Origin of the sequence: Streptomyces sp. WM4235, assembly GCF_001279725.1 — a bacterium.
In the GTDB taxonomy this organism is placed as follows: Bacteria; Actinomycetota; Actinomycetes; order Streptomycetales; family Streptomycetaceae; genus Streptomyces.
Genome location: NZ_LGDE01000404.1, coordinates 1 through 55582, shown reverse-complemented (window position 1 = coordinate 55582; position 55582 = coordinate 1). Strand labels below are relative to the sequence as shown.

Sequence of the window (55582 nt, the reverse complement as noted above, 5' to 3'; positions counted from 1 at the left end):
GGTTCGCGCAGGAGGTGCCAGCCGGTGGTCTCGTCGGTGGCGACGGACTTCGGGAGGGCGGCGGCGGGGCGGCGGGGCAGCAGGCCGAAGAGGAGCAGGTGGCCCGCCGGTGAGCTCTTGGCGTCGGCCAGGGTGACGTCGGAGGCGGTGGCCTCGATGCCGGTCTCCTCGCGCAGTTCGCGGACCACCGCTTCCCGCCAGTCCTCGCCGAAGTCGATGAAGCCGCCGGGGAGGGCGACGCCGCCCAGGGCCGGTTCGATGGTGCGGGTGATGACGACGAGGCCGGTTCCGTCCGCGTCCTCGACGGGGAGGAGGGTGATGGCCACCGGGAGCGGGTTGCGGTAGGTCGTGGCGCCGCACGTGGCGCACCTACGGGGCCAGGCGGTGGTGTCGAACGGTGCTCCGCAGGTGGAGCAGTGGGCGTTCCTCGGCTGTTCCGGCATCCGGTGATGGTATGCCAAGGCGTATGAGGACGATGGTGGTCGTGGCGTTGTCGGGTGCGCTGGTGACGGGTCTGGCGGGGGCCCCGCCGCCGGGGTTGGTGGCGGAGGAGGTCGCGCCGCCGGGGTTCGTGGCGCTGGTGGACGTGGATCCGACGATCGGTCAGGACGTGCGGTACGCGTCGGCGCGGAACTTCACGGGCCGGCCCGTCGAGGGGTACGAGGAGCCCGTCTGTCTGCTCGCGCGCCCGGCCGCCGATGCCTTGCGGCGGGCTCAGGCCCGGCTCTTGCGCGAGGGACTGTCGCTGCTCGTGTACGACTGCTACCGGCCGCAGCGGGCCGTGGACCGGTTCGTGCGGTGGGCCGCGGACGAGGGGGACCAGTCGACGAAGGAGGAGTTCCATCCGCGGGTGGACAAGTCCCGGCTGATCCCGGAGGGCTATGTGGCCCCGCGGTCGGGGCACAGTCGCGGGAGCACGGTGGACGTGACGCTGGAGCGGGTGCCGGGCGGGGAGCCGGTGGACATGGGGACGGCGTTCGACTTCTTCGATCCGCTCTCCCACACCGACGACCCTCGGGTGGTCGGGGCGGCGCGGGGCAACCGGGAGGCGCTGGGGCGGGCGCTGGCCGGGCAGGGCTTCGTGAACCTTCCGCAGGAGTGGTGGCACTTCACGTACCGGCCCGAGGTCTTCCCCGACCGGTACTTCGACTTCCCGGTCTCTGTCGCGGCGGTGCGGCCCTGAGTACGGTGCCCGCATGACTTTCGGTTCGTACGAGGAATTCTGGCCCTACTACGTCGCCATGCACTCCAAGGCCGCGACCCGCTGGGTGCACCTCACGGGGACGCTCGGCGGGCTCGCGCTGTCCGTGTACGGGGTGGCGCGCGGTCGCGGGCGCTACCTCGCCGCCCTGCCGCTGATCGGTTACGGGACGGCCTGGCCGGCGCACTTCCTCATCGAGGGGAACAACCCGGCCACCTTCGGGCATCCGGGGTGGTCGCTGCGCGGGGACGCGCGGATGATCCGGATGATGCTGGCCGGGCGGGACGCGGAGTTGGACGAGATCGCCCGGAAGTGGCTCGCCGAGAACCGGTGACCGGGAGCGAGCCCCGTGCGAGACTTTCTGACGATCCGTCAGGAGTCGATTCGGGGAGGGGTCTTGGAACGCACACGCACACCCGTCGTGAGCGGATGGTTCACGGGCACGGAGGCGGGCGGCGATTTCCGGCTGCTCGGCACCCGGTGTTCCGCCTGCGCCGCCGTGTTCTTCCCGCGCGAGGACGCCTGCTGCCGCAACCCGCACTGCCCGGGTGACGGGCGGCTCGCGGAAGTGCCGTTGTCCCCGCGCGGGCGGGTCTGGTCCTTCACGGACGGGCGGTACCGGCCCCCCGCGCCCTATGTGTCCGACCCCGCCGAACCCTGGGAGCCGTACACCCTGGTCGCGGTGGAGCTGGAGGCCGAGGGCATGGTCGTGCTCGGGCAGGCGGCGCCCGGGGTGACCGTCGCCGACCTTGCCGTCGGGATGGAGGTCGAGGTGGTCGGCGGGGTGCTGAACGAGGACGCCGAGACCGTCTGGACCACATGGCGGTTCCGGCCGGTGGAGGTGCGCGCGTGAGCGCCGACGTGGCCGTCCTCGGTGCCGGGATGCATCCGTGGGGCAAGTGGGGTCGGGGGTTCGTCGAGTACGGGCGGATCGCCGCCCGCTCGGCGCTGGCCGACGCACGGCTCGACTGGACCGACGTGCAGTCGATCGTCGGGGCCGACACCGTGCGCTCGGGCTATCCCGGCTACGTGGCCGGGGCGACCTTCGCGCAGGCGCTCGGCTGGCAGGGCGCGCGCGTGACCAGCGTGTACGCGGCCTGCGCCTCCGGTGCCCAGGCCATCGGGGCGGCCCGGGCCCAGATCCTGGCCGGGCTGGCCGACGTGGTGCTGGTGGTGGGCGCGGACGCCGCCCCCAAGGGGTTCTTCGCCCCTGCGGGCGGGAACCGGCCGGACGATCCGGACTGGTTGCGCTTCCGGGTGCTGGGCGCGACCAACCCGGCGTACTTCGCGCTGTACGCCCGTCGGCGGATGGCCCTGTACGGGGACACCGGTGAGGACTTCGCGCGGGTCAAGGTGAAGAACTCCGTCGCCGGCGCGCTCAACCCGCACGCCCGCTACCGCAAGACCGTGACCGCCGAGGAGGTGGCGGCTTCCGCGGTCGTCGCCGACCCGCTGCGGCTGCTGGACATCTGCGCCACCTCCGACGGGGGCGCCGCGCTGGTGCTGAGCAGCATGGACTACGCCCGCTCGCGCGGGTTCGCGGACCCGGTACGGATCCGTGCGGTGTCGACGGTGACGCCCACCTACCCCCGTACCGTCCTCGACCTGCCGGACATCGCCACCGATTCGATGACCGCCGTACGGCCGGCGGCCGGGTCCTTCCGGGCGTCCATCGCCCGCGCCGCGTACGAGGAGGCGGGGCTGGGACCGGACGACCTGTCGCTCGCGGAGGTGTACGACCTGTCCACGGCCCTGGAGTTGGAGTGGTACGAGGACATCGGCCTCTGCGGTGAGGGCGAGGGCGCCAAGCTCGTCCGGGAGGGGGCGACCGCGCTCGGGGGTCGGATGCCGGTCAACACCAGCGGCGGGCTGGCCTCCTTCGGGGAGGCGGTGCCGGCGCAGGCGATAGCCCAGGTGTGCGAGCTGACCTGGCAGTTGCGGGGTACGGCCGGGGAGCGGCAGGTACCGGGCGCGCGGGCCGGGATCACCGCGAACCAGGGGCTGTTCGGGCACGGATCGGCCGTCGTCGTCGTACGGTGACCCGCGCACGACGACGAGCGCGGTCCGGGGGCTTGACGACCCCTGGTGGCGGGTTCACACTCGCTGCACGGTCCCGCGCCGCGACCGGGATCCCGTGACCCCCCATGAGAGCTGCGGCCCGTACCCCAGTCGGCGGGGGTACGGGCCGCCTCCATGCGCGGGGAGGGCCCCGGTGGTGGGGATCCGGTCGGCGGCGTCCCTCGCGGGACGCTCGTTCAGGCGCCGGCGGTCGTCATCCGGCGGCGGGCCCGGGCCAGTGACATCGCGTGCTCCACGACCCCCACCAGCACGTCCTTGACGGACTCGCGGTCGCGGGCGTCGCACAGCAGCACCGGTACCCCGGCGTCGAGGTCGAGGGCCTCCCGGACGGTCACCACCGGGTGCCGGTCGGCGCCGTCGAAACAGTTGACCGCGACCACGAAGGGGATGCCGCGCCGCTCGAAGTAGTCGACCGCGGCGAAGCAGTCGGCGAGCCGGCGGGTGTCGGCGAGGACGACCGCGCCGAGGGACCCCTGGGCCAACTCGTCCCAGAGGAACCAGAAGCGGTCCTGTCCGGGCGTGCCGAACAGGTAGAGCACCAGGTCCTCGCGGAGGGTGATGCGGCCGAAGTCCATGGCCACGGTGGTGGTGGTCTTCCCCTCCACTCCTCCGATGTCGTCGATGCCGACGCCGGGTTCGGAGAGTTGTTCCTCCGTCCGCAGCGGTCTGATCTCACTCACCGCACCGACCAGGGTGGTCTTGCCCACCCCGAAGCCACCCGCGACCAGGATCTTCAAGGTCAGCGGCTCGACCGGCGACACGGCATGCATCGCGCCGGTGCGGCTAGAGCGCCCGAAGGCCATTGATCACCTCACGCAGAATGGATTCGTCGGGCAGTTCGGCCGGGGGCACCGGCCGGGTCACATGGACCAGTTCGTCGTCCACGAGATCGCCGATCAGGACGCGGACGACCCCGATCGCCAGGTCCAGATCGGCGGCGAGTTCCGCCACCGACTGGGGGCGACCCCGGCAGAGCCCGAGGATGTGGGCGTGTTCCGGGGACAGGGTCACGTCCCAGACCGGGTCGTCGGCCGCCGATTCGGCGACCACGAGGGCGATCAGGTCGAGGCGGTGCTGACCCGAGTGGCTGGTCCGGCCGCGGGTCATCGCGTACGGGCGGACGACCGGGCCCGCGTCGGCGTCGAACCAGTGCGTGGGCTCGGGCACCGTCTCGGGGCCGCTGCCGGGGGTGTCGGCGGGGTGGTCCTGACCTGAATCGCTCATGCCGTCCTACTCACCCTCCGGCTGGCAGCCCGGTGCGCGGGGTGGTCGCCAGGTGGTCGCCCACTCGCTTGACCATCAGGGTCATCTCGTAGGCGACCTGGCCGACGTCCGACTCGGCGTCGGCGAGCACGGCCAGGCAACTGCCGTCGCCGGCGGCCATGACGAACAGGAAGGCCTCGTCGAGCTCGACCACGGTCTGGCGGACCCGGCCGGAGTCGAAGTGCCGGCCCACGCCCTTGGCCAGGCTGTGGAAGCCGGACGCCACGGCGGCCAGGTGCTCGCTGTCCTCGCGCGTCAGGTCCTTGGAGCTGCCGGTGGGCAGGCCGTCACCGGAGAGGACCACCGCCTTGCGGATGCTGCCGACCTTGTCGACCAGCTCGTCGAGGAGCCAGTTCAGCGGGCCGGAGCCGCGGCCCCTGGTGTCGTTGCCGGTCTGCGGTGCGGTCATCGACCGTCCCCTTCGTTCTCGTATCCGGGATCCGCGGCGGCGGGCGTGCCCGCCGCGGCCGCGGACTGCTGCGATGCGTGCTGATTGCGTCCCGCGGTCCAGCCGCGCTGGAGGGCGGACATGCGGGTGCGTACGTCCTCCGCGTCCCGGTCCTCGACCGGTTCGGCGGCGGCTTCGGCCGGGGCGGCGGCCGGGGAGTTCTTGAGCTGGGGCGCCAGGTTGGCCTGGCGCACCCGGCGGGGCAGGCCGGCGGGGGCCTGGGCCGGCCTGGGGACCCGGGCGGCCCCGGCGGCCTGGGGGGATCCGGGCGCCTCGGGTCGTGAGCTCTCGGGTCGGGGGGTCGTCTCGGGTTGGAGCCGGCCGGCCTTGCCGCCCGGCGAGAACGGGGGCACCGGGCGCGGTTCCACCCGGCGGCCGTGCTCCGCCACCAGGGTCGGGGCGGGACGACGGCGGGGCAGGGGTACCGTGCCCGAGCCGCGCGGGGCGTCCGGGCGGGCCGCGGACACGGTGTCCGGGCGCGGACGCGAGGGCCGAACGGGGCCGGTCGGGGCCGGCGGCTCACGGTCGCCGTCGAGCTCGCGGTTGAGGTCCCACCGGCGTTCCGTGCCGCGGTCGCCGATCCGGTCGCCCTTCCAGGCCGCGCCGCGCTCCGGGAGCCGGTCGGTGCTCGGACGGCCGGCGGGGCGCAGGCCCAGCAGGGCGCTGCGCGAGATGCCTCCGGGCGGGGTCTCGTCGTCGAGGGTGGCCATCGGCGGCCGGCCGCCGACTCCGGTCAGGCCGGTGATCCCGGCGGTGACCTCGTCGGGGGCGGCGGGTTCGTCGATGCCGTCCAGTCCCAGGAGGCCGAGGGGACTCTCCAGCTCGACCGGGCCGTTCAGGACGGCGGGGGGCAGCGGCCGACCGGCGGGCGCGCCCTCGATGGCGGTGGATCCCGGCCGGCCCGCGCCCTTGCCGAGCTTCGCGGCGGCGGCGGGCTTGAGTCCGTCGAGGCGGATGCCGGTGCCGTTGGTGTCGGGGGCCTCGGTGAGCAGTTCCACCGGGAGGAAGACCACCGCGGTGGTCCCTCCGTACGGGCTGTGCTGGAGGACGACCCGGATGCCGTGGCGGCGGGCGAGCCGGCTGACCACGAACAGGCCCAGCCGGTCAGTGTCGGACAGTTCGAACTCGGGGGTCTCGGCGAGCCGGAGGTTGGCGTCGAGGAGCGCTTCCGGGTTCATGCCGAGGCCGCGGTCGTGGATCTCCAGGGTGAAGCCGTTGGCGACGCGTTCGCCGTGCACCTGGACCGCGGTGTGCGGCGGCGAGAAGACGGTGGCGTTCTCCAGGAGTTCCGCGACGAGGTGGGTGACGTCGGCGACGGCGGGGCCCTCGATGCCGATGCGCGGCAGGCGCCGCACCTCGATGCGCTCGTAGTCCTCGACCTCCGCGACGGCGGCGCGCACGACGTCCATCAGCTGGACCGGCTTGCGCCATTGGCGGGAGGGGGCGGCGCCGGAGAGGATCACCAGTCCCTCCGCGTGGCGGCGCATGCGGGTGGTCATGTGGTCCAGGCGGAAGAGGTCCGCGAGTTCCTCGGTGTCCTCGGTGCGCCGTTCCATGGTGTCGAGCAGGGTCAGTTGGCGGTGCAGGAGGACCTGGTTGCGGCGGGCGAGGTTGACGAAGACCTCGGAGACGCCCCGGCGCAGTTCCGCCTGTTTGACGGCCGCCTCCACGGCGGCGCGCTGGAGGCTGTTGAGGGCGAGGGCGACCTGGCCGACCTCGTCCTTCTCGAACTCCAGCCGGGGGGCTTCCGTCTCCACGTCGACGTGTTCGCCGGCGGCGAGCCGGCGCATGACGCCGGGGAGGCGGACGCCGGAGGCCTCGTGGGCGTCCTTGCGGAGCCGGGACAGGTCGCGGATCAGGTCGCGGCCGATGCGTACGGACAGGACGAGGGAGACGAGCAGGGCGATGAAGCCGAGGATGCCGGCGACGGCGGCCTGGACGAGGACGTTCATGGCGGCGGGTTCGACCCGCCGCTGGTAGCGGTCTCCGGCCTCGGTGCCCATCGTGGCGAGGCCGTCCAGGACCTTGCCGGCGGCCTCGTCCCACTGGGCGGCGGTGAACGCGCGCGGGTTGCGGCGGGCGCCGTCGGTGATGAACCGTTCCTCGGCGTCGCGCAGGGCCTTGGTCTCGGGACCGCTCCAGTAGTGCTCGAAGAGGGTGCGGTCCTCGGCCGGGAGGATGGCGAGGTTGAACTCGTAGAGCAGGGCGCGGTTGGCGGCGAGGTCCGAGACGCCGCGGACGTCGACGGGGCTGACGACCTTGGCGGCCAGGGCCGCGGCGACGACGGCGTCCTCGCGGGAGAGCGTCTCGCGGGCCCGGGTGATGCCGACGAGCGCGCGGCCCTGCTTGTCCATCTCCACGTTCTCCAGGGCGTGGAGATTCATGAGGAACTCGTGGCAGGGGTCGACGAGGCGGCTGTAGAGCTCCAGGGCCTGGTTCGTGTCGAGGCTGTTGCGGTCGACGGACCGGCGCAGCGCCTCGATGCCGCGGAAGGCTTCGAGGATGGAACGCAGGCGTTGGGCGGTCTCGGGGGCGAGCTCGTCCATCACCTCCGGGTCCTTCGCGTTCTCGGTGATGGTCCGGACGGCGGCGTCGGTGGCGGCGCGGCTCCTGGTCAGCTCGGCGGTGGCGGCCGAGGCCCGCGGGTCGCCGATGAGGACGAGGGTCTGGCGCCGTTCCTTCTGGATGACCCGGACGACGTCCTCGATGGGGTATCCGACCTTCTCGATGACGTACGCGACGTCGAGGAGTTGGACGGCCTGCCGACCGGTGATGACCGTCGAGAAGCCCCAGAGGGCGGTCAGGGAGACGAGCGGCACAAGGAGCAACGCCACGATCTTCCGGCGGATGGACTTCCCGCGAAAGCGCATGGCCTCCCCAGCCTCCCCCAGCTCAACCCCGTTGCCGGGGGTAGGTGTTCCGTCATTTAAACGGCGTGAGCCTACTACTGCCACCGGGCGCCTTCGAAGGCCTGTCCGGACGTTTTCGGCCGACACCTCCGGTGAAGATCGCGAGTTGTCCGATAGATCCGGTCAAGTCCAGCCCGATATGTGGCACATGACACCTGGTGGGCCATCGGTTCCCGCAAGGGAGCGGATGGCTGGAACTCTCCGTTCCGTGCCGTTCGGGCACTCGGGAGAAGTCCGCGATGCGGGAATCTCCGGGCCGTCCCGGACGTCTGTCTGTTCGAGGGACGTTTTGGGGACACTTTGGTGGAGACGTTCGGATCGTCATCGTCGGGGACGCATGGCGGACCACGTTGTGGGGAGTGAGCGGAACATGAGGATGTACGAAGAGGACGGCGCGGTGACGGAGGGGTCCGGGCACGGGCTGTGGATCGAGGAGCCCGCCAGGCGGTACCGGTTGCCCGACCCGGTGCGGACGTCCGCGGTGCGGGCGGTGCTGATCGTCGCGGTCACCCTGACCCAGTCCACGATCACCTTCTTCCTCGCGTTGACCGGGTCCTGGCTGGTGCTGCCGATGGCGCTCGTCGCGATAGCGGGCACGGTCGTGGCCACGTGGGGCGTACTGGACGTACTGATCACCCGGCAGACGTGGAACCAGCGGTACGGGGTCGTCTCGGCGCCCGGCAGCGCCGCCCGCGCCGGGCGCCGGGAGCGGGGGCGGGGGCGGGGGCACGCCGGTGCGGGACCGCCGGTGTCCCGGCCCGCCCGCATACGACACCCCGCCCCCGGCCGGGGGTAGTCCGGCCCGGAGCGGGGTGACGGGGTACGAGGCGGCCGTGCGGCCGGAGCGGGTGCGGTCAGGCGCCCACCGCGGAGCGGCGGTACATGCGGGTGGCCGTGATCTCGCCGTGGATCGTCTCCTCGTCGGGCGACTGCTGGGGCAGGCCCGGACGCAGGTGTTCCTCGACGCTGATGTACTTCAGGCCCGCGCGCAGGTCCGCGTCGTTGCGCAGCCGGATGACCAGCGGGAACTCCGCGAGCGCCGTGGTGTCGAACAGGCCCGTGGTGTAGAGGAGCTGGACGCCGAGCGCGTCCGAGACGGCCCGCTGGAGCTCCAGCAGGTAGGTGGCGTTCGCGCGGCCGATCGGGTTGTCGAGGAACAGCGTGCCCGCGTGGCGGTGCTTGTCGCGGCCCCGGTCGTTGCTGCGCAGCGCCGCCATCGTGCAGTAGAGGGCGATGGCGGCGGTGAGCAGCTGCCCGCCGGAGAACACGTCGCCCATCTGGCCGACCGGGACGCGCTCGGCGCGCAGGACGGCGTCCGGCTTGAGGATCTCGACCGCGATGCCCTTGGGCTCCAGTGCGGCCTGCACGCCGCGCAGCAGCAGTGACATGCCGTCGCGCCGGCCCTCTCCGAAGGAGGCCGCGCTGTTCTTCTTCACGGCCGCGCGGGTGGCCTCGTCGATGACCTCTCCCAGCCGCTCGGTGAGCGTGGCCTGGTCGGGCTCCTCGAAACGGATACGCAGGAACTCCTGACCCGACCACTCCCCCAGGCCCTCGGGCAGTTGGGAGAGCCGTTGGGCGGAGCGCAGGGTGGCGAGGGCGGACTCCACCAGGCCGCGCAGTCGGTCGACGATGCTGCCCCGGTTGCGTTCCAGCTGTTCCAACTCGTCGGTGAGCACGCGCAGTCGGGGCGCGAAGGCGGTGGCCCAGGCGGCGGCGTGTTCGGGCAGGGCGGAGGCGGGGAGTTCGCGGATCTGCTGGCGGGCGGGGGTGCGCACCTGCTCGTAGCGGTTGGCGTTGGCGTGCCGGACGAGGATGTCGCTCGCCTCGCGCACGGCGGATTCCGCCGCGGAGAGGTCGGCGGCGCAGCCGCGCAGGGAACGGCGTGCCTCGGTGGCCGACTGGCGGGCCTCCTCCAGGGTCCCCGGGTGGGGCACCGGCTCCTGTTCGTCGTCCTGGTGGGTGTGGTCGCGCAGCAGGTCCCGGAGCAGGGCCGCGGTCTCGTCGAAGCCGCCGGCGCCGTCCTCGGCGGTGCGGTGGGCGCGCAGCAGGTCGGCGTGGGCGGCCCGGGCGCTCTCGACGGCGGCGGTGTGGGCGGCGAGCCGGGCGGTGGCGGCGCGCAGCAGGCCCTGGGCCTGTTCCACGTTCTCGGGGACGAGGTCCTCGGGGAGTTCGGTGTGCGCCTCGCCCTCGGCGGGTGCGTGCCGTTCGGCCTCGCCGCGCAGTCGGCCGAGCTGTTCGCTCGCGGTCGAGGCGCGGGTCTCCAGCATCTGTACGAGGGATTCGGCGCGGGCGGCGGCGGCCTGCCGGGACGGGCCGTCGGATCCGTCGGTGCCTTCGAGGAGTTGGGCGGCGCGGGTGCGGACCTTGTTGGTGAGGCGGTCGAGTTCGGCGAGGGCGGCGCTTTCGGCGCTCTCGGCGCGGGCCTGTTCGGCGCGCAGGTCGGCGCCGACCCCGACCTTCTCGTAGAGCTGTGAGGCGGCCCGGTAGGCCTCGCGCAGGTCGGGCAGGGGGGCCTTGGCGGAGCCGTCGTCCGCCGGGAGCGGCTCGGGGGCGCCGGCGATCTCGGAGCGTTCGGCCCGCAGCGCGCGGGAGGTGCGGCGGGCGTCGTCGGCGGCGCGTTGGGCGGCGCGGCGGTCCTCGTCGGCGGCGCGGGCCCGGTCCAGGCAGACCTCGGCGCGGGCCTCGGACTCGGCCGCGTCGTCGGCGAGTTCGCGCAGCCTCGCCTGCCAGCCGGCGCGCTCGCGCAGGCGGTGGGCGAGGCCGGCGAGGGCGTCGGCGACGCGGCGGGCGCGCTGGGCGGTGTCCTGGCGTTCCTCGCGGACGCGGGCGGCGTCGGCGGCGGCCTCGTCCGCCTCGGCGCGTACGGTGCGGGTCTCGGCGAGTTCGGCGTCGGCCTCCTCGGCGAAGGCGCGGGCGGCCTCGGCGTGCCGGGCGAGTTCGGCGAGGCGGCCGGGCGGGCAGCCGGTGCGCCAGGAGGCGAGTCGGGCGGCGAGTTCGCGGTCGCCGGAGAGGCGGGCGGCCAGGTCCCGGATCTCGGTGTCGCGGGCGGTGGCGCGGGTGCGCAGGGCCTGGCGCTCCGCGTCGGCGGCCTGCTCGTCGTGCATGGCCGGGTTCGGCGACACGATGAAGATGCCGGAGACGTCGCTGTCGGCGTCGGTCGGGGGCAGGGGCGCGAGCAGGGCGGCGGCGGTGCCGACCGCGACGGTGGAGCGGGGCAGCAGGGCGGCGCCGGACAGGACCTCGCGGGCCCGGGCGTGGGTGTCGGGGTCGGTGATGACGACGCCGTCGACGAGTTCGGGGCGGGCGGCGAGGACGGCGGTGTGGTCGGCGGGGTCCACGGACTGGGCGAGGTAGCGCCAGCCGGGGAGGGCGGGGATGCCGTGTTCGCCGAGGTACTCGACGGTGGCGAGGACGTCGGGTCCGGGCGGCAGGAGTCCGCCGTCGCCGAGGGCGCCGAGGATGCGGGCGTCGTCGGCGGCGGCGGTGCGCAGCTCGAAGAGTTGCCGTTCGGCGGCGGCCACCCCGTCGGTGAGCAGGGTGCGGAGGTCGTCGGCGCCCCGGTCGAGGTCTTCGACGGTGAGGCCGCCGTGAAGCGCGGTCGAACCGTCGGAGGCGGGGCCCTGTTCGGGGGTGGTGGGCGTGTCGTTCGGGGTGCCGTCGTCGCCGCGCGGGTGCGGGACGGTGGCGTCGGGGGCGCCCGGGAGGCCCAGGAGGGCGGCCAGGCGCGGGGCTTCGGCGAGCGAGGCGGCGGCGCGGGCCTCCGCCTCGTGCGCGGACTCGGCGGCGTCCGCGGCGTCCGCGGCGCGGGCGGCGGTGAGTTCGGCGCGGGATTCCGCGGTGGCGGCCTCGCGGGCGGTCTCGGCGGCGGCGCGGGCGGCCTCGCGGGACTCCTCCCAGGCGGCGACGGCGGTCTTCTCGGCGTCGCTGGCGGCGAGCGCGGCGCGGGCGGGGTCGGCGTCGGGTTCGGAGTCGTCGAGCCATCCGGCCTCGACGGCCTCGGCGGTCTCCTGTTGGACCTCCGCGAGGCGGGCCCGGAGGTGTTCGGCCTCGCTGCGGGCGCGCTGGGCGGCGGTGGCGGCGGAGGTGGCGTCGCGGTGGGCGGTCTCGCCGAGGGCCTGGAGTTCCGCGGACCGTTCCTCCTCCTCGTTGGCGAGGGTCTCGCCGTGTTCGGCGGCGGTGTGCAGGGCCCGTACGAGTTCGGCGGCGGCGGTGGCGCGTGCGGCCAGCGCCGGGGCGGCGTCCCGTTCGGCTTCGAGGATCGCGGCGGCGACGCGGGCGGAGCGGTCGGCGGCGGCCCGGTGGCGCAGCACGATCTCGGCGGCCTGCCAGGCGGAGTGCAGGGTGCGGGCTTCGAGGAGTTCGCGGCGCTGGGCGGCGGCGGCCTTGTCGGCGACGGTGAGGGCCAGCGAGGCGTGCCGGTAGGCGAGTTCGGCTGACACGGCGGCGCTACGGCCGCGGGCGGTCTCGGCTCCGGTGACCTGGTGGGCGGCTTCGGTGACCCGCTGGGCGAGGTCGGCGGCGCGGCCCCGTTCCTCGACGGCGCGGGCGGACAGCCGCCGGGCGAGGGTGCGTGTGCGGCGTTCGGCGCCGGCGTGGACGTCGCGCAGCCGGGAGCGGGTCTCGGCGGCTTCGACGATGCGGTGCAGGAGGTCGACCGAGCCGGCGGTGAAGTCGCGTTCGGCCATGAGTTCGGCGCGGCGGCCGAGTTTGTTGCCGAAGCCGTGGACGAGGTCGGCCAGTCCGTCGGTGTCGCGGGTGTCGGTGACGGCGCGCAGCAGCAGGTCGGTGAAGTCGGAGTCCTTCTTGACGGCGAAGAGGCCGGCGGCCTCGCCCTCGTCGGCGTTCATCTCGCGCTGGTAGCGGAACAGTTCGGGGTCGAGGCCGACCTCGGTGAGGTGTTCGTTCCAGCGGTCGTGGATCTCCTCCCAGTACACCTCCAGGTGCGGGTACGCCTTGCCGGCGTCGGTGAGGGCGTCGCGGAAGCCCTTCATCGTGCGGCGGCGGCCCTGTGCGCCGGACGCGCCCTCGACGGGCGGTCGGACGGCGGTGGCCTCGGCGACGGGGAGGTTGTCGAGGCCGAGTCCCGGTCCGGGGCGGAAGGAGTACCAGGCCTCGGCGAACTTGCGGGGGTCGTTGGAGACCTGCCGGCCCCGCCATTCGCTGACCTTGCCGACGACCACGCACTCGCCGGTCTGGGTGTGCTGCCATTCCAGGGCGACGTGGCCGCAGTCGTCGGCGAGCAGGAACTTGCGCAGGACGCCCGAGCTGGCGCCGCCGAGGGTGTTGCGGTGGCCGGGCAGCATCACCGAGAAGATCAGTTTGAGGAGGACGGACTTGCCGCCGCCGTTCTCCAGGAAGAGCACGCCCGCGGGCGCCGGGCGCCGGGGCGGGCCGGTGGGCTCGTCCTCGAAGAACTCCGCCTGGGCGGGCGCCGGGTGGGGCACCGGTTCGCCGACTCCGCGCAGGTCGAGCACGGTGTCGGCGTAGCGCGCGCCGGCGGGCCCGATGGAGTAGAGGCGGATCCGGGACAGCTCGTACATGGCGGCGGACTCTCGTGGTCTCTCGTGGGTCGTACGGAGGACAGGTGGCGCGGGGCTCGCTCAGGCGTGGAAGGGGAGCCCGGCGTCGGCGGCGAGCTCCAGGTCGTCGCCCTCGGGCGGCGGCAACAGGGTGGCGGAGCCGTCGCTGACGGGGACCACGCCGAGTTCCAGCAGTTCGGCCATGGCCGCGCTGCCCGCCATGTCGCGGACCTGGAGCTGGTAGCGGGGGGTGGTGCGGTAGGTGCCTCCGGCGTCGTCGCCGGTGCGCTGGAGGAAGCCGGATTCGGTGAGGAAGGCGGCGGCCTTGCCGACGATGCCCGTGGTGGAGCCGGCGAGCCGTCGGGCGTCCTTGGTGGCGCCGGTGGCGGAGCGGCGGGCGTAGACCCGCCAGCCGGCCTCCAGGCCGGGGGCGTCGGAGGCGGGGTCGGTGTTCTCGCCGAGTTCGTCGGCGCGCTCTTCGAGGCGGCGGCAGGTCTGCCGGACGAAGGCGTCGACGCCGTTGACGGTGATCCGGCCGATGTAGCCGTCGTCGGCGAGGTCCTCGGGGCGCGGGAAGGCGAGGGCGGCGACGGCCAGGTGGGCGAGGCCGTGCAGGAAGCGGTCGCCGCCGTCGGCGGTGGTGCGGCGGGCGTAGTCACCCATCCGGACGGCGAAGACGGAATCCTCGCCGGCGGCCACGGCCATGCCGGCGCGGGGCGAGACCTCCAGCACGATCAGGCCGAGGCCGGTGGCGACGGCGTCGGCGAGGCGGCCGAAGGCGGGTTCCTCGCGGTAGCGGCGCAGCAGTTCGGCGTACTCGGCGTCGCGGGCGGGCAGCAGCTTGGGCTGGAGTCCGAACGCGACGAGGCGCGCCGCGTCGGCGGCGTCCGCCGGGGTCACGGGGTGGGTGGTCCCGGTCGGAGCCGATGCCGCGTCGGGCTCGCTCCACGCGGGGTGCTCGGCGTGGGTCTCGCTCACGGGTGCGGCTCCTCGGCAATGCGGTACGGGTGGTGGTCTCGGGGGGCGCGGGCCGGGTCGGCGGCGGGGCGGGCGGCGGGGCGCCGCCGGGGCCGCGGGAGTCCGGGCGACGAGCGCGTCGGGGTGTCCGCGCGGCGTTCGGTCGGCGCCGGGGCGGTGGTCGCGCCGGTGGTGGTCGCGCCGACATGGGTGACGCGGGCGGTGGTCGCGCCGACAGCGGTGACGCGGGCGGTGCTCACGCCGCCTCCGTGCGGTCCGCGGTCATCGCCGCGGAGTCGAGGAGCGCGGTGCCGACGATCAGGTCGGCGCCGCCGAACTCCGGGTCGTCGAGCTCGGCGCCGTCGTCCACGGCGAACAGGAGTCGTTCCTCGCCCTGGCGGTAGGCCGTGCCCACGGCGGGGCTCGCCGCGTGGACAGCCAGCAGTGCCACCAGGTACGGCAGGTCGGGGTCCTCGCGACGGGCCTCGGCGAGCAGGCCGGAGAGCCGGCGCGGGGCGTCGTGCGGCAGGTCCAGCAGCTTCATGGCGGCGGCGAGCTGCTCGTCGCTGAACCGGCTGTCGTCGGGGGTGGCGATGAGGTCCGGTTCGGGCATCTCCACGCCGAGGTGTTCGCGTTCCTGGGGCGGGGTCAGCAGGATCTCGACCAGGTCCGCCATCCGGACCGAGACGGGGGTGCGCAGTCCCGTGCCCGCCGCGAAGAAGGCGTCGGTGACCCGTGTCGCCTGCTCCAGCGGCAGCGGCAGGACCGGGGAGACGAGTTGTCCGTACAGGTCGATGCCGGTGCGCGGCGCGGGGGCGGCGAAGGCCTGGCGGTCCTGTTCGGCGCGGAAGAGCGGACCGGCGTCGAGCAGCCGGGACTGGAGCTGGGTGTGGCGGCGGATGCAGTCCTTGACGATGTCGACGAGTTCGGCGGCGCGCCGCTTGTTGTCGGGGTCCTCGGCCTCGTCCCGTGCCTTGCGGATGTTGGTCAGGATCGCGTTCTCGTGCCGGTAGCGGTCGGCGACGTGGTCCAGCGCTTCGGCGATCATGTCGGGGACGGCCTCCAGCCAGTCCACGGCGCGTACGTTGCGGCGCGTGGCGTCCAGGGTGCGGCGCAGCGTCTCGGCGTACTGGACGGTCCGGTAGCGCGCCTGTTCGGCGGCCAGTTGGGCGTCCGCGAGGCGGCCCCGGCTGATCAGCACCTCCAGCTTGACCTCGGCGGCGATCTGGGCGCTCGTGACGTCGGTGTCGAGGGCTCCGACGAGGACGTTGACGGCCTCGTCGGTGGTGCGCAGGTAGACGACCCCGCCGTGGCCGGGGACCTCTTCGATCAGCTTGAAGTCGTAGTCGCGGCGGACGTACACGCCGTCCGGGCCGAAGGTGCCGTACATCGCGCGGAAGCCCCGGTCGACGCTGCCTACGTTGATCAGGTTCTCCAGGACCCAGCGGGCCACCCGCTCGTGTTCGGCGACCGGCCGGGCGGGCGCCTGTGCCGCGACGCGCGGCAGCAGCCTGGCCACTATCTGCTCGTGGTCCGCGCCGGTGTCGAAGTCCATGTTGAGCGTGACCAGGTCGATCGCGGACAGGGCGACCTCGGCCATCGCGTAGACCCCGTACTCGCCGGCCAGATTGGCCTTGCGCACGTCGAGGTCGTGGAGCGGGGCGGTGCAGGCGAGGGCGCGCAGCCGCCGGGCCAGGCCCTCGTCGGCGGCCGGGCCCGGCGCCGGGGACGGAAGGGTCTTCGCCGGGGCAGGGAGAGTCACGACGGAAAGACTAGGCGCTGACACGGACAACATCCCAAACGGCATGGTTCGGCCGGATCGTCCCCGGTCGCTCGGAGCGGGCGCTGTTCTACGCTCACCGCATGGCTTCCATGATCACACCGATGGCCACGCCCGCGCACCCGCCCGTGATCGACCTCAACGCCGACCTCGGCGAGGGATTCGGTCGCTGGACGCTGACCGACGACGAGGCGCTGTTGTCCGTCGTCACGAGCGCCAACGTGGCCTGTGGTTTCCACGCCGGGGATCCGTCCATCATGCGTCGCGTGTGCGAGCTGGCCGCCGAGCGGGGGGTGCGGATCGGGGCGCAGGTCTCCTACCGGGACCTCGCCGGTTTCGGCCGGCGGGCGATGGACGTGCCGGCGGGCGAACTGGCGGACGAGGTGGCGTACCAGATCGGGGCGCTGGAGGTGTTCGCGCGGGCGGCCGGTTCCCGGGTGTCGTACGTGAAGCCGCACGGCGCCCTGTACAACCGCACCGTGCGCGACGCGGGGCAGGCCGGGGCGGTCGTCGCGGGCGTGCGGATGGCCGCCGGTACGGGCGGGCTGCCGGTCCTGGGGCTGCCCGGGTCGCTGCTCCTGTCCGCCGCCGAGGAAGCGGGGTTGACGGCCGTGCCGGAGGCGTTCGCGGACCGGGCGTACACGGCGGAGGGGACGCTGGTGCCGCGCGGGGAGCCGGGGGCGGTGGTGCACGACCCGGACGCGGTGGTCGCCCGCGCCGTGCGGATGGCCGCCGAGCGGTCCGCGACCGCGATCGACGGCTCCCCGGTGGCCGTGCCGGCGCGTTCGCTGTGCCTGCACGGGGACACCCCGGGGGCGGCGGACCTCGCCCTGCGGGTGCGTCGGGCCCTGGGCGCGGCCGGGGTACGGGTGGAGGCCTTCGCGTGAGGGCGCTCGCGGTGGGCGACCGGGCCCTGCTGCTGGAGGCGGACTCGGCGCAGGAGGTGGCCGCGCTCCACGCCGAACTGCTGCGGCGGCGCGCGGAACTGGGCGGCGTACGGGAGATCGTGCCGGCCGCGCGGACCGTGCTGCTGGACGGGGTGGTGGAGCCCGCCGCGCTGGCGGCCCGGATCGCCGGGTGGGAGGTGCCGCCGCTCGCCAGGAGCGAGGGGCCGCTGATCAGCGTCGCGGTCCGCTACGACGGGCCGGACCTGGCGGAGGTCGCGCGGCTGTGGGGGGTGGGGCCCGGGGAGGTGCCGGGGATCGTGGGGTCGGTCGAGTTCCGCGTGGCGTTCTGCGGGTTCGCGCCCGGTTTCGGGTACCTGACCGGGCTCCCCGAGCGCCTCCACCTGCCCCGACGGGCCACGCCGCGTACGGCCGTGCCGGCGGGCTCGCTGGCCCTGGCGGGCGCCTACACGGGGGTCTACCCGCGCTCCTCCCCCGGCGGCTGGCAGTTGATCGGAACCACCGGGGCCGTGTTGTGGGACCCGGGGCGGGAGCCGGCGGCGCTGTTCGCGCCGGGGGTGCGGGTGCGGTTCGAGGAGGCGGGGTCGTGAGCGGGCTGCTGGTGGTGCGGGCGGGTGCGCTGACCACCGTCCAGGACCTCGGCCGGCCGGGGTACGCACACCTGGGCGTCCCCCGTTCGGGTGCGCTGGACGTCGGGGCGCACACCCTGGCCAACCGGCTGCTGGGCAACGCCCCGGGCGCGGCGACGCTGGAGACCACCCTCGACGGGGTCGCGCTGCGGGCGTCGGGCCCGGTCACGGTGGCGGTCACGGGGGCGCCCTGCGCGGTACGGGTCTCGGGCCGCCCGGTGGCCTGGGGGGCGCCGGTCGCGCTGCGGGAGGGGGCGGAGCTGGAGGTGGGGGCGGCGGAGTCGGGGCTGCGCGGCTACGTCGCGGTGCGGGGCGGGTTCGCCGTGCCCCCGGTGCTGGGGAGCCGGGCCACGGACCTGCTGTCGGGCCTGGGGCCGCCGGTGCTGTCGGCGGGCGTACTGCTGCCGGTGGGGCCGCCGGGCCGGGACCCGGTGCGCGGGGTCGACGCCCTGGGGGTGCCGGGGCCGCCGACGGAGCTGGTGCTGCCGCTGGGGCCGGGGCCGAGGGCCGACTGGTTCGAGGCGGAGTCGGTGGCCCGGCTGCTCCGGGCCCCGTACCGGGTCTCGGCGATGTCCAACCGGATCGGGCTGCGCACGGAGGGGGGTCCCGCGCTGGTCCGGCGCCGGGTCGGGGAGCTGCCGAGCGAGGGGATGGTCCTGGGCGCGGTCCAGGTCCCGCCGGACGGGCTCCCCGTCGTCTTCCTGGCCGATCACCCGGTCACGGGCGGCTATCCCGTGGTGGGCGTGGTTCCCGCGGGCCCCGCCCTGGACGCGGCGGCGCAGGCCCGGCCGGGGGTGACGGTCCGTTTCGTGCGGGGTCTGTGAGGCGCCCGGGGTGTCCCCGGGGTGCGGGCGGCTTGGCGAGCCGCCCGCCATGGCCCGGCAGGGTCCGGAAAAAGGGTCCGCCGGGGTCCGGAGGGGACGGCCTACACCGTCGACTCCGGTGCGATGCGACTGCGCACCGCCGACTGCACGTCCTCCTCCTCCGCCGGGTCCGCCGCCAGGCGGCGCAGCCGGGGGGCGACGCGGGCGTCGGCCGTCTCGGCGTGGTGGGCGGCCACCTCGCGGGTGGTCTCCTCGCAGTCCCACAGGCATTCCACCGCGAAGCCGGCCGCGAACGACGGATCGGTCTGGGCCAGGGCCCGGGCGACCCGGCCGCGCAGGTGGGAAGAGGCGGTTTCCCGGTAGACGTGGCGCAGTACGGGCGCCGCGCAGCCGATGGCGAGGCGGCCGGCCCCGTCGACGAGGGCGAACAGGTGCCGGGTGTCCGGTCCCGAGCCGCGCACCGTGGAGCGCAGGGCGCCCAGGACGAGCCCGGCGTCCTCGGCTCCGCCGCGGGCCGCGAGAAGGGTCGCGGCGGCCGCTCCGAGGGCGTCGGGGCGGTGGACCCAGCGGCGGGCCCGTTCCACGGCTCCGGGGCCGCACATGCGTTCGTAGGCGGCCACGGCGGGCTCGTCCCCGGCGGCTTCGATGAGGTCCAGGACGGCCGGGTTCTCCGGTTCGGCGAGGACCAGGTGGTGCAGGGCGGTGGCCCGGGCGGCCTCGCCCGAGGCGCCGGCCGCGGCGGCGAGGATCGCGGAGCGGTCCTCGGGAGCGGCCACGGCGGCCAGGCAGCGGGCCGCGGGGACGTGCAGCGGGGTGCCGCGGCTCAGTCCGTCGGCGGCCCAGTCGAAGACGGCCTGGACTCCCCAGCCGGGCTGGGGTCCCTTGGGGGTGAGCTGGCGCTGCCAACGGTCGAAGGAGCCCTGTCGGCGGGCGGCGCGCAGTCGCTCCCCGTGGGGGGCGGACTCCTCCCACAGGCACCAGGGCCGGGGTTCGTAGGCGTCGCGGATGGCGGCGGCCAGCCGCGCCTCACCCTCGGCGGTGACGGGGAAGCGGGCGACGACGGGCCCGGCGAGGGAGCGCAGTCCCTCGTCGTCGTCGCGCAGGGCGAGCTCGTCGAGGGCCCAGGCCCAGTTCGCGCCGGAGGCGGCGTAGCGGCGCAGCAGCATGAGCGCGTCGTCACGGCCGTACGAGGCGAGGTGGCCGAGGACGGACAGGGCGAGCCCCGTGCGGTGGTCCTCCTCGTCGAGGAGGTCGTCGGCGCTGAAGAGGTGGCTCTCGATGGCGCCGAGGGGACCGTCGAGATCGAGGTAGAGCCGGGCGTAGTAGAGCGAGCGGTTCTCGACCTGCCAGTCCTGGCGCGGATCGCTGATCACGCACTGGTCGAGGGCCTCCAGGGCCTCCGCCCGGGGCGCCGCGAGTGCGTGCAGCGTGCCGTCGCCGCGGCCCCTCTGGAGGAGCCCGAGCAGGGTGCCGCTTGGCGCTATGACTGGTTCGAACATGGGAATGGCCTCAAATCAAGCTGGGGACGCAACCGGGAATCGGGATTCACAGGGCCGCGTAACAGCATGTGAGGACGTTCGCCGTCATGTTCCGCTCGATGTAGACCATTGCCTTCTCACTCTCGTCGGTGCTTCGCGACCGTGGCGGCCGGTTCGGCAGGGAGGGTATGGACACCTCTTGTGTCCAGCCCGCTCCTGCCCGTCCGTCAAGTTCGCGAATCGAATCCGACGCCATGATGACCCAGTCGGTTTGTGCACCGCGACCACATTTACGGCCGCCGTGACCAACCCGTGAGGTCCGGGGCCGGTCAGACCTTGCCAGGTCACGGCCAAAACCGGACTACTTGGCTCCGAACAGTTCCAGCAGATCGGCCTTGGCGAACATGCGCGCCGTGTCCACGGCGGAGGGGGTTCCGGCCTCGGGGTCGGCTCCGCCGGCGAGCAGCGCGCGGATGACGGCCTCCTCGCCCTTGAAGACGGCGCCGGCGAGCGGGGTCTGGCCCCGGTCGTTGGCGCGATCGGCCTCGGCGCCGCGGGTGAGCAGGGCCGTGACGGCCTCGGCGTGGCCGTGGTAGGCGGCGAGCATGACGAGGGTGTCGCCGCGGTCGTTGGTGAGGTTCGCCGGGACCCCGGCGTCGAGGTACGCGGCCAGCGTCTCGGCGTCACCCTGACGGGCGAGGTCGAAGATCTTGGTGGCCAGTTCGATGACGTCCTCGTCGGGAACGCCCTGCGGGCCGGCGCCTTCCGGGGTGTGCTCGCTCATCGTTCGTACCGCCTTTCGCTTCGCCGTCACGGCACCCGTTTCCCCAGGCCGGCGGGCTGGGGGGCGCACGGTGCCGCGTCCGTGCGGGTGAAGCGTCAGAGTAGCGCCCGATCCGGAACATGGCGGGTGCGGTCCGAGGCGAGGATCATCCCGCCCCCCTGACCGCCCGGCGCGCCAGTCGGGCGGGTCCAGTCAAGTGAAAAATTACAGGATTCACCCGTATGCACCTTTTGTCGCATTGATACTTGCTGTGAGCCTGGAAGGACTGATGGTGACCGTCCTCACCCACCAGGAGAACTTCTCATGGTCCTGTCCATCTCAGGTGTCGTCCTGCTCGGAATCATCTGCTTCCTCTTCTTCAAGAAGGACGGGATGAAGCTGTCGCACGCGTTCGTGTGCGCGCTCTTCGGCTTCTTCCTCGCCGGCTCCGCCATCGCACCCAGCATCACGGCGAGTACGGCGAGCCTCGCGAGCCTTCTCGGCGGGATCAAGCTCTAGGGAACGTCGTCGAAGCGCGCCTGCCGGCCGCCGGCAGGCGGGACTTCGACGACATGCCCCAGGCCCCCGACCGCACCGTCCGCCACCACCCCGACTCCAGGAGACGCCCGTGGCCAGGCGCCCACTCCCCCGCATCCTCAGCAGCGGCACCGTGTCGCTGTCCCGGGGCCGCGACTTCGCCCGCACGGCCGCCGACAGCGCCACGGACGTCCTCCATCCGCTCCTCGTCATCGGGCGCGGCCTGCGCGTCCTGGCCTCCGCCGGGCGACGCAAATGGTCCGACACCCCCAAGGACAAGCGTGGTCCCGGGCTGTTCCTGGGCGCCGCCTGCGTCCTCGTCGTCGCGCTCGTCCCGTACGGTCCCCTGATCGCCCTCGTGACCCTGATGGCGGCGGCGGGCTGGCACGGACGCGACCGCACCCCGGTGAAGACCGGCCCCAGCGACGCCGAGACGGAGCGGCTCGCCTCCCTCTACGAGGCCCTCGTGCCGTACTTCTCCATCCCCGAGGACCCGAACCCGCTCTTCGCCCACGGCGGGGAATGGGACCGGGCCTTCAGCGGCCACGTCTTCGACGACGCGGGCCGCGTCACCCGGCTCCGCATCCGCTACCCGGCCTACTTCGCCGACGGCGAGCTCGCCCCCCGGGCCCGCATCGAGGCCCTGCTGCACTCCAAGTCCGGGCGCGGACGGGAGTACCGCTTCGACTGGGACGAGGAGGCCAACCAACTCGACCTGAGCGTGCTGGAGGCGCTGCCGACGGGCATCGCCGCCCAACGGTTCGTCACCTCCCCCGGCGAGACCGTCCTCGGGCTCACCGACGCGGGCGGCGTACAGCGCACCCTGCCCGTAGCGGAGGGGGAACAGACCCGGGACGTGCCCCCGGTGATCTGGCGCACCGGGCCCCGCTCCACCGAACCGCACCTGCTGGCCGTCGGCCAACCCGGCAGCGGGACGTCCACCCTGCTGCGCTCCATCGCCCTTCAGGCACTCCACCACGACGGCGACGTGCTGATCGTCGAGGGCGGCGGCAGCGGCGAGTACTCCTGCCTCTCCGGCCGCGCGGGCGTGCTGGCCGTCGAGTGCGGCCCCGCGGGGGCCCCGGCCACCCTGGAGTGGGCCGCGCACGAGACCGAGCGACGGCTCGTCGCCACCCACCGGGCCCGCGAGGCGGGCCGGCCCCTGCCCGAGGACACCCGACGCCCCCTGTGGATCCTGCTCGACCGCCCCAGCGTGCTCACCCACCTCGCGGCGGCCGAGGGGCGGCCCGACCCCCTCGCGCGGCTCCAGGTGCCGTTGCGCCACGGTCGGGCCGCACACGTCACGGTGGTGGTCGCGGAACAGTTCGAGCACCTGGAACTGCTCGATGACGCCGTGTGGCAGCACACCCGGGCCCGCGTCGTGCTCGGCTCCGCCTCCGTCCAGCAGATCGCCGACGTGCTCGGCCTGCCCCCGCACACCACCCCGACGGCGATGGTGCCGCCCGGGCGCGGCTACGCGCGGCTCGGCACGGGCCCCGTGCACCGGGTACAGGTGCCCGCGACCCCGGACCCGTACGACGACGCCGCGCATCCCGCGCACCGTCAGGCGGTACGGGAGCTGCTGCCGGAGCGACAGGCCCGGCCGACGGCGGTCGCGGAGCACGGCACGCCGGCGACGCCGCTGCACATCGTCCAGCCCCCGGCCCAGGCCCAGGGCCCCTCGATCGAGGGGCGGGAGATCACGGAGGTGCCGGCGGAGACACCGCCCGCCCGCGGCCCGTGGCCGGTCGGGCCGTAAGCCGTCTCTTTCGGATCTTGCCGGGCCGTGGGTGGCGCCTCGCCGACAGGGCCGGGTCCGGTGCCACTTCGACGACGGGCCTACGCGACGAACGTGCGCGGGGGTTCCGCCCCGCTGCCGCCGGCGCCCGTACCGACCAGCCGGGCCGCCGCCGCGAGGCGCGAGGCGGCCTCCTCGGCGACCGGGCCGCCGACCGTGAACGGAAGCCGGACGTAACCCTCGAAGGCCCCGTCCACGCCGAACCGGGGGCCCGAGGGGACCCGTACGCCGACCCGCTCCCCCACCTCGGCCAGCCGGGACCCGGACAGTCCACCCGCGCGGGCCCACAGGGTGAGGCCGCCCCGGGGCACCTGGAACTCCCAGTCGGGCAGTTCCCGGCGCACCGCGGCGACGAGCGCGTCGCGGTTCTCCCGGGCCTGGTCGCGGCGAATCTCCACGGCCTCCTCCCAGCCTCCGGTCCGCATCAGCCAGTTCACCGCGAGCTGTTCGAGCACGGGTGTGCCGAGGTCGGCGTACGCGCGGGCCGCGACCAGGCTGCGGATGACGTCCGGGGCCGCGCGGACCCAGCCGATCCGCATGCCGGCCCAGAAGGCCTTGCTGGCGGAACCGACGGTGACGACCGTGGAGCCGGCGGGGTCGAAGGAGCAGACCGGACGGGGCATCTCCACGTCCGGGTCCAGCCGGAGTTCGGCCATGGTCTCGTCGGCGACGAGCACGGTGCCGGCCGAACGGGCCGCCTCCACCATCGCGCGGCGCTGCTCGTCCGAGGCGAGGGCGCCGGTGGGGTTGTGGAAGTCGGCGACCACGTAGGCGAGCCGCGGGGCGGAGTCGCGCAGCACCTGCCGCCAGACGTCCATGTCCCAGCCGCTCAGCCCGGCGGCCATGGCGACGGGCACGAGGCGCACCCCGGCGGCGCGCATGAGCTGGAGGATGTTGGCGTAGGACGGGGATTCGACGGCGATGCGCTCGCCGCGCCCCGCGAAGAGGCTGCAGATGGCGTCGATGGCGCCCATGGCACCGGTGGTCACCATGATCTGTTCGGGCATCGTGGGGATGCCGCGCTCGGTGTAGCGGTCGGCGAGCATCCTGCGCAGGGCGGGCAGGCCGGCGGGGTAGTCGCCGTGGGTGTGCGCGTACGGCGGCAGTTCCTCCAGGGCTCCCTGGACGGCCTTGGTGAGCCAGGGCTCGGGGGCCGGCAGGGCGGCGCAGCCGAGGTCGATCATCGAGCCGAGGGACTCGGGCGGCAGGGGTTCCAGGCCCCGGGCGGGAAGCGGGTTCCCGGCGGGCACGGCGGTCCAGCTGCCCGCGCCCCGGCGGGATTCCAGGAACCCTTCGCCGCGCAGCGCCTCGTAGGCGGCGGCGACGGTGGTGCGGCTGACGGTGAGCGCGACGGCCAGCTCCCGTTCGGCGGGCAGCCGGGCGGCGACGGGGACGCGCCCTTCGAGGACGAGGAGGCGGATGCCGTCGGCGAGGCTGCGGTAGGCGGGCGGTTTGCGCGTGCCGGACGTGGCGGAGCGCCCCTGCTGTGAGGTGATGAGGCGGGCGAGCTGGGCGGCGCCGACCGCCGAGGTCCACTGAGCCATGCTGTCCGGTCCACCTTCGTCGAATTGGCCCCGTCCGACCCCGAGGGGCGACCGGTATTGGATTGGTTCCGCGCGATCCAGGGTGTCACGGGGCGGTCCACTCCGGCCAGGGGGCTCCGGAGACGGTCCACGGAGGGGGCGGGGAGGGGCCACCGGAGCGCCCCCGCCTCGTCGCGGGCGCGTTCACCCCGCGGCCATCCGGACGCTCCCGTCCCACCGGCGGCAGGGGGCATACTGCCGCCGTGACGCACGTACGCCTTCGGCACCCGTATCTGGACCACCCGGCTCCCATCCCCTTCGCGCACCGGGGAGGGGCCGCGGACGGGCTGGAGAACACCGCCGCCGCCTTCCACCGGGCGGCCGACGCGGGTTACCGCTACTTCGAGACCGATGTGCACGCCACGGTCGACGGGAAGCTGGTCGCCTTCCACGACTCCACCCTGGACCGGGTCACCGACGGTCGGGGGCGGATCGCCGAACTGCCGTGGAAGCGGATCCGGGAGGCCCGGGTGGCGGGCACCGAGCCCCTGGCCCTGTTCGAGGACCTCCTGGAGGAGTTCCCGGAGGCCCGCTGGAACGTCGACGTGAAGGCGGAGAGCGCCCTGTACCCGTTGGTGAACCTGATCGCGCGGGCCCGGGTCTGGGACCGGGTCTGCGTGGGCTCCTTCTCGGAGAGCCGGGTGGCCCGGGCCCAGAAGATCGCCGGCCCCCGACTGGCGACCTCGTACGGGGTGCGCGGCGTGGTGGGGCTGCGGCTGCGGTCGTTCGCGATCCCGGCGGCGCTGCGCGCGGGGGCGGTGGCGGCGCAGGTTCCGGAGACGCAGGCCGGCGTCCGGGTGGTCGATCGGCGGTTCGTCCGGACGGCGCACGAGCGGGGACTGCAGGTGCACGTGTGGACCGTGAACGAACCGGAACGCATGGACTCTCTTCTCGACATGGGAGTCGATGGCATCATGACCGACCGGATCGACATCTTGCGCACGGTGCTGGACCGGCGCGGAGCCTGGGCCTGACGGCCCTTTCGGGCTCCGCGCGGGCCGCGGCGGCACGTACAGCGAGGGGGCACCGGAGTGAGCGCGCGAGACATATCTCCACCGGAGGAAGCGGAACCGGGAACGGAGGACGGCAGAGCCGGCGCCGCCGCCCGCAAACGCGAACAGCACGGCTGGTACTTCTACGACTTCGCCTGCTCGGTCTACTCGACCAGCGTGCTCACGGTGTTCCTCGGGCCCTACCTGACGTCGGTGACCAGGGCGGCGGCGGACGTCGAGGGCTATGTGCACCCGCTCGGCATCCCGATCCGGGCCGGTTCCTTCTTCGCGTACGCGGTCTCCGCGTCGGTGCTGCTGGCCGTGCTGATCATGCCGCTGGCCGGGGCCGTCGCGGACCGCAGCGGACGCAGGAAGCCGCTGCTGGCGGTGGCGGCGTACACGGGCGCGGCCGCGACGACCGGGATGTTCTTCCTCGACGGTGACCGCTATCTGCTCGGCGGGTTCCTGCTCGTCGTGGCGAACGCCTCGCTGGCGGTCTCGATGGTGTTGTACAACGCCTTCCTGCCGCAGATCGCCACTCCGGACGAGCGGGACACCGTCTCCTCGCGGGGTTGGGCCTTCGGCTACACCTCGGGCGCCCTCGTGCTCGTCATGAACCTGGTGCTCTACCAGGGCCACGACTCCTTCGGGCTGTCCGAGGGCGCGGCGGTGCGCATCTGTCTGGCGTCCGCCGGCCTGTGGTGGGGCGCCTTCGCGATCATTCCGCTGCGTCGGCTGCGTGACCGGGGGCCGGCCCGGGAGGCGGGTGCGGGTGCGCCGGTCAGCGGTTGGCGGCAGTTGGTGGCCACCTTGAAGGACATGCGGCGCCATCCGCTGACGCTGTCGTTCCTGCTGGCCTATCTGATCTACAACGACGGCGTGCAGACGGTGATCTCCCAGGCCTCGGTCTACGGGTCGGAGGAACTGGAGCTGGAGCAGTCCACCCTGATCGTGGCGGTGCTGCTCGTCCAGGTCCTGGCGGTGGCGGGCGCGCTGGGCATGGGCCGGCTGGCCCGCGTGTACGGCGCCAAGCGGACGATCCTCGGTTCGCTGGCCGGGTGGACGGTGACCCTGGCCGCCGGGTACTTCCTGCCGGCCCGGACACCGGTGTGGTTCTTCGTGCTGGCGGCGATGATCGGGCTCGTGCTCGGCGGCAGCCAGGCGCTGTCGCGTTCGCTGTTCTCGCACCTGGTCCCGGCGGGCAAGGAGGCCGAGTACTTCTCCGCCTACGAGATGAGCGACCGGGGGCTGAGCTGGATCGGACCGCTGGTCTTCGGGCTGACGTACCAGGTCACGGGCAGTTATCGGGACGCGATCATCTCGTTGGTGGTGTTCTTCGCACTGGGTTTCGTGCTGCTCGCGAGGGTGCCGGTGCGGCGCGCGGTGGAGGCGGCGGGCAATCCTGTTCCCGAGAGGATCTGAGAGCGGGTCCGAGAGACGAATTCGGAACGAATTTCGACGTTCAAGCTAAGGGCCGGTAGTGTACGCCTTTGGCCTGCCAGGCGGACCGTTACTGCGCGCTCAAGAAGAGCGGACGTTGGGTGACATCTGCTGCCAGATGTGACAAAACGGGCACTGGTGGGTACAACAAGGGGCGGTACGACGGGCGACGCATGACCCGGAGCGGGAATCTATACCGCCGACCGGACGTTGACCGGATGACGACGACAGCGACACCTGTCCTGTGGGCGACAAGCCCGGGAGGCACGATTCATGAGTGAGCGAGCTCTCCGCGGTACGCGGCTCGTGGTTACCAGCTACGAGACGGACCGCGGCATCGATCTGGCCCCGCGCCAGGCGGTGGAGTACGCATGCCAGAACGGACATCGATTTGAGATGCCGTTCTCGGTTGAGGCAGAAATTCCGCCGGAGTGGGAGTGCAAGGCGTGCGGCGCCATGGCACTCCTGGTGGACGGGGACGGGCCCGAAGAGAAGAAGGGCAAGCCTGCGCGAACGCACTGGGACATGCTCATGGAGCGACGCACCCGCGAGGAGCTGGAGGAAGTGCTTGCCGAGAGGCTCGCGGTCCTTCGTTCCGGCGCCATGAACATTGCCGTGCATCCGCGGGACAGCCGCAAGTCCGCCTGACAACCGGACTGAGAACGAAGCCGAGGGCCCCCGCCACATCCGTGGCGGGGGCCCTCGGCTTGTCCGGCTCCGGAGCCGACCGGCCCGGGGATCGGCGCTTCAGTGGGTCAGCGGCGGCCGGTGACCGGTGTCCGGGCCGGCCTGGCCCGGTCCGGGCGCCGGCCGGTCCTCGCGGATGACCTCGCCCTGGACGACCTTGCCGTCGGGCTGATGGATCCGGGCCTGCTGGAAGGCGTCGCCGAAGGTGCCGGCGGGCGCCGCGGCCATCCTGCGCTCCAGGGAGCGTGTGGCACGGCGGCTGATCAGGGCCCGGACGGGCGGGAGCAGCAGGAGCAGTCCGGCCGCGTCGGAGATCAGGCCCGGCAGCATCAGGAACAGGCCCGCGAGCATGATCAGGCCGTTGCCCTGGCCGGGCCGCTGCCCGGCCTGCTCGGGCCCTTGGCCCTGCTGCGCCCGCTGGAAGGAGTCGGTGAGGTTCTTGAAGGCCCGTCGCCCGGCGCGCTTGATGACCACGGCGCCGAGCAGGATCCCGCCCGCGATCAACAGGGCGACGGTCAATCCGCCGGCCGCGCCGGCGACCAGGCTGAGCAGCCAGATCTCCAGGATCAGCCAGGCGGCGACCGCCAGGGGAAGCAGAGTGCGGGCGGGCGAGCGCCGTCGTGGGGCCGTCGAAATGCCGGTCGTCATGTCACCAGTGTGCCTGGGGCGGTGTAAAAGCGACCTCAGTCGGAGGTACCGGACATCCCTTAGGGGGCGTCCGGGAGCCGGGTCTCAGTACGGGGGCCGGCCGGTCAGCTTCGCCGCCCGGGCCTTGATGCCCCACTGGGTGACCCGCCACAGGGCCTCCACCACGATGTCCTTGCTCATCTTGCTGTCGCCGAACTCTCGCTCGACGAAGGTGATGGGCACCTCGACGACCCTGAAGCCCTGGCGGATGGCGCGGCGGGCCAGGTCCACCTGGAAGCAGTAGCCGGCGGAGGCCACCTCCTCCAGGCCCAGGCCCTCCAGCGTCTCGCTGCGGAAGGCGCGGTACCCGCCGGTCACGTCCCGGATCGGCACGTCCAGGAGCAGTCGGGAGTACGTGGAACCGCCGCGGGAGAGCATCTCGCGGCTCTTGGGCCAGTTGACGACGCGGCCGCCCGGCACCCAGCGGGATCCCAGGACCAGGTCGGCGTTGCCGAGGGCGGTGAGCAGCCGGGGCAGTTCCTCGGGTCGGTGGGAGCCGTCGGCGTCCATCTCCACGAGGACCCCGTAGCCGCGCTCCAGGCCCCAGGCGAAGCCGGCCAGGTAGGCGGCGCCGAGGCCTTCCTTGCCCTTTCGGTGCAGCACGTGGACCTGCTCGTCGGCGCAGGCCAGCTCGTCGGCGAGCTTGCCGGTCCCGTCGGGGCTGTTGTCGTCGGCGACCAGGACGTGCGCTGCGGGGACGGCGGCCCGGACCCGGCCGACGATCGGGCCGATGTTCTCGGCCTCGTTGTACGTCGGAATGATCACCAGGGTGGTGCCGAGCGGCCCGTAGGTCCGCTGTCCGCCATCGCTCACTGGGTCCCCTTGCGTGTTTCTCGTCCGGCCGGCCTCGTACGTCCCGTCACAGCAGGATGATTTTAGAACAGCGATCGGAGCCGGCGGTCCTTCGGGCCGGCCCGGCTCCCGCTGGCTGCGGGTCACCGTGACCGTTGTCTACTGGACCGCCGGGCCCCGACCTGGGGCCACCAGCCGCCGGCGAAACCTTCCCTCGCCCCCGAGGCGCGGGTGCGCTGAGCGGACGGATCCGTCCGGTACGGACGTCCTGTGGTGGACCCGGCCGAACCTATCCGGGTCCGGCCGCCGGGACCGAACCGAGGCCGGTCGGATCACCCCTGTGGGCGTACGAAAACCTCCCGGCCGCCGACGACCGTCGCCAGGCACACCGGCAGATCCCCGCCGGGGGTCAGGTCGGGCAGCCCCGGGGTGCCCGAGCGCGGGTCGGTGGACCAACGGGCGACCCGGTCGTCGGGAGCCTGGACGACCAGTTCCTCGGTCCGCCAGACCGCGTAGTCGGCCGGGGCACCGGGGACGAGGATGCCGGCGTCGTCCCGACCGAGGGCCCGCCAACCGCCGCGGGTGTGGGCGGCGAAGGCGGCCCGTACGGAGATCCGGTGCTCGGGGGTCCGGTGGAAGGCGGCCGCCCGGACGGTGCCCCAGGGGTCGAGCGGGGTGACGGGCGCGTCCGAGCCGAAGGCGAGCGGGACGCCGGCCTTCAGCAGGGCCGCGTACGGGTTGAGGGTGCGGGCGCGCTCGACGCCGAGCCGGTCGGCGTACATGCCGTCCTCGCCGCCCCAGGCGGCGTCGAAGGCGGGCTGCACGGAGGCGGTGAGGCCCAGTTCCGCGAAGGCGGCGATGGTGGCCGGGGTCATCATCTCGGCGTGCTCGACCCGGTGGCGGGCGGCCCGCACCCGGGCGAGGCCCACGGTGTCGGCGGCGGCCCGGACGCCTTCGACGACGGCGCTCACGGCGGCGTCGCCGATGGCGTGGAAACCGGCCTGGAGGCCCTGTTCGGTGCAGGCGGCGACGTGCGCGGCGACGTCACGGGCGTCCAGGTAGCCGGTGCCGGTGTGCGCGGCGTCGGTGTACGGGGCGTGCAGGCAGGCGGTGTGGGAGCCGAGGGCGCCGTCCACGAAGAGGTCGCCGGCGGCGCCGACCGCACCGAGCCGCTTGGCCAGGTCGAGGTCCCGATCGGCCCAGTAGCCGAAGACGCGCGGGCCGGGGTGGCTGCGGGCCAGGTCGAGCAGGTCGGTGAAGTCCTCCGGGGAGGAGATCTCCGGGCCGCCGCACTCGTGCACGGAGCCGATGCCGAGGGACGCGGCCCGGTCCAGGGCGGCCCGCTGGGCCTCGGCGCGCTGGGTCGGGCCGACGGCGCCGAGGGCGACCGCGCGTACGGCGTGGTGGGCGTCGGCGGTCAACGGCTCGTCGCCGGCGACCGGGCCGAGGCCCCCGGGGACCAGGTCGAGGAGCGCGGTGGTGACCACGGCCGAGTGGACGTCGATGCGGCTGAGGTAGAGCGGGCGGCCCCCGGTGGCCCGGTCCAGCTCCTCGCGGCGCGGGGCGCGTCGCTCCGGCCAGCGGGCGGCGTCCCAGCCGTGTCCGAGGAGCACCCGGTCGTCGGGACGACGGGCCGCGTGGGCGCGCACCCGATCCAGGGCGTCCGCGAGGGTGGGGGCGTCGGAGAGGTCCAGTCCGGTGAGGGCGAGACCGGTGGAGGTGGTGTGCACGTGGGCGTCGGTGAACGCGGGCGTCACGAGCGCCCCGTCGAGGTCGACGACCTCGTCGACGCCCTGGGCGAAGGCGTCGGCGGCGCCTTCCGAGCCGACCCAGGCGACGTGTCCGCGCTCGACGACCATCGCGGTGGCGAACGGGTCGGCGGGGCTGTGCACCTCGCCGCCGCGAAGGAGGACGGTGCGGTCGGGTACGGGGGCTCCGGCGGCGTCGGCGGAGGCGGTGCGGTCAGTCATGGGACCCAGTCTCCCGCCTTGGCCGGCCGGGCCCGACCTCGGGTCCCCCGGGGTGGGGAGCCGCGGCCGGGCGGTGCGGAGGACGGGTCAGGGGGCCGTCACACGCGGGGCGGACGGGACTCGTACGGGGTGGACAGCACCACCGTCGTGCGGGTCGAGACGTGCGCCAGGGCGCGCAGTCGGCCCAGCAGGTCCTCCAGCTCCAGGGGCGTGCCCACGCGAACCTTGAGGATGTAGTTCTCGTCTCCGGCCACGCTGTGGCAGGCCTCGATCTCCGGGACGCCCGCCAGGCGGTCGGCGATGTCGTCCGGCGCGCTGGGGTCGAACGGCTTGACCGAGATGAACGCCGTCAGGGGCAGCCCGACGGCCTCGGGGTCGACCACGGCGGCATAGCCGCGGATCACCCCGCGCTGCTCCAGGCGGCGTACTCGCTGATGGACCGCCGACGTGGACAGTCCCGTGGCCTTGCCCAGATCCGTGTAGCTCATTCGCCCGTCCCGCACGAGCAGATCAACGATCTGGCGGTCCAGCTCCTCCATTGCGCTCATAGCCGCTCAACCTATTGCCCAATGCCGCTCCAGGCACAGCGGTGTCCACGGGTTGGGTGGCACCTGCGGCGGGCATGTGACCAAGGCCACAGGGGTACGGAGGCGTACCGGGGGCGGTTGTGGTTACTCGTGCCGCGTGACGGGAAGTGCTTGGTGTGGCCGTGGCCGAAGAACCTGCCCGCCCGGCCCATTCAAGGGGGAGTACATCCATGCTGAACGCCAAGCGCGCCGGTCGCATCGAACCGGAGCCTCCGGAACTGCTCGATTCCGACGAGGACGGCTACCTCGACGAGGCCGAGGGGTTCGAGATCCACCACGCGATCTGCCCCGACTGCGGCCAGTCGATCGCCCTCGTCGCGGACGAGGAGTACCTGCCGCAGCACGCCCTCTGCCTGTCCCCGTGGAACCCGTTCGGGCTCACGGTGTGCGCGGGTACGGGCCGGCCGGCTTCCGACGCGCTGCCGACCGTGGGCGGATTCCAGCACGACGTGCAGGAACTCGACCCGATCGTGCACCTGTCGCTCCCGCAGGGCCTCGACTGGCGGACGCAGCCCTTCTCGCACGTCGGCGGTCCGGGCTCGCGTCCCGTGCGCGTGACGGCCCCGCTGCCGCCGCAGATGCGCCAGCACGCGCAGGCCGCCTGACGGGCCGCCCGCCCTACCAGTACGTTCCCCGCACCATGGCGTCGAGGGTGGCGTGGTGCAGGATCAGGCCGTCCGGGTCCGCCGGGACCTCGACCTCCCCGAAGTGCGCCTGCCGGTAGGCGATGCGCAGCATCACGATCCCGTGCCGCAGGGCCGCGTAGAGGGTGTGGAACTCCATGTCCCGCGGGGTGTGCCCGGTGAGTTCGGCGTACCGGCGTTCCACGTCCTCGCGGCGCAGGAAGTCGGGCAGGCCCGGCCGGCCGAACCCGACGGTCAGGTCCTGGAAGAAGCGGTGCAGGTAGACGGTCCAGCCCAGGTCGACCTCCCGGGGGGCGTACGAGGCCATCTCCCAGTCGAGGACGGCCACCGGCTCGAAGCCGTCGGTCTGGTAGACGACGTTGCCGATGCGGGCGTCTCCCCAGTTGAGGACGGGGTCGCCCTCGTCGGCGGGCCAGAGTTCCTCCAGTCGATCGAAGGCCCGCTCCAGGAGCGGTGAGGGGGCCAGTCCGGCCACCACCCATGCGTAGTAGGCGCGTTGGGCCTCGACGTGGCGGCGCAGTGGGCTTCCCTCCCCGGGTGGGAGGAGGAACCGCGCCTCCCCGGTGGGGAACTGGTCGTGGAGGCGGGCGAGCAGGGAGACGCTCGCCTCCTGGAGTCGTGCGCGTTCGGCGTCGGTGGCGGAGTGCAGCCAGTTGCCGTCGTACGTGTAGGGCATGACGTCGGGCGGTACCCGGCCCTCGGCGCGGGCCATGACGAGGAAGGGCGCGCCGAGCGGGCCCGGATCCTCCTCCAGCCAGCGCACGCGCGGCACGGGCAGGTCGGTGTGCGCGGCGACCAGGCTCATCACCCGGTACTGGCGGGGCAGGTCGTAGACGGGGAAGACGGTGTACGCGGCCGGGTCCGCGGCCAGGCGCAGGGCGCAGGCCCGCTCCGGGGTGTCGGGGTGTTCGATGTCGAAGAGCAGGGTCTCGCTGGACATGCCGTTGGAACCGGGGACGGAGATGTTGGTGACCTTCGCGCCGGGGAGAGTCGCGTCGAGCCAGGCGGCGAGGCGGCGGCCGAGTTCCTCGGGTTCGCGGGTGGAGGTGCGGGGACGTGGTGCCGTTGCCATGGCGGGTCCTGCCTTCCTTTCCGATGGAGCGTCGTCCTCGGGGCTCTCGCGAAGTCCGCTCGGGGTCACGGGGCCACGGAGGTGTGGTCGGTGAAGCCGCTCGGGTCGTGACGGCCGAAGCTGCCGTGCTCGAAGATGCCGTGTCCGACCCGGCCGTCGAGGGTGAAGCGGGCCGAGTGGTCGGTGACCCCGAAGGCGGCCATGGGGTGCGCGGTGGGATCGGAGAGGTCGTAGACGCGCCGGTCGGTCCAGGCGCGGCCCTGCCAGGTGCCGTGCTGCCAGTCGGCGGCGGGCGGGTAGCCGGCGCCGACCGCGAGGGGGGAGGAGTTGAGGACGCGGACGCCGAGTTCGAGTGGCTTGCGGGCCGGGTCGGTGAGGTGGACGACGGCGCTCTCGGGGTGGCGGCTGCCGGGACGGTAGCGGATGTCGGTGTGCGGCCAACCGAGTTGGACGTCGTGGCGGTCGTCGCCCTCGGGGAAGACCTGGACGGCCTCGTTGAGGATGCGGTGGCCGTCGGCGTCCTCTTGGACGACGACCATGAGGAACCGGTCCTCGAAGCGGACGGGTATCCAGAGCCAGTGGAAGCCCTCGGTGCGGTGTTCCTCCGCCGCCCGGCCGCCGTCCTCGCCGGGGATCGGGCGCACGCCCCAACTGCGGTCGCGGGTACCGGTCCACGCGCCGGGGGTCAGGGTGAGTTCCTCGCCCCTGACCCGGATGGTGCCGGTGACGTTGCCGGCCTGGACGAAGCGGCGGCCTTCCAGCATCAGCCGGTCGCCGCGGCGCTGCACGTGGTGGGGCTCCCAGACGGCGGGGAACTCGGCGGTCCAGGTGATGTCGTACGAGAGGCCCTCGGGGTCGGCGGGGTCGGCGTCGCAGTGGAGACCGATCCGCTTGAGCGGCTCGTCGACGGTGATGCGGAGCGGGCCGACGGAGAGGTTCATCCGGTCGTCGCCGAGGGCGTCGGAGGCGCGGACTGCGAGGAGTTCGTCCCCGATGCGCAGGGTGGCGTAGGCGTCGATGACGCCCGCGTTGGGGTAGACGCCGAGGCCGAGGATGAGGACGGCCCGGCCGGCGTGGTCGAAGACGTGGAAGATGCAGCGGTCGTAGGCGTTGCGGTCGCCGCTGACGAGGTGCTTCATCGACAACGGCGCCTGGTGGATGGGGTATTCGTCAAGCGGGACGGGCCGGTCGGCGGGCATGGCGGACCTCCTGGGCGCGGCGGCGTGGCGGCGCGTGACGTGGCGTGGCGCGGGTTGGCCTGGTGTGCGACTCAAACGGATATGACGGTACGTCAGAAACCGTTTCGAGGAACAGAGTTGTGGCACTACGCGACAGGAAGGCACGTCCGGCCACCTGGGCCGGGAGGGGGATGCCGGCCACCGACCGCGCGCCGACAGGACGCCGACCGACCGCCGGCGGGGCGGCGAGTGGTCGGCGGCGGCGTCGGGGACGCCTCGGGGACACGTCGAACGGATGGCCGTGGGCGGGGCCCGGTTACCCATGGGCTGATCTCGCGTTTTGCCGTGCATGACCACGCTTGAGACGTCCACGCCGAGAACGGGTCGCAGGCGGCGGCCCACGCCTCACGGGTACGAAGAATCGGTTCCGCTGCGGAACCCCGACACACCCGTCTACAACACGCTCCTGGCCGGTTGGACCGCCGAGGGCCGGACGGTGCCGGGGCGGCGCGATCCGGAGTGGTCACGGATCGCCTCGTCCCCGATCTGGCCCAGCGGCCCCCTGTACGGAGGCTGAGCGGACGGGCCGAGGTACCGTCGGGCCGGGCCGACACATCGCCGGGCCGGACCGGCCGTCCGATGAACCGGGCCGGACCGACCGGGCGTCGGCACGGGCCCGGATCGACCGGGCGACGGTGGCGGCGGCCGGGCCGGCGCCCCGGCCCGGGCGCCTCAGCGGGTCTCGGGGCCCGCGAGGTGGCGGGCGATGACCATGCGCTGGATCTGGTTGGTGCCCTCCACGATCTGGAGCACCTTCGCCTCGCGCATGAGCCGCTCCACCGGGAAGTCCGCGGTGTACCCGTAGCCGCCGAGGACCTGCACGGCGTCCGTCGTGACGGCCATCGCGGCGTCCGTGCAGAACAGCTTGGCCATGGCGGCCTGGCGGGAGAAGGGCTTGCCGGCGTCCCTCAGGCGCGCGGCGGCGAGGTACAGCGCCCGACCCGCCTCGATCTTGGTCGCCATGTCGGCCAGCATGAAGCGCAGCCCCTGGAAGTCCGCGATGGGGTGCCCGAACTGCTTGCGGTCCAGGGCGTAGACCAGGGCCTCGTCCAGGGCCGCCTGGGCGACGCCGATCGCGCAGGCGGCGATCCCGAGCCGGCCGGCGTCCAGGGCGGCCAGGGCGATGGTGAATCCCTGCCCCTCCTCGCCGATGCGCCGGGTGTCGGGGACGCGTACGCCGTCGAAGTGCAGCTGGGCGGTGGGCGAGCCCTTCATGCCCATCTTCTTCTCGGGGACCGCCGCCGTCAGACCGGCCGCGTCGCCGGGGACGAGGAAGGCGGTGATGCCCTTGGGGCCGCTCACACCCGTGCGCGCGAGGACGGTGTAGAAGTCCGCGACCCCGCCGTGCGTGATCCACGCCTTGGTGCCGGTGATGACCCAGTCGTCGCCGTCGCGGACGGCCTTGGTGGTCAGTGAGGCGGCGTCGGAGCCGGCGGCCGGCTCCGAGAGACAGTAGGCGCCGAGCAGACCGCCGCCGAGCATCGCGGGGAGGTGGGCACCCTGCTGCTCCTTGGTGCCGTAGCCGGCGAGGCCGTGGCAGGCCAGGGAGTGCACGCTGACACCGAGGCCGACCGTCAGCCGGGCCGCGGCGAGCTCCTCCAGCACCTGGAGGTAGACCTCGTACGGCTGCTCGCCGCCGCCGAACTCGCCGGCGTACGGGAGCCCCAGCAGGCCGGCCTCCGACAGGAGGGTGAAGACCTCCCGGGGGAAGCGTCCGTCGTCCTCCTCCTCGGCGGCCCGGGGGCGGATCTCCCGCTGCGCGATCTCTCGTACGAGCGCGAGCAGATCACGGGACTCTTCGGTGGGCAGCTGTCGGTCCACCGGCTGCGGGGCGCGGTCGGTCATGGCGGCGCTCTCCTCCCTGGTCGGGCACGGCGGCGACGCGTGAGGTGTGGGACGCGCCACCGGATCTCGGTGTTCTCACAGCCGATACTGCCCTCCCGGATCGCGGAAGGGCCTGTTCAGTGGCTGCGGCGGCTTGAGTATGCCCGATCAGGGGCTTCCCGTCACCGGTGCATGATCATCGAGATTCTCCGGGACCTCGCGCGCGGGTGGGGCGGGGTGGTCGGGGGCGAACTCCTCGATCACCGTGAGGGTCGCGCGCAGCTGCCGCACGAGCAGCGCCGCGACCTCGGCCCGGCCGGGCTGCCCCTCGGCGCCGAGGGCGCCGATCCACTCCAGGGCGATCCCCTCGACCCCGGAGAGCCAGCCCACGAGCGCGAGCCGGGCGAGCGGGGACACCGTGCGGCGGCCGTACGCGGCCTCGGCGATGGTGGCGACGAGTTCCTCGCGGACCGCGTCGCGGATGGCGAGCACCTCGGCGTCGGAGCCGACGCCGCCGGTGACGATGGTGCGGTAGGCGGCCCGGTGGTGTTCGGCGTAGTACAGGTAGCCGTCGATGGTGCGGCGGGCGCGTTCCGGGCCGGCGAGTTCGGTCTCCGCGGCCGCGCGGGCGACGAGTTCGGCGACGGACTCCTCGACGATGGCGAGGTAGTAGCCGCGCTTGCTCTTGAAGTAGTAGTAAATCAACCCCTTGGCGACACCGGCGTGTTGGGCGATGTCGTCCATGGAAAGCGCGTCGTACGAGGTGTCAGCGAACAACTTGCGCCCGATCGCCATGAGTTCGGCCCAACGGACCTGCGAACGGCCGGTCGCGCCGCGCTGTTGACTATTATTCAAATTCGGCCCTAGCCTCGAACTCCCACAGGATGCCCGCAGTATGGCAGACCTGTCTCATGCACTTCCCTGCGCACGGACGACGTACGGGAGGCACCTCCATGAGCACGAACAGCGGCCGCGAGGGCCGGGTCGAGTGGAAGAGGACGGCGGCGGTCGCGCTGCCCGCGGTGATCGCGGTCGGGGCGATGGGCATCGCCATGGCACAGGGCGCGCTCGCCTCAAGGGCATGAGGCTGAGCGTCGGCCTGAACGGCAGGCAGCGCTTCCAGGGGCGCGCCGACCCGCGGATCCGGGCACGGGGCGGTGGGCGCCGCGGCTCCCCCTGCCCGGGCCCCGGCGACGGCTGCGCGTCTGGCGGCGGACCCGGCCGTTCGGGGGCGGACTGCTGCTGGTGTCGGGTGGGATCGAGTTGCTGATGGTCCCGCTCTCCCCGCTGACCGTGCTGGTCGGCCTGGGGCTCGGCGGGATCGCGGCGATCGGGATCGGGGCGGCGCTGGTGGTGGCCGGGCTGTTCCTGTGGTTCCTGCCGCAGGCCAGGGCCTATGTGTCGATCCCGCGCTGCTGCTCTCGGTGCTGTCGTTCGTGGCGACGAACCTGGGCGGGTTCCTGGTGGGGATGCTGCTCGGCATCGCGGGCAGCGCGCCGGCCTTCGGCTGGACCCCGCTGCCGGAGACGAAGGAGGAGCCAGAGGAGTCCGCGGACGGGGAGGGGGCGACGGATCGACGGACCGCGCAAGGTGCTGGTGCTGAGGATGGCGGCGGCCTCGTTGTACGACTACCGGCTGCGCACCCGGGACGGCGGGGAGGAGTACGGTCCGGCGGCCCGGTCCCTGACCCCGCGGGCGACGTCACCTTGTACCTGACCCGGTTCAGCGGCTGTATCGAGGGGCTGCTGTGCGTCGCGTTCAGCCCGGAGGGGTTGCCCGCTCCCCCGGTGATCCCGCCGTTCGCCTTCATGACGCGGGTGAGCGCCGAACAGGCGCTGGTCACCTCGGACGTGATCGTCACCGACGGGCTGCGGCTGGACGCCTCGTGATCCGTCGGGCGGCGCCGTTCCGCGCGCCGCCGAGGCCCGCTAGAGCCAGCCGACCTGGGTGACGAACATGGCGATGACGACCACCAGGGTCCAGCCGAGCACGTGCTCCAGCAGGCCGGAGCCGTCCTTGGGACCACCGGTGCGGGCGAGGCTGCGGGCGCGGTCGGTCGGGGCTGCGGCATGTGTGGTCATGCCGTCCAATGTGGCAGCATTCGCGGCTCTCGCGGTAGGGACGAGAGACGAGCGTCACGGGTGGCACACGTCACGCCCGCCGGGGTCCGGCGGGCGTGACGGGGCGGTGCGGTGCGGTGCGGTCAGCCGGCGCGGCGGTCCCGACCGGCCATGCCCGCCATGGCCAGTGCCAGCAGCAGGGCGACGGCGCCGGCGATGACGTTGCTCAGCACGGTGCGGGTCGTGGAGACGTCTCCCGCGATGACCCACGGGGCGACGATCGTCCAGGCCGCGATGACGACGGCGGTCCACGCCATCGCGTGCGTGCGCTCGTAGGCGGACCCCAGGCCGCCCATGCACAGGCAGTACGCCAGTCCGGCGATCAGGTTGTTGACCGCCAGCGAGCCGAAGCCGCTGAACCCGGCGATCCACGGCGATGCCGCGATGTAGAGACCGGTGATCAGGGCCATCGCCTCGACCGCCTGCGCGCGGGGCGTACTGGTGACCTGCTCGAAGCGCGTGCGCATCTCGGCGAGGTCGGGGTGTTGTTCGATGTTCGGGTGGGTGGTCATGGCGGGCCGCCTCCTGTTGAAGCTGAATCTGCCCTGTGCCTACACACGTTGTGTGCCCTTTATGTTCCACTTACAACCCATTCGGGTCAACGGAAACGGGCGCGGACTTTTTCGTACTTCCCACAAGCGGTGCGCGCGTCCCACAAGCGGTGCACCCTTCCCACAAGCGGTGCGCACGTCCGACGAGCGGCCCGCCGACCCCGTCAGAGCACCCCCACCGTCCGCAGTGCCCGGATCGCGGCCGCCGACGGGCGGGCGGGGACGTACAGGTAACAGATGCCGCCGGTGCCCGAGACCGCCTTGCCCGCGGCGTTGCGGCGCTTGGTGCGGAGCCAGATGGTCTCCCACTCCTTGCGCCGGTAGACGCGGCGGACGGAGGGGTTGTCCGCCGAGTTCGGGTCGTTGGCGATCACGTCACCGGCGGCCGTGAAGCCGATGACGGTCATCAGGTGGCCCGCCGTGCCGTAGCCGGCGCCGGTCAGTTCCTCGGCACGGAATGACTGCGAGGTGATGGCGGGGATCCCGGCGCGGACCAGGACCTCCAGGTCGGCGAGGGACGTCAGCCGGGTGACGACCCCGGCCATGTCCGGGTACGTGGCGGCGTAGGCGGCGTTGAAGGGCCAGTTGCCGCAGCCCTTGTACGCCGCGTCGTACGTGGAGCGGGCGGCGTGGCAGACCTGCGGGTCGGAGTACCCCTTGCGGACCCAGCCCAGGGCCGCCGGAGTTGCCCTGCGCCCCCAGAACTCGATGATCATCTGGGAGGAGGTGGGGCTGCACCAGGCCTCGCCGCCGTTGTCGTACTCGGGGTACCGGCCGATGTGGACCTCCTGCGAGTACCTCGGGACCTTCAGTTCGTGGGCCGAGCCCGACGGGGTGGAGGCGGGGACGGTGAAACGGTCCGGGACGTCGGAGACCATCGCCCCGGCCAGCCAGACCGTCGGCCCGTGCTCGGCTCCGGGCTTGCGGTGGAGGGTCAGGCGCAGTTGCCAGTCGCGCAGGCGCAGGCCGGCGGCCTTGGCGGGTCCGTCGAGGGCCAGCGTGTCGGTCCACACCGTGCTGCGCCCGTCGCTCTGGCCGTCGACCGAGGTGCGCCGGATGTCGCCGTCGCCGGAGGCCCAACGGCCCATGACGTACCACGGGGTGGCGGTGCCGTCGGTGTACGTGCCGCGCAGCTCGATCCGGATCCAGGTGCCGGCCGGGGTGCGGGCGTTCCAGGACGCGATGGCCTCGGTGGCGGGAACGGTCGAGCGGTGCACCGGCGAGGTCCAGGAGGCGTACTCCCAGGTGGCCTTCCGCGCGGTGTGCGGGTCGGTGTACTCGGTCCGGCCGGCCGGGGTCCTCATCTCCAGTCCGGGTCGGGCGCCGCCGACCGCCGTGGTGCCCTGGTGGGTGCCGGCCGACCAGTGCGCGTGGGAGTACCAGAAGCGGTTGTCGACCCTCCGGCCCGTGGCGGCCTCGGCGGACGCGTCGGCGCCCGGGGCAGAGGGGGTCTTCGCTCCGCTCCGCGACGCGCCGGCGGCCGAGGCCGCCCCGCCGGGAACGGTGGCCGCGGCGGCGGCCGCGAGGGCGACGGCGAGCAGGGCCCTGCGTGGGGTGGGTGCGGTCATCGGTGGTGGCCCCCATGGGTCGGTGCGGTGGCTCGGCTGGTCCACCCTTCCAGTTCCCGGCCGCCGGGCGGCGAAGCCACGGGCCCCGTGTCGGCCCTGCCACTCGGCCGGTCCCGCGGGGCGGACTCCCCCGCCGCCACGGCCTAGGCTGGCCGGGTGGAACCGCACCCGTCACACCCGTCACCCGACCCCCGGTCGGCCGCCGTCGAACCCCTCGGGCCCGCCCGGGCGGGCGGTTGCCTGGGGCGGCTCGCGCGGGAGCTGGCCTCCCTGTCCCCCTCGCTCGGTCCGGTACGGCTGATCGGCATCGACGGGCACGCCGGCTCCGGGAAGAGCACCTTCGCGGAACGGCTCGCCGAGGCCCTGGGCGGGGCGCCGGTGATGCACCTGGACGACGTGGCCACCCACGAGGAACTGTTCGCGTGGGACGGGCGACTCGGTGCCCAGGTGCTGGAGCCGCTCCGCACCGGCCGGCCCGCGCTCTGGACGCCGTACGACTGGGTGGAGCGCCGGTTCGGCCCCGCGCGGGAGCTGGAGCCGGCCCCGGTGCTGCTCGTCGAGGGGGTCGGGGCCGGGCGGCGGACGCTCCGTCCGTGGCTGGCGGGACTGCTGTGGATGGAGACACCGCGCGCGAAGTCCTGGGGGCGCGGGCGAAACCGGGACGGGCGCGAACTCTCCGACTTCTGGGACGGATGGGAGCGCGCGGAGCTCGCGCACTTCGCGGACGACCCTTCGCGCCCCTTCGCCGACACCCTGGTACGCCAGAGCGGTACGGGATACGAGTGGACTTCCGGGGCCGGTGCGACAGCGGGAACCACCTCTTCCGTCACGGAAGGTGACGGGCTCCCCCGCGCCTGAGCGGGTCCGGAAATCCGTCCGCACCGGCCCTCTCCGACCGGCTTGACCTGGCGCCCGCGGCGGCCTTACGTTCTGAATGCCCGGTCCGCGAGGACCGCGGCGGACGTCAAGCCCCCGGTTGTTCCCCCGTGACCGGGGGCTTCGTTCCGCCCTCTGCGGGGCCCACCGCACCCGGACCTTCACCCTGTGTCACGACAGGAGCCGGAAACGCGCCCCCGACGCACACCCCCCGCACCCTGGGTAAGGTGCGTGACCGCAGGTACGATGCAGCCCTGATTTCATCTGGCGCGGTAGGCAACTCGCGGGACTGACGCGGGGGTTGCCGCGTACCACGGGGGCAGGCTTGTGGGGGATGTGATGGACTTCGGCACGCCGGGCAGCGCGCACGCCCCGGCCGAACTCGCCTGGCTGCGCGGAGTGGACGCCTGCACGATGGGTGCCTATCCGCAGGCCGAGGAGGAGTTCCGGGCGGCCGTACGGCTCGATCCCGCGATGGCCGACGCCTGGCTGGGTCTCCACGCGCTCCGGGTGGACACCACCAACGCGTTATTGCGCATGTACGCCCATCGGGACCGGTTCGGCGAGCAGCGGGCCCGTCACCGGCGCATGCTGAACTCCTGGTACTGGCTGGGCTGGTGGGTACAGCCGGTGTTGGAGAGCCGCCGGGACCTGCTGTTGGCCCATGCCTCGCACTGGCTGGACGGCCGTCACGTGCCCGAGTTGGACCAGGCGTTGGCGGCCCTGCCGCCGGTGGACACCGATGCCCAGGTGCGGTTCCTGCACGCCTGCCGGGCGTATCTGGTGAAGGACTGGGACCAGTTGGTCCGGCACACCGAGCCGCTGGTCGACGATCCGCTGCTGGGCATCGAGGCGGGTCTGTTCGGCGGGATGGCCCGGGTCCGGCTGGAGATGTACGGGCAGGCCGAGCCGATGCTGTCGGCGGCGCTGATGCGGTGCCGCAGCGAGCAGCCCCAGCGCAAGGAGCTGCGGTACTGGCTGGCGCGGGCGCACGAGGGCACGGGGCGCAGCGCTGCGGCGTTGCCGCTGTACCGCGCCGTGCACCGGGTGGATCCGGCGTTCATGGACACGGTGGCGCGGCTGACGGCGATCGAGGACGCCGACTTCGTCGACGGGGCCGACGGGTACGCGGGGTACGGGCACTCCGGCGAGGGCTTCGCCGGGCACGGCCTCTCCCCGTCCGGCGGGGATTTCGCGGCGGTGGCGCTGGGCGGCGGCTCGGGCCCGGTGCAGGACATCGCGGCGGACGGGCAGATCGAGCCGGACCCGCCGGTGGTCCTGGAGCCGCCGGACCAGCGGTTCGGGCCGGGCGGCGGGCCTCCCGGCCCGAACCGGCTGGAGGGAGTGCGCCGCAAGGTGGTGGTTCCGCCCCGGGCGGCGGGGCTGCCGGCCGGGCCCGCCGATCCGCAGGCGTTGGCCGAGGCGCTCGCGGAGTTGGAGCGCATGGTGGGTCTGGAGCCCGTCAAGCGGCAGGTGAAGGCCTTGTCGGCACAGCTGCACATGGCCGGTCTGCGGGCGAGCCAGGGGCTGCCGGTACAGCCGCCGAAGCGGCACTTCGTCTTCTCGGGGCCCTCGGGCACGGGCAAGACCACGGTCGCGCGCATCCTGGGCCGGGTGTTCTACGCGCTCGGCCTGCTGGGTGGCGACCATCTGGTGGAGGCCCAACGAGCCGATCTGGTGGGTGAGTTCCTGGGTCAGACGGCCGTGAAGGCGAACGAACTGATCGACTCCGCGATCGGCGGGGTGCTGTTCGTCGACGAGGCCTACAGCCTGTCCAACTCGGGCTACAGCAAGGGTGACGCGTACGGGGACGAGGCCCTCCAGGTCCTGCTGAAGCGGGCCGAGGACAATCGCGACCACCTGGTGGTGATCCTGGCGGGCTATCCGGCCGGGATGGACCGGTTGCTGGCCACGAACCCGGGGCTCTCGTCGCGGTTCACCACCCGGGTGGACTTCCCGAGTTACCGGCCGCCGGAGCTGACCGCCATCGGCGGGGTGCTCGCGGACGCGAACGGGGACTGCTGGGACGAGGAGGCCCTGGACGAGCTGCGCAGCATCAGCGGGCACGTCGTCGAGCAGGGCTGGATCGACGAGCTGGGCAACGGCCGCTTCCTGCGGACCCTGTACGAGAAGAGCTGCGCGTACCGGGACCTGCGGTTGGCGGGGTTCGCCGCGGATCCCTCCCGGGAGGACCTGGCCACGCTGCGGTTGGCCGATCTGATGCAGGCCTACGGGGAGGTCCTCTCGGGCCGCGGCCCCCAGGACCGCACGGAGCCCCCGCCGCTGTAGGCGACGGGGGCTCCGGGGCGGGCCGGCGGGTTCAGCCCGCCATGGCCTCCTCCGAGACGGGCGCCCGGCGGGCCGGCGGGGCGGTGCGGTGCGCGGGATCGCGTACCTCTCCGACCAGCATCTCCAGTACGTCCTCCATCGCGACCAGGCCCAGCACCCGGCCGGCCGGGTCCGCGACCTGGGCCAGGTGGGTGGCGTCCCGGCGCATGACGGTGAGGGCGTCGTCCAACGGGAGGGTGGAGCACACGGTGGTCATTCGGCGCCAGACCCGCTGGGGCACGGCCCGTTCCCGGTCCTCCAGGTCCAGTACGTCCTTGACGTGCAGGTAGCCCATGAAGGCACCGCTGTCGGACTGGACGGGGAAGCGGGAGTAACCGGTGCGCACCGTCAGCTGTTCGATCTGGCGCGGGGTGACCGCCGGACTGACCGAAACGAGCCGGTCGTGGGCCAGCAGCACGTCGGTGACCGGGCGGCTGCCCAGTTCGAGGGCGTCCTCCAGCCGTTCGTGCTGCACCGGCTCCAGGAACCCGGCCTGCCGGGAGTCCTTGAGGAGGCGGCCGAGCTGGGCGCTGGTGTAGACGGCCTCGACCTCGTCCTTCGGCTCGACCTTGAAGAGCCGCAGGACGAGCGTGGCGCAGGCGCCGAGGGCGGTCGTGACCGGGCCGCAGACCCGGGCGAAGGCCACCAGGCCGGGGCTGAACCACAGGGCGGTCTTCTCGGGGGCGGCCATGGCGAGGTTCTTGGGGACCATCTCGCCGATGACCAGGTGCAGGAAGACCACGGCGGCGAGCGCGACGGCGTAGCCGAGGGGGTGGATCAGGCCTTCCGGCACGTGCGCGGCGTGGAAGACGGGCTCCAGCAGCCGGGCCACGGTCGGTTCGGCGACGGCGCCGAGGGTGAGCGAGCACATGGTGATGCCGAACTGGGCCGCCGCCATCATGCGCGGCAGGTTCTCCAGGCCGTGGAGGACCTGGCGGGCCCGCTTGGACCCGGCCGCGAGGGGTTCGATCTGGCTGCGGCGTACGGAGACGAGAGCGAACTCGGCGCCGACGAAGAAGCCGTTGGCCAGGACCAGGAGCAGGGCGAAGACGAGCTGGAGCGCGTTCACCGACCCACCGCCTGGGGCTCGGCCGGGGCGGGGACGGGGGCCGTGCGGACCAGCCTGACGCGGTCGGCGCGGTAGCGGCGGACCTGGCGGACGGACAGCTTCCAACCGGGGAGCTCGGCCCGGTCACCGGGGGCGGGGATCCGGCCGAGCAGATCGGCGACCAGTCCGGCGACGGTCTCGTAGGGGCCCTCGGGCACCTCCAGGCCTATGCGGCGCAAGGTGTGCACGCGGCAGCTGCCGTCGGCCTCCCAGGAGGGGCGGCCGTCCTCGGCGGGTACGGCGGCCAGTTCGGGCGTGCCGTCCTCCGCGAGGTCGTGCTCGTCGCGGACCTCTCCGACGAGTTCCTCCACGATGTCCTCCAGGGTGACGACTCCGGCGGTGCCGCCGTACTCGTCGACGACCACGGCCATCGGTTGTTCGCTGCGCAGCCGCTCCAGCAGGGGCTGGACCGGCAGGGAGCCGGGGACCAGCAGCGGGGCGACGCAGATCCGGCCCACGGTGGTGCGGGAGCGCTCGGACTCGGGCACGGCGAGGGCGTCCTTGAGGTGGACGACGCCGGTGATCTCGTCGATGCGTTCGCGGTAGACCGGGAAGCGGGACAGGCCGGTGGCCCGGGTCAGGTTGAGCACGTCGGCCGCGGTGGCCGTGTGCTGGAGGGCGCTGACCTTCACCCGGGGGGTCATGACGTGCTGGGCCGTGAGCTCGCCCAGCGAGAGGGTTCGTACGAAGAGGTCGGCGGTGTCCTGTTCGAGGGCGCCGGCCTGGGCCGAGTGGCGGACCAGGGAGACCAGTTCGCCGGGGGTGCGGGCGGAGGCCATCTCGTCGGTGGGTTCCACCCCGAGCGCCCGGACGAGCCGGTTGGCGACGGCGTTGAGGGCCGCGATGACCGGTCGGAAGGCGCGGGAGAAGACCTGTTGGGGACCGGCCACGAACCGGGCCACCTGGAGCGGCCGGGAGACCGCCCAGTTCTTCGGTACGAGCTCGCCGACGACCATCTGGACGGCGGAGGCGAGCAGCATGCCGATGACGACGGCGACGCCGGAGACGGCTCCCCCGGGCAGGCCGGTCGCGGCGAGCGGCCCGGACAGCAGGGCCGCGAGGGCCGGTTCGGCGAGCATGCCGACGACGAGGGAGGTGATGGTGATGCCGAGCTGGGTGCCGGAGAGCTGGAAGGAGAGTTCCTTCAGGGCCTCGACCACCGTGCGGGCACGGCGGTCGCCGTCGGCCGCGGCGCGTTCGGCCTCGGGTCGCTCCACCGTGACGAGGCCGAATTCGGCTGCCACGAAGAAACCGTTGGCGAGGATCAGGACGAAAGCCGCCACGAGCAGGAGTAGCGGGATGGTCATGCCGCCGCCTCCATCGGGAGGGCGGCGCGGGTACTACCGGACGATCCGTCCATTGCTGGAGGGAGTCACTCCTCGAGTCGCAGTTGCCCACGGGCCACGGGGTCCCGGGGCCGGTGGGAGGGCGCACGGCTGCGCCCCGCCACCAGGGTAGTCACTGGGATCGCCGCCGCAATGGGACGCAGCGACGATCCTCGGTGGGGTCAGTGGTCGTGTCCGCCCGTTCCGCGGCTCTCGGCCAGGGCGCGCAGGGCTCGGGCGTCGCCGATCGCCCGGGCCTTGGCGACGCCGGGTTGGATGCCGAGCGCGGGCAGGCTGGTGCCGTCGTTCAGGTCGAGGAACACCCACGGGTCGCCGGGGCGGAGGTTGACGCGCAGGATCTGCGCCCACTCCAGCCGGCGGGTGGTCGTGAGGTTGACGACGGTGACGCCGGCCTCGTCCGCGACCACCTTGGGGCGGCTGAGCAGGACCAGGACGGAGCTGAGCAGGATCGCCACGAAGATGAAGCTGATCCGTTCGCCCGGATGGAGGGTGTCGAGGATCAGGGCGATGGCCGAGATGGTCACGAACATGGCGAGCCCGACGCTCAGCAGCACGACCCGGGTGCGGGTCGGCCGGAAGGTGACCGGCAGGGCGGGCGGTGCGGGCGGGGCGGCGGGCTCGGCCATGGTGTGCGCTCGGTTCTGCTCGGAAGGTGGTGAGTCGGCTGGGCCGGTGGACTGGCGGATCCGCGGTGACGGCGGATCCGCCGGACGGGACGTGTCAGAGGCGGCAGGCGTGGATCGAGGTGGTGAGGATCGCGCGCGCGCCGAGCTCGTACAGGTCGTCCATGATCCGCTGGGCCTCCTTGGCGGGGACCATGGCGCGGACGGCGACCCAGCCCTCGTTGTGCAGCGGGGAGACGGTCGGCGACTCCAGGCCCGGGGTGAGGGCGACCGCGCGCTCCAGGTGCTCGGCGCGGCAGTCGTAGTCCATCATCACGTAGCTGCGGGCCACCAGGACGCCCTGGAGGCGGCGCAGGAACTGCTGGGTGCGCGGGTCCTCGGCGTCGGCGGTGTTGCCGCGGATGACGACCGCCTCGGAGGTCATGATCGGCTCGCCGATGACCTCCAGGCCGGCGTTGCGCAGGCTGGTTCCGGTCTCGACGACGTCCGCGATGATCTGGGCGACGCCGAGCTGGATGGCGGTCTCGACCGCGCCGTCGAGGTGCACGACGGAGGCGTCGATGCCCTGGTCGGCGAGGTGCTTGGCGACGATTCCCTCGTACGAGGTCGCGATGGTCATCCCGGTGAAGTCCTCGGGGCCCTTCGCGGTGCCGGGGATCGTGGCGTAGCGGAAGGTGGACCGGCCGAAGTTCAGCGGCAGGATCTCCTCGGCGCTGGCGCCGGAGTCGAGCAGCAGGTCGCGGCCGGTGATGCCGATGTCGAGCTTCCCGGAGGACACGTAGATCGCGATGTCCTTGGGGCGGAGGTAGAAGAACTCCACCTCGTTCTCGGGGTCGACGACCACGAGCTCCTTGGACTCCTTGCGCATCCGGTAGCCGGCCTCATGGAGCATCGCCGACGCAGGTCCGGAGAGTGCACCCTTGTTGGGGACGGCGATGCGCAGCATGGGGCTTCCTTTGATGCGTGGGTTGCGAAAGGTGGGGGCTGGTGGCGGGCGGGGGCCCGCGGGAGGGTCTGCCGGTCTAGAGGTGCGCGTAGACGTCGTCGAGGGTGATCCCGCGCGCCACCATCATCACCTGGACGTGGTAGAGCAGCTGGGAGATCTCCTCGGCGGCGGCTTCCTTGCCCTCGTACTCGGCGGCCATCCAGACCTCGGCGGCCTCCTCGACGACCTTCTTGCCGATGGCATGCACGCCCTGCGAGACGAGCTCGGCGGTGCGGGACGTGCCGGGGTCGCCGTTGGCGGCCTTGAGCTGGAGCTCGGTGAAGAGCTCTTCGAAGCTCTTGGGGGATGTGTTCGCCATGATGGTCCTCAGAATAAGGGGTCCCCCGCCGCCACTCAGCGCCAGGGTTCGCTGACGGTCCGCAGGGTCATGGCGGTGGAGACGGCGGCGGTGACCGCTTCGTGCCCCTTGTCCTCATTCGACCCCTCAAGCCCGGCGCGGTCCAGCGCCTGCTCGTCGTTGTCGCAGGTCAGTACGCCGAAGCCGACGGGGACTCCGGTGTCGATCGACACCTGTACCAGGCCCTGGGTGACGCCCTGGCAGACGTAGTCGAAGTGCGGGGTGCCGCCGCGGATGACCACGCCGAGGGCGACGATGGCATCGTAACCGCGACCGGCGAGTACCTTCGCCACGACCGGGAGTTCGAAGCTGCCCGGGACCCGCAGGAGGGTGGGCTCGTCGATGCCCAGCTCGTGCAGGGCGCGCAGGGCGCCGTCGACCAGACCGTCCATGACCTTCTCGTGCCACTGGGCCGCGATCACGGCGACTCGCAGGTCTCCGCAGTTCTTCACGCTCAGTTCGGGTGCGCCCTTGCCGCTCACAGCTCTGCTCCTCGGGTGTCGATCGGGTGGTGCTCGGGGTGGTGTCGGGTTGGCTCGTACGTGTTACTGGTTGCCGCAGGCGGAGGTGGACACGGCCTCGTCCAGCCAGGGCAGGTCGTGGCCCATCCGGTCCCGCTTGGTGCGCAGGTACCGCAGGTTGTGCTCGCCGGCCTCGACGGGCATCGGCTCCCGGCTGTCGACCGTGATGCCGTGGCGGACCAGGGCCGCGGCCTTGTCGGGGTTGTTCGTCAGCAGCCGGACGCCGTGCACGCCCAGGTCGGCGAGGATGCGGGCGCCGGCTCCGTAGTCGCGGGCGTCGGCGGGCAGGCCGAGTTCGAGGTTGGCGTCGAGGGTGTCGCGTCCGCGTTCCTGGAGCTCGTAGGCGCGCAGCTTGGACAGGAGGCCGATGCCGCGGCCCTCGTGGCCGCGCAGGTAGACGACGACGCCGCGGCCCTCGGCCTGGATGCGGGCCATGGAGGCGTGCAGCTGGGGGCCGCAGTCGCAGCGCTGGGACTGGAAGATGTCCCCGGTCAGGCACTCGGAGTGCATGCGGACCAGGATGTCCTTGCCGTCTCCGACCTCGCCGCGGACGAGGGCGATGTGCTCGACGCCGTCGACGGTGGAGCGGTAGCCGTACGCGGTGAACTCGCCGAAGGCGGTCGGCAGGCTGACCTCGGCCTCGCGGCGCACGGTCGGCTCGGCCGAGCGGCGGTAGGCGATCAGGTCCTCGATCGAGATGATCGTCAGCCCGTGCTTGCGGGCGAAGGGGATCAGTTCGGGCAGGCGCAGCATGACGCCGTCCTCGCCGGCGATCTCCACGATGGCGCCGACCGGGCGCAGGCCCGCGAGGCGGGCGAGGTCCACGGCGGCCTCGGTGTGGCCGTTGCGGACCAGGACGCCGCCGGGCTTGGCGCGCAGCGGGAAGACGTGGCCGGGGCGGACGAAGTCCGAGGGCTCGGAGGAGCCCGCGGCCAGCAGGCGCAGCGTGGTGGCGCGGTCGGCGGCCGAGATCCCGGTGCTGACGCCGTGGGCGGCGCTCGCGTCGACGGAGACGGTGAAGGCCGTCTGCATGGACTCGGTGTTGTCCCGGACCATCTGGGGAAGTTCGAGCCGGTCGAGCTCGGGGCCTTCCATGGGGGCGCAGATCAGGCCGCGGCACTCGCTCATCATGAACGCGATGATCTCGGGGGTGGCCTTCTCGGCCGCGAGGACGAGGTCCCCCTCGTTCTCGCGGTCCTCGTCGTCGACGACGACGATCGGGCGGCCCGCGGCGATGTCGCGGATGGCCTGCTCGACCGGGTCGAGGAGGAAGGTCTCCTCGGCTGCGGCGGGCATGTCCGGCACGGGCTTGAGGGTGGTCATGCCGTTGCTCCTTCGAGGGCCGGGGCGGGGGTGGCGCGCGAGCGCTGGTACCAGTCGTACGCGCCCCACAGGACGAGCGCGAAGTAGAGGACGTAGACGAGACCGGAGAAGGCCAGGCCGTTGTTGAAGGCGAGCGGCACGCCGACGAGGTCGACGAGGAGCCAGGCGAACCAGAACTCCACCAGGCCGCGGGCCTGGGCGACCATGGCCACGATGGTGCCGACGAAGATGTAGGCGTCCGCCCACGGGCTCCACGACAGGTGCGGGAACAGCGTGAAGAGGCCGCCGACCGCGAGGGTGCCGAGGGCCGCGCCGGCCAGGAGCAGTCCGCGCTCCTTCCAGCTCGCGGTGCGGACGGCGATGGAGCCGTCCTGGGCCTGCTGTCGGCCCTTCTGCCAGGCCCGCCAGCCCCAGACGGCCACGCCGATGACGAGGAGCTGCTTGCCGACGCCGCCGGCGAGGTGGGCGGAGGCGTAGGCGGCGATGAGGATCAGGCCGGAGAGGAGCTGGGCGGGCCAGGTCCATATGGAGCGGCGCCAGCCGAGCGCGAGGGCGGCCAGGCCCATCAGGTTGCCGATCATGTCGGACCAGATGACCTTCTGGCCGACGACCTCGAAGGCCTCGGTGTTGAGCCAGGTCAGGGCGCTCACTTCGACTCCTCCTGGGCGTGCAGGGGGTTCACTCCGGCGGCGAGCAGGCGTTCCACGTACTTCGCGAGGACGTCCACCTCCAGGTTGACCGGGTCGCCGCTCCGCTTGAGGCCGAGGGTGGTCAGGGCGAGGGTGGTCGGGATGAGACTGATGGTGAACCAGTCGGCGGCGGCCTCGACCACGGTGAGGCTGACGCCGTCCACCGTGATGGAGCCCTTCTCGACGACGTACCGCGCGAGGCCGGCGGGAAGGCCGACCTTGACGATCTCCCAGTGCTCGGAGGGGGTGCGGGAAAGGATCGTGCCGGTGCCGTCCACGTGGCCCTGGACCAGGTGGCCGCCGAGGCGCCCGCCGAGTTCCATCGGACGCTCCAGGTTGACCCGGGACCCCTGGGTGAGGGCGCCGAGGCTGGAGCGGTTCAGGGTCTCCTGCATGACGTCGGCGGTGAACTCGCCGTCGCCGGTCTCCACCACGGTCAGGCAGACGCCGTTGACGGCGATCGAGTCGCCGTGCTTGGCGCCGTCGGTGACGAGGGGGCCGCGCAGGCGGAAGCGGGAGGCTTCCGCGAGCTGCTCGACGGCGGTGACCTCGCCCAGTTCTTCGACGATTCCGGTGAACACTCAGTGCTCCTTGGGGGCGGTGGGGACGGCTTCGGGGACTGCGGTGACGCGGATGTCGGTGCCGATGCGGGTCGTGTCGGTGATGCGGAGACGGAGCGCGTCGGTGAGGGTGGCGACGCCGGCGTCGGCGAGGGCGTTCGGGCCCGCTCCGAGCAGGACGGGGGCGAGGTAGCCGACGACCTTGTCCACGGCGCCCGCGGCGACGAAGGCGCCGGCCAGGGTCGGGCCGCCTTCGAGGAGTACGGAGCGGGTTCCGCGCCGGTACAGCTCCGCGAGCAGGGACTCGACGGAGAGTCCGTGCGCGTCGCCGGGGAGGCGGACGACGTCGACTCCGGGCAGGTGCCGGGTGTCGGCGTCCTCGCCGACGGCGAGGAGGGTCGGCGCGGCGTCGTCCAGGACGCGGGCGCCGGGCCGGATGCGGGCGTGGGTGTCCAGGACGACCCGCAGCGGCCGGCCCGCGAGGGCCCGCGCCGCGGGTCCGCGCACGGCGAGGTGCGGGTCGTCGGCGCGCAGGGTGCCGGCGCCGACGACGACGGCGTCGACCTCGGCGCGCAGCCGGTGGACGTCGGCGCGGGACTCGGCGGAGCTGATCCAGCGGCTGGTGCCGTCGGCGGCGGCGACGCGGCCGTCGAGGGTGGCGGCGTACTTCCACAGGACGTGGGGCCGGCCCAGGCGTACGGAGGTCAGCCAGGCGGCGTTGCCGTCCTCGGCCTCGTCGGCGAGGAGGCCGGCCTCGGCGGTGATCCCGGCCTCGCGCAGGGTGGCGGAGCCGCCGCCGGCCTGCGGGGTCGGGTCGGGGACGGCGTAGAGGACGCGGGTGACGCCGGCGTCGACGAGGGCCTGCGCGCAGGGGCCGGTGCGGCCGGTGTGGTTGCAGGGTTCGAGGGTGACGTAGGCGGTGCCGCCGCGGGCCGCGGCTCCGGCCGCGCGCAGGGCGTGGACCTCGGCGTGCGGGCCGCCGGCGCGTTCGTGCCAGCCTTCGCCGACGACGGAGCCGGTGGCGTCCGTGACGACGCAGCCGACGACGGGGTTGGGGCTGGTGGAGCCGAGTCCGCGGGCCGCGAGCTCGATGGCTCGGCGCATGGCGGTTTCGTCACGTACGGCGTGCGCATCACCTGCGGATGCGTCGTCGTGGTGTGGATCGACGTGGGGCGCCACCGGGTCTCCTGCCTCAATCGGGCACGGACTCCGGGGCCTGTCGGGATACGACAGATGAAGCGGGTGGCACACGCGGGGACGCCGAGGCCGGATGAACGGTCCCTTCGAGACGCATCCGCTGGATACGCCGATGGACCGCCGACGGCGGCGTACCGGTGACTCGCCCGCCGCGCACTGCCTCCCATCCGGACTTTAACCGTCGGTCCAGGAATTTCACCTGGTCAACCGGCCGCTGGCTGCGGACGGGTCGCGGACTATAACCGCCGGTTCGGAATTACACCGACCCCGGAGTGCGCTGCTACTGGTACTCAGGCCAGTGTGCCACGGGTGATCGGCGGCCATGCGGGTGAGCGCGTGTGGCCTGGATCACAAACCGGCCATTCTTGAGCGTCGCTGTCGCGCCGGCCGCGCGCGGCCGGCGCGGGGCGCGCACTTCCCACCGAGCGTTGGTCCAGACCTATTGACGGGTTGGTCTAGTCCTCTTAACGTTCCCTTCATCTTCCCAGGGAGCCGGCCCGTCGGATGTGCGCACGTCGCGGGCCAACCAGCGTCACCCTTCCGCATGTTGATGCACGTCGTGTCCTGCCATCCTCCCCTCCCCAGGAGGCACCATGCCGTCCCCCACACGTACGAGAGCGATGCTCCTGGCATCCGGCGCCGCAATCGCCGGACTGCTGGTCGGCGGGCTCTCGGCCGGCGTCTCACACGCCGCCGACAACGAAACATGTCGCCCCGACGGGCTGTACAAGACGGCCGGCGTCGACGTCCCGTACTGCTCGGTCTACGACTCCGAGGGCCGCGAGAAGATGGGCGCGGACCACCAGCGCCGCGTCATCGGCTACTTCACCGGATGGCGCACCGGCAAGGACGGCACCCCCGCCTACCTCGCCAACAACATCCCGTGGTCGAAGGTCACCCACCTGAACTACGCCTTCGCCCACGTCGGCGGGGACAACAAGATCTCCGTGGGCGCGGACAACGCGAACAACGCGGCCACCGGGATGACCTGGCCGGGTGTCGCGGGCGCCGAGATGGATCCGGCCCTCCCCTACAAGGGCCACTTCAACCAGCTGACGAAGTTCAAGAAGCAGTACCCGAACGTGAAGACCCTGATCTCGGTGGGCGGTTGGGCCGAGACCGGCGGCTACTTCGGCGACGACGGCAACCGGGTCGCCTCCGGCGGCTTCTACTCGATGGCCACCAACGCCGACGGCTCGGTCAACCAGGCCGGCATCGACACCTTCGCGAACTCCTCCGTCGAGTTCATCCGCAAGTACGGGTTCAACGGCGTCGACATCGACTACGAGTACCCGACCACCATGAAGGACGCGGGCAACCCGCTGGACTGGCAGCTCTCCAACGCCCGCCGGGCCGGGCTGGTCAAGGGCTACGCGGCCCTCATGAAGTCGCTGCGCGAGAAGCTCGACCGCGCGGGCGCCACCGACGGCAGGCACTACCTGCTCACCGTCGCCGCCCCCTCCTCCGGCTACCTGCTGCGGGGCATGGAGACGTTCCAGATGCAGAAGTACCTGGACTACGTCAACATCATGTCCTACGACCTGCACGGCGCCTGGAACGAGTACGTCGGCCCCAACGCCTCGCTCTTCGACGACGGCAAGGACGCCGAGCTGGCGGCCGCCAACGTCTACGGAAGCTCCCAGTACGGGGGCGTCGGGTACCTCAACACCGACTGGGCCTACCACTACTTCCGCGGCTCCATGCCGGCGGGCCGCATCAACATCGGCCTGCCGTACTACACCCGCGGCCACAAGAACGTGCAGGGCGGCACCGACGGCCTGTGGGGCAAGGCGTCCGCGACGACCTGCCCGGCCGGCGCCGGTCTGACCAAGTGCGGTGACGGCGCGGTCGGCATCGACAACCTGTGGCACGACAAGGACACCAACGGGGTCGAGTCCCCCGCCGGTTCCAACCCGATGTGGCACGCCAAGAACCTGGAGAAGGGGATCGTCGGCGACTACGTCACCAGGTACGGCTTCCCCGCGAACACCACCCTGACCGGCACCTACGTCCGCAAGTACGACGCCAAGCTGGTCGCGCCGTGGCTGTGGAACGCGCAGAAGAAGGTCTTCCTCTCCACCGAGGACGAGCAGTCGGTGGCGGCCAAGGCCGACTACGTCGTGGACCGCGGCATCGGCGGCACCATGGTCTGGGAGATGGCCGGCGACTACGCCTGGAACGCCGCGAAGGGCCAGTACGAGATGGGCGACACGCTCACCTCGCTGATGTACGACAAGTTCAAGGCGGCCTCCCCGTACGGCGCGAGCAAGTCCAACACCGCGCTGCCGAAGAAGGCCGTGGACGTGGCGACGGAGTTCACCGAGTTCAAGCTCGGCGACTCCAACTACCCGATCACCCCGAAGATCAAGATCACCAACAACACCCGGACCACGCTGCCGGGCGGCACCGAGTTCCAGTTCGACTACGCGACCTCGGCTCCGAACAACGCCTCGGACCAGTCCGGGTTCGGCACGAAGGTGATCAGCAGCGACCACACCGGCAGCAACGTCGGTGGTCTGAAGGGCGACTTCCACCGGGTCTCGCTGAAGCTCCCGGCCTGGCAGACGCTGGCCCCGGGCGCCTCGGTCGACCTGGCGTTCAACTACTACCTGCCGGTCTCCACGCCCTCCAACTGGACGGTGAACATCTCCGGCACGACCTACGCCCTCGCCGGCGACCTGGCGCGCGGCACCACGGTGGTGGAGCCGGGCACCACGACCCCGCCCACCACGCCGCCCACCACCCCGCCGACCACTCCCCCCACCCCCCCGCCGACGACTCCCCCGACGACGCCTCCGGGCGGCACGTGCACCAACCCGGCGT

Annotated in this window: 52 protein-coding genes, 1 pseudogene and 1 riboswitch (1 of these 54 cut by a window edge); of the genes and pseudogenes, 20 read left to right on the top strand and 33 right to left on the bottom strand. The window is 73.1% G+C overall.

What is annotated here, in order from left to right; all coding sequences use genetic code 11:
• Positions 1–443 carry the 5' portion of an NUDIX domain-containing protein gene (locus ADK55_RS23875; RefSeq protein WP_053681832.1) on the bottom strand. It extends 67 nt beyond the left edge of the window, so only the first 443 of its 510 coding nucleotides appear in the window; its start codon is at positions 441–443; its stop codon lies beyond the left edge, outside the window.
• A 23-nt stretch (positions 444–466) separates the two neighbouring features.
• Between ADK55_RS23875 and ADK55_RS23870 the strand changes: the two genes are divergently transcribed.
• From ADK55_RS23870 to ADK55_RS23855, 4 genes are all read left to right on the top strand, one after another.
• Positions 467–1183 (top strand): M15 family metallopeptidase, encoded by a 717-nt coding sequence (locus ADK55_RS23870; protein WP_234350215.1) that lies wholly within the window; start codon positions 467–469, stop codon positions 1181–1183.
• A gap of 13 nt (positions 1184–1196) precedes the next feature.
• Complete coding sequence (locus ADK55_RS23865; RefSeq protein WP_053681830.1) at positions 1197–1535, top strand: DUF962 domain-containing protein; 339 nt, start codon at positions 1197–1199, stop codon at positions 1533–1535.
• A 63-nt stretch (positions 1536–1598) separates the two neighbouring features.
• Complete coding sequence (locus ADK55_RS23860; RefSeq protein ID WP_053681829.1) at positions 1599–2054, top strand: Zn-ribbon domain-containing OB-fold protein; 456 nt, start codon at positions 1599–1601, stop codon at positions 2052–2054.
• The gene (locus tag ADK55_RS23855) at positions 2051–3241 is read left to right on the top strand and encodes a lipid-transfer protein (protein ID WP_053681828.1); all 1191 of its coding nucleotides are present in this window, start codon (positions 2051–2053) and stop codon (positions 3239–3241) included. Before ADK55_RS23860 ends, ADK55_RS23855 begins: the two co-directional genes overlap by 4 nt.
• A gap of 215 nt (positions 3242–3456) precedes the next feature.
• Here ADK55_RS23855 and ADK55_RS23850 read toward each other — a convergent pair whose 3' ends face one another.
• Genes ADK55_RS23850 through ADK55_RS23835 form a run of 4 tightly spaced genes read right to left on the bottom strand, consistent with a single transcriptional unit; the run spans position 3457 to position 7861 of the window.
• Positions 3457–4083, bottom strand: coding sequence for a GTP-binding protein (locus ADK55_RS23850; protein WP_053681827.1), 627 nt, complete (start codon positions 4081–4083; stop codon positions 3457–3459).
• Positions 4064–4504, bottom strand: a complete 441-nt coding sequence (locus ADK55_RS23845) for a DUF742 domain-containing protein (RefSeq protein WP_078999323.1) — start codon at positions 4502–4504, stop codon at positions 4064–4066. The genes ADK55_RS23850 and ADK55_RS23845 overlap by 20 nt, the downstream gene beginning before the upstream one ends.
• A 10-nt stretch (positions 4505–4514) precedes the next feature.
• A complete protein-coding gene (locus tag ADK55_RS23840) occupies positions 4515–4952 on the bottom strand; it encodes a roadblock/LC7 domain-containing protein (RefSeq protein ID WP_053681826.1) in 438 nt (145 codons plus the stop codon).
• The gene (locus tag ADK55_RS23835; protein ID WP_053681825.1) at positions 4949–7861 is read right to left on the bottom strand and encodes a nitrate- and nitrite sensing domain-containing protein; all 2913 of its coding nucleotides are present in this window, start codon (positions 7859–7861) and stop codon (positions 4949–4951) included. Before ADK55_RS23835 ends, ADK55_RS23840 begins: the two co-directional genes overlap by 4 nt.
• A 409-nt stretch (positions 7862–8270) precedes the next feature.
• Here ADK55_RS23835 and ADK55_RS23830 point away from each other — a divergent pair, with 409 nt between their 5' ends.
• Complete coding sequence (locus ADK55_RS23830; RefSeq protein WP_199826613.1) at positions 8271–8696, top strand: hypothetical protein; 426 nt, start codon at positions 8271–8273, stop codon at positions 8694–8696.
• Between the two features lie 58 nt (positions 8697–8754).
• On the opposite strand, the gene ADK55_RS23825 is transcribed toward ADK55_RS23830, so the two are convergent.
• From ADK55_RS23825 to ADK55_RS23810, 4 genes are read right to left on the bottom strand one after another with little or no spacing between them, the layout of a single operon-like run.
• Entirely contained in the window at positions 8755–13440 is a 4686-nt protein-coding gene (locus ADK55_RS23825; RefSeq protein WP_053681824.1) for a hypothetical protein, read from the bottom strand.
• A gap of 60 nt (positions 13441–13500) precedes the next feature.
• Complete coding sequence (locus ADK55_RS23820; protein ID WP_053681823.1) at positions 13501–14397, bottom strand: hypothetical protein; 897 nt, start codon at positions 14395–14397, stop codon at positions 13501–13503.
• Positions 14394–14636 (bottom strand): hypothetical protein, encoded by a 243-nt coding sequence (locus ADK55_RS23815; RefSeq protein ID WP_053681822.1) that lies wholly within the window; start codon positions 14634–14636, stop codon positions 14394–14396. Before ADK55_RS23815 ends, ADK55_RS23820 begins: the two co-directional genes overlap by 4 nt.
• The gene (locus ADK55_RS23810; RefSeq protein ID WP_420713683.1) at positions 14633–16183 is read right to left on the bottom strand and encodes a hypothetical protein; all 1551 of its coding nucleotides are present in this window, start codon (positions 16181–16183) and stop codon (positions 14633–14635) included. The genes ADK55_RS23815 and ADK55_RS23810 overlap by 4 nt, the downstream gene beginning before the upstream one ends.
• A gap of 101 nt (positions 16184–16284) precedes the next feature.
• Between ADK55_RS23810 and ADK55_RS23805 the strand changes: the two genes are divergently transcribed.
• From ADK55_RS23805 to ADK55_RS23795, 3 genes are read left to right on the top strand one after another with little or no spacing between them, the layout of a single operon-like run.
• The gene (locus tag ADK55_RS23805; protein ID WP_053681838.1) at positions 16285–17043 is read left to right on the top strand and encodes a LamB/YcsF family protein; all 759 of its coding nucleotides are present in this window, start codon (positions 16285–16287) and stop codon (positions 17041–17043) included.
• Entirely contained in the window at positions 17040–17651 is a 612-nt protein-coding gene (locus ADK55_RS23800; RefSeq protein ID WP_053681820.1) for a 5-oxoprolinase subunit B family protein, read from the top strand. The genes ADK55_RS23805 and ADK55_RS23800 overlap by 4 nt, the downstream gene beginning before the upstream one ends.
• Positions 17648–18514, top strand: coding sequence for a biotin-dependent carboxyltransferase family protein (locus ADK55_RS23795; protein ID WP_053681819.1), 867 nt, complete (start codon positions 17648–17650; stop codon positions 18512–18514). Before ADK55_RS23800 ends, ADK55_RS23795 begins: the two co-directional genes overlap by 4 nt.
• 101 nt (positions 18515–18615) lie before the next feature.
• On the opposite strand, the gene ADK55_RS23790 is transcribed toward ADK55_RS23795, so the two are convergent.
• Together ADK55_RS23790 and ADK55_RS23785 are read right to left on the bottom strand one after the other, a co-directional pair.
• Positions 18616–20013, bottom strand: a complete 1398-nt coding sequence (locus ADK55_RS23790) for a hypothetical protein (RefSeq protein WP_053681818.1) — start codon at positions 20011–20013, stop codon at positions 18616–18618.
• 340 nt (positions 20014–20353) lie between these two features.
• Positions 20354–20776: an ankyrin repeat domain-containing protein gene (locus tag ADK55_RS23785; RefSeq protein WP_053681837.1), complete on the bottom strand. Its 423-nt coding sequence runs from the start codon at positions 20774–20776 to the stop codon at positions 20354–20356.
• A gap of 303 nt (positions 20777–21079) precedes the next feature.
• Here ADK55_RS23785 and ADK55_RS23780 point away from each other — a divergent pair, with 303 nt between their 5' ends.
• Together ADK55_RS23780 and ADK55_RS23775 are read left to right on the top strand one after the other, a co-directional pair.
• The gene (locus tag ADK55_RS23780; protein ID WP_008743136.1) at positions 21080–21274 is read left to right on the top strand and encodes a hypothetical protein; all 195 of its coding nucleotides are present in this window, start codon (positions 21080–21082) and stop codon (positions 21272–21274) included.
• A 109-nt stretch (positions 21275–21383) separates the two neighbouring features.
• Positions 21384–23051 (top strand): hypothetical protein, encoded by a 1668-nt coding sequence (locus tag ADK55_RS23775; protein ID WP_053681817.1) that lies wholly within the window; start codon positions 21384–21386, stop codon positions 23049–23051.
• A gap of 80 nt (positions 23052–23131) precedes the next feature.
• Here the strand turns inward: ADK55_RS23775 and ADK55_RS23770 are convergent, their stop codons facing one another.
• Positions 23132–24634: a PLP-dependent aminotransferase family protein gene (locus ADK55_RS23770; RefSeq protein ID WP_053681816.1), complete on the bottom strand. Its 1503-nt coding sequence runs from the start codon at positions 24632–24634 to the stop codon at positions 23132–23134.
• A 242-nt stretch (positions 24635–24876) separates the two neighbouring features.
• On the opposite strand from ADK55_RS23770, the gene ADK55_RS23765 reads away from it, so the two are divergent.
• The 3 genes from ADK55_RS23765 to ADK55_RS23755 all read left to right on the top strand — a co-directional run bounded on the left by ADK55_RS23765 (position 24877) and on the right by ADK55_RS23755 (position 27753).
• Positions 24877–25647, top strand: coding sequence for a glycerophosphodiester phosphodiesterase family protein (locus tag ADK55_RS23765; protein ID WP_053681815.1), 771 nt, complete (start codon positions 24877–24879; stop codon positions 25645–25647).
• A gap of 72 nt (positions 25648–25719) precedes the next feature.
• Entirely contained in the window at positions 25720–27087 is a 1368-nt protein-coding gene (locus ADK55_RS23760) for an MFS transporter (protein WP_053681836.1), read from the top strand.
• 291 nt (positions 27088–27378) lie between these two features.
• On the top strand, positions 27379–27753 hold the full coding sequence (locus tag ADK55_RS23755; protein WP_007262928.1) for an RNA polymerase-binding protein RbpA: 375 nt from the start codon (positions 27379–27381) through the stop codon (positions 27751–27753).
• A gap of 99 nt (positions 27754–27852) precedes the next feature.
• Here ADK55_RS23755 and fxsA read toward each other — a convergent pair whose 3' ends face one another.
• The 4 genes from fxsA to ADK55_RS23735 form a co-directional block, all read right to left on the bottom strand.
• Complete coding sequence (fxsA, locus tag ADK55_RS23750; RefSeq protein WP_053681814.1) at positions 27853–28440, bottom strand: FxsA family membrane protein; 588 nt, start codon at positions 28438–28440, stop codon at positions 27853–27855.
• An 84-nt stretch (positions 28441–28524) separates the two neighbouring features.
• Entirely contained in the window at positions 28525–29292 is a 768-nt protein-coding gene (locus tag ADK55_RS23745; RefSeq protein WP_053681813.1) for a polyprenol monophosphomannose synthase, read from the bottom strand.
• A 311-nt stretch (positions 29293–29603) separates the two neighbouring features.
• The gene (locus ADK55_RS23740) at positions 29604–31241 is read right to left on the bottom strand and encodes an amidohydrolase (protein ID WP_053681812.1); all 1638 of its coding nucleotides are present in this window, start codon (positions 31239–31241) and stop codon (positions 29604–29606) included.
• Positions 31242–31339: 98 nt separating this feature from the next.
• Complete coding sequence (locus tag ADK55_RS23735) at positions 31340–31780, bottom strand: Lrp/AsnC family transcriptional regulator (protein WP_053681811.1); 441 nt, start codon at positions 31778–31780, stop codon at positions 31340–31342.
• Between the two features lie 218 nt (positions 31781–31998).
• Here ADK55_RS23735 and ADK55_RS23730 point away from each other — a divergent pair, with 218 nt between their 5' ends.
• Complete coding sequence (locus ADK55_RS23730) at positions 31999–32433, top strand: hypothetical protein (protein ID WP_053681810.1); 435 nt, start codon at positions 31999–32001, stop codon at positions 32431–32433.
• A gap of 13 nt (positions 32434–32446) precedes the next feature.
• Here ADK55_RS23730 and ADK55_RS23725 read toward each other — a convergent pair whose 3' ends face one another.
• The 4 genes from ADK55_RS23725 to ADK55_RS23710 form a co-directional block, all read right to left on the bottom strand.
• Complete coding sequence (locus tag ADK55_RS23725; RefSeq protein ID WP_053681809.1) at positions 32447–33544, bottom strand: phosphotransferase family protein; 1098 nt, start codon at positions 33542–33544, stop codon at positions 32447–32449.
• 65 nt (positions 33545–33609) lie between these two features.
• Positions 33610–34743: a hypothetical protein gene (locus ADK55_RS23720; RefSeq protein ID WP_053681808.1), complete on the bottom strand. Its 1134-nt coding sequence runs from the start codon at positions 34741–34743 to the stop codon at positions 33610–33612.
• A 711-nt stretch (positions 34744–35454) separates the two neighbouring features.
• Entirely contained in the window at positions 35455–36627 is a 1173-nt protein-coding gene (locus tag ADK55_RS23715) for an acyl-CoA dehydrogenase family protein (RefSeq protein ID WP_053681807.1), read from the bottom strand.
• Between the two features lie 147 nt (positions 36628–36774).
• Complete coding sequence (locus ADK55_RS23710; protein WP_053681806.1) at positions 36775–37461, bottom strand: TetR/AcrR family transcriptional regulator; 687 nt, start codon at positions 37459–37461, stop codon at positions 36775–36777.
• Between the two features lie 98 nt (positions 37462–37559).
• Here ADK55_RS23710 and ADK55_RS40535 point away from each other — a divergent pair, with 98 nt between their 5' ends.
• From ADK55_RS40535 to ADK55_RS23705, 3 genes and pseudogenes are all read left to right on the top strand, one after another.
• Positions 37560–37691 (top strand): hypothetical protein, encoded by a 132-nt coding sequence (locus ADK55_RS40535; RefSeq protein ID WP_267887362.1) that lies wholly within the window; start codon positions 37560–37562, stop codon positions 37689–37691.
• Between the two features lie 160 nt (positions 37692–37851).
• Positions 37852–37953: pseudogene (locus ADK55_RS40530) on the top strand (hypothetical protein); the annotation flags it as partial.
• 23 nt (positions 37954–37976) lie between these two features.
• Entirely contained in the window at positions 37977–38495 is a 519-nt protein-coding gene (locus ADK55_RS23705; RefSeq protein ID WP_267887363.1) for a DUF6114 domain-containing protein, read from the top strand.
• Between the two features lie 39 nt (positions 38496–38534).
• Here ADK55_RS23705 and ADK55_RS37915 read toward each other — a convergent pair whose 3' ends face one another.
• The 3 genes from ADK55_RS37915 to ADK55_RS23695 form a co-directional block, all read right to left on the bottom strand.
• A complete protein-coding gene (locus ADK55_RS37915; RefSeq protein WP_107089288.1) occupies positions 38535–38687 on the bottom strand; it encodes an SCO1431 family membrane protein in 153 nt (50 codons plus the stop codon).
• 122 nt (positions 38688–38809) lie between these two features.
• Entirely contained in the window at positions 38810–39238 is a 429-nt protein-coding gene (locus ADK55_RS23700; RefSeq protein WP_053681805.1) for an SPW repeat protein, read from the bottom strand.
• Positions 39239–39441: 203 nt separating this feature from the next.
• On the bottom strand, positions 39442–40845 hold the full coding sequence (locus ADK55_RS23695; RefSeq protein ID WP_053681804.1) for a peptidase C39 family protein: 1404 nt from the start codon (positions 40843–40845) through the stop codon (positions 39442–39444).
• Positions 40846–41085: 240 nt separating this feature from the next.
• On the opposite strand from ADK55_RS23695, the gene ADK55_RS23690 reads away from it, so the two are divergent.
• Positions 41086–41703: a uridine kinase family protein gene (locus tag ADK55_RS23690; protein WP_053681835.1), complete on the top strand. Its 618-nt coding sequence runs from the start codon at positions 41086–41088 to the stop codon at positions 41701–41703.
• Between the two features lie 357 nt (positions 41704–42060).
• On the top strand, positions 42061–44010 hold the full coding sequence (locus tag ADK55_RS23685; protein WP_053681803.1) for an AAA family ATPase: 1950 nt from the start codon (positions 42061–42063) through the stop codon (positions 44008–44010).
• Between the two features lie 31 nt (positions 44011–44041).
• Here the strand turns inward: ADK55_RS23685 and ADK55_RS23680 are convergent, their stop codons facing one another.
• The 10 genes from ADK55_RS23680 to ribD form a co-directional block, all read right to left on the bottom strand.
• Positions 44042–45118 (bottom strand): hemolysin family protein, encoded by a 1077-nt coding sequence (locus ADK55_RS23680; protein ID WP_053681802.1) that lies wholly within the window; start codon positions 45116–45118, stop codon positions 44042–44044.
• Positions 45115–46464 carry a hemolysin family protein gene (locus ADK55_RS23675; protein ID WP_053681801.1) on the bottom strand — a complete coding sequence of 450 codons (1350 nt, stop codon included), beginning with the start codon at positions 46462–46464 and terminating at the stop codon, positions 45115–45117. The genes ADK55_RS23680 and ADK55_RS23675 overlap by 4 nt, the downstream gene beginning before the upstream one ends.
• Before the next feature lie 200 nt (positions 46465–46664).
• Positions 46665–47129, bottom strand: coding sequence for a PH domain-containing protein (locus ADK55_RS23670; protein WP_053681800.1), 465 nt, complete (start codon positions 47127–47129; stop codon positions 46665–46667).
• Between the two features lie 94 nt (positions 47130–47223).
• On the bottom strand, positions 47224–48072 hold the full coding sequence (gene hisG, locus ADK55_RS23665; protein ID WP_053681799.1) for an ATP phosphoribosyltransferase: 849 nt from the start codon (positions 48070–48072) through the stop codon (positions 47224–47226).
• Between the two features lie 76 nt (positions 48073–48148).
• The gene (locus ADK55_RS23660) at positions 48149–48430 is read right to left on the bottom strand and encodes a phosphoribosyl-ATP diphosphatase (RefSeq protein ID WP_053681798.1); all 282 of its coding nucleotides are present in this window, start codon (positions 48428–48430) and stop codon (positions 48149–48151) included.
• A 35-nt stretch (positions 48431–48465) separates the two neighbouring features.
• A complete protein-coding gene (gene ribH, locus ADK55_RS23655) occupies positions 48466–48951 on the bottom strand; it encodes a 6,7-dimethyl-8-ribityllumazine synthase (protein WP_007262951.1) in 486 nt (161 codons plus the stop codon).
• 63 nt (positions 48952–49014) lie between these two features.
• A complete protein-coding gene (locus ADK55_RS23650) occupies positions 49015–50313 on the bottom strand; it encodes a bifunctional 3,4-dihydroxy-2-butanone-4-phosphate synthase/GTP cyclohydrolase II (protein ID WP_107089287.1) in 1299 nt (432 codons plus the stop codon).
• Positions 50310–50963, bottom strand: a complete 654-nt coding sequence (locus ADK55_RS23645; RefSeq protein ID WP_053681797.1) for a nicotinamide mononucleotide transporter family protein — start codon at positions 50961–50963, stop codon at positions 50310–50312. The genes ADK55_RS23650 and ADK55_RS23645 overlap by 4 nt, the downstream gene beginning before the upstream one ends.
• Complete coding sequence (locus ADK55_RS23640) at positions 50960–51583, bottom strand: riboflavin synthase (RefSeq protein ID WP_053681796.1); 624 nt, start codon at positions 51581–51583, stop codon at positions 50960–50962. The genes ADK55_RS23645 and ADK55_RS23640 overlap by 4 nt, the downstream gene beginning before the upstream one ends.
• On the bottom strand, positions 51584–52666 hold the full coding sequence (gene ribD / locus ADK55_RS23635) for a bifunctional diaminohydroxyphosphoribosylaminopyrimidine deaminase/5-amino-6-(5-phosphoribosylamino)uracil reductase RibD (protein ID WP_053681795.1): 1083 nt from the start codon (positions 52664–52666) through the stop codon (positions 51584–51586).
• A 242-nt stretch (positions 52667–52908) separates the two neighbouring features.
• Positions 52909–53039: riboswitch (FMN riboswitch) on the bottom strand.
• A 313-nt stretch (positions 53040–53352) separates the two neighbouring features.
• On the opposite strand from ribD, the gene ADK55_RS23630 reads away from it, so the two are divergent.
• Positions 53353–55582, top strand: a 2230-nt coding sequence (locus ADK55_RS23630) for a chitinase C-terminal domain-containing protein (protein WP_053681833.1), incomplete at its 3' end; no start/stop codon positions are given.

Bases quoted from the DNA above. Each gene is read 5' to 3' on its own strand.
- ADK55_RS23870 (WP_234350215.1), top strand. From the start codon at position 467: ATGAGGACGATGGTGGTCGTGGCGTTGTCGGGTGCGCTGGTGACGGGT.
- ADK55_RS23865 (WP_053681830.1), top strand. From the start codon at position 1,197: ATGACTTTCGGTTCGTACGAGGAATTCTGGCCCTACTACGTCGCCATG.
- ADK55_RS23850 (WP_053681827.1), bottom strand. From the start codon at position 4,083: ATGGCCTTCGGGCGCTCTAGCCGCACCGGCGCGATGCATGCCGTGTCG.
- ADK55_RS23845 (WP_078999323.1), bottom strand. From the start codon at position 4,504: ATGAGCGATTCAGGTCAGGACCACCCCGCCGACACCCCCGGCAGCGGC.
- ADK55_RS23840 (WP_053681826.1), bottom strand. From the start codon at position 4,952: ATGACCGCACCGCAGACCGGCAACGACACCAGGGGCCGCGGCTCCGGC.
- ADK55_RS23835 (WP_053681825.1), bottom strand. From the start codon at position 7,861: ATGCGCTTTCGCGGGAAGTCCATCCGCCGGAAGATCGTGGCGTTGCTC.
- ADK55_RS23830 (WP_199826613.1), top strand. From the start codon at position 8,271: ATGAGGATGTACGAAGAGGACGGCGCGGTGACGGAGGGGTCCGGGCAC.
- ADK55_RS23825 (WP_053681824.1), bottom strand. From the start codon at position 13,440: ATGTACGAGCTGTCCCGGATCCGCCTCTACTCCATCGGGCCCGCCGGC.
- ADK55_RS23810 (WP_420713683.1), bottom strand. From the start codon at position 16,183: ATGCCGTTTGGGATGTTGTCCGTGTCAGCGCCTAGTCTTTCCGTCGTG.
- ADK55_RS23790 (WP_053681818.1), bottom strand. From the start codon at position 20,013: ATGTTCGAACCAGTCATAGCGCCAAGCGGCACCCTGCTCGGGCTCCTC.
- ADK55_RS23785 (WP_053681837.1), bottom strand. From the start codon at position 20,776: ATGAGCGAGCACACCCCGGAAGGCGCCGGCCCGCAGGGCGTTCCCGAC.
- ADK55_RS23780 (WP_008743136.1), top strand. From the start codon at position 21,080: ATGGTCCTGTCCATCTCAGGTGTCGTCCTGCTCGGAATCATCTGCTTC.
- ADK55_RS23770 (WP_053681816.1), bottom strand. From the start codon at position 24,634: ATGGCTCAGTGGACCTCGGCGGTCGGCGCCGCCCAGCTCGCCCGCCTC.
- ADK55_RS23755 (WP_007262928.1), top strand. From the start codon at position 27,379: ATGAGTGAGCGAGCTCTCCGCGGTACGCGGCTCGTGGTTACCAGCTAC.
- fxsA (WP_053681814.1), bottom strand. From the start codon at position 28,440: ATGACGACCGGCATTTCGACGGCCCCACGACGGCGCTCGCCCGCCCGC.
- ADK55_RS23740 (WP_053681812.1), bottom strand. From the start codon at position 31,241: ATGACTGACCGCACCGCCTCCGCCGACGCCGCCGGAGCCCCCGTACCC.
- ADK55_RS23735 (WP_053681811.1), bottom strand. From the start codon at position 31,780: ATGGAGGAGCTGGACCGCCAGATCGTTGATCTGCTCGTGCGGGACGGG.
- ADK55_RS23730 (WP_053681810.1), top strand. From the start codon at position 31,999: ATGCTGAACGCCAAGCGCGCCGGTCGCATCGAACCGGAGCCTCCGGAA.
- ADK55_RS23725 (WP_053681809.1), bottom strand. From the start codon at position 33,544: ATGGCAACGGCACCACGTCCCCGCACCTCCACCCGCGAACCCGAGGAA.
- ADK55_RS23720 (WP_053681808.1), bottom strand. From the start codon at position 34,743: ATGCCCGCCGACCGGCCCGTCCCGCTTGACGAATACCCCATCCACCAG.
- ADK55_RS23715 (WP_053681807.1), bottom strand. From the start codon at position 36,627: ATGACCGACCGCGCCCCGCAGCCGGTGGACCGACAGCTGCCCACCGAA.
- ADK55_RS40535 (WP_267887362.1), top strand. From the start codon at position 37,560: ATGAGCACGAACAGCGGCCGCGAGGGCCGGGTCGAGTGGAAGAGGACG.
- ADK55_RS37915 (WP_107089288.1), bottom strand. From the start codon at position 38,687: ATGACCACACATGCCGCAGCCCCGACCGACCGCGCCCGCAGCCTCGCC.
- ADK55_RS23700 (WP_053681805.1), bottom strand. From the start codon at position 39,238: ATGACCACCCACCCGAACATCGAACAACACCCCGACCTCGCCGAGATG.
- ADK55_RS23695 (WP_053681804.1), bottom strand. From the start codon at position 40,845: ATGACCGCACCCACCCCACGCAGGGCCCTGCTCGCCGTCGCCCTCGCG.
- ADK55_RS23685 (WP_053681803.1), top strand. From the start codon at position 42,061: ATGGACTTCGGCACGCCGGGCAGCGCGCACGCCCCGGCCGAACTCGCC.
- ADK55_RS23675 (WP_053681801.1), bottom strand. From the start codon at position 46,464: ATGACCATCCCGCTACTCCTGCTCGTGGCGGCTTTCGTCCTGATCCTC.
- ADK55_RS23670 (WP_053681800.1), bottom strand. From the start codon at position 47,129: ATGGCCGAGCCCGCCGCCCCGCCCGCACCGCCCGCCCTGCCGGTCACC.
- hisG (WP_053681799.1), bottom strand. From the start codon at position 48,072: ATGCTGCGCATCGCCGTCCCCAACAAGGGTGCACTCTCCGGACCTGCG.
- ADK55_RS23660 (WP_053681798.1), bottom strand. From the start codon at position 48,430: ATGGCGAACACATCCCCCAAGAGCTTCGAAGAGCTCTTCACCGAGCTC.
- ADK55_RS23650 (WP_107089287.1), bottom strand. From the start codon at position 50,313: ATGACCACCCTCAAGCCCGTGCCGGACATGCCCGCCGCAGCCGAGGAG.
- ribD (WP_053681795.1), bottom strand. From the start codon at position 52,666: ATGCGCCGAGCCATCGAGCTCGCGGCCCGCGGACTCGGCTCCACCAGC.